The organism is Streptomyces sp. NPDC044033 (assembly GCF_056434425.1).
Genome location: NZ_JBWKFF010000032.1, coordinates 1 through 56,884 on the forward strand (window position 1 = coordinate 1; position 56,884 = coordinate 56,884).

The window sequence follows — 56,884 nt, forward strand, 5'->3', positions numbered from 1 at the left end:
GCGCCCTCCCGGACCTCGCTCCCCGCACGGGCGTCGACCAGGACGCTCTCTACCGCCCTGTGTCCTAATTGCACGTACCCCCCCACCCCCCCCCCCCCCCCCCCCCCCCTCTCCCCCCCCCTCCCCCCCCCCCCCCCCCCCCCCCCCAAGGCCGGGGACAGCGTCTCCGTGCACTACGTCGGCGTCGCCTTCTCCAGCGGCGAGGAGTTCGACGCGAGCTGGAACCGCGGCACCCCGCTGCAGTTCCAGCTCGGTGCCGGCCAGGTCATCGCCGGCTGGGACCAGGGCGTGCAGGGCATGAAGGTCGGCGGACGCCGCCGGCTGACGATCCCCGCGCACCTCGCGTACGGCGACCGCGGCGCCGGCGGTGGCCGGATCGCGCCGGGCGAGTCGCTGATCTTCGTCTGCGACCTGGTCTCCGTCTGAGCCTCGTCACCGACGTCCGAGGGCCCATGCCGACCGGCATGGGCCCTCGGCTTTTGCGGCACGTACCGCGAGCGGTACGGTCAGCGGTCGGGAGCACAACGAGAGAGGGCGTCGATGGCGATTGCCAAGGCCGAGCGGCTGATGAATCTGGCGCTGTGCCTGCTGGGGACCCGCCGTCCGCTCAGCAAGCGGGAGCTGCGGAGCTCCATCGAGGCTTACCTGGAGGCGTTCGGTCCGGGGAGCGGCGGGGGGCCTGGGACCGGCGCGGCCCTACGGTCCGGCGCCATCACGTCCGGCGGCGACGAGTCCTTCAACCGGATGTTCGAACGGGACAAGGAAGACCTGCGCGAACTCGGCCTGATCATCGAGACCGTCGACATGCTCAACGGCGACACCGGCTACCTCGCCCGCCGCGACAGCAACCGCCTCCCCGCCATCACGCTCGACGCCGCGGAGGCCGCGGCCCTCGGTCTCGCCGCGAAGGTCTGGCAGCAGGCCCGGCTCGCGGGAGCGGCCAGCGGCGCGCTCCAGAAGCTGCGCGCCGCCGGGATGCCGCTCGCCGACGCCGACCCGTACGAGAGCCCGGGCGCCCTCGAACCGCGGATCGCCGCCCACGAAGCCGCCTTCGAACCCCTGATGCTGGCCGCCCGTGACCGTCGCCCCGTCGTCTTCGACTACCGCAAGGCGAACGCCGCGCGCCCCGAGCGGCGCCAGGTCGAGCCCTGGACGCTGGAGTTCTGCCGCGGCCACTGGTACCTGGCCGGCTGGGACCGCGACCGCGGCGCCGAGCGGGTCTTCCGGCTCTCCCGCATCACCGGTAAGGTCCGCTCCCGTGCCGCCGCCTACACCGCCCCCGTGCCCGACCACGTGACCGTCCGCGAGACGGTGGAGAGCTGGGCCGGAGAGAACGCCACCGCGACCGCCCGCATCAAGCTGCGCGCCGGCCACGGCTACCCGCTGCGCGCGAAGGCCCTCACCACCCACGCCCTGACAGACGGCTGGGACGAGCTGGAGGTTCCGTACGGACACGGACTGGATGCCTGGCTCGTCGAGTTCGGCCCCGATGTGATCGTGCTGGAACCCGCCGAGCTGCGGGCCGACGTCATCGAGCGGCTGCGCGCCGTCGCCACGGGCTGAGAGGTACACACAGCGAAATGGCCAACGCCATCGACCAGACCCGCCGGATGCTCTCCCTGGTGACCTATCTGCGCGAGCGCCCCGGCGCGCGCGTCACCGACGTCGCCCGCGCCTTCGGCATCTCCGAGGACGAGCTGATCTCCGACCTCGACGTGCTCCCCATGTGCGGCACCAGCTTCCGCGGCGGCGACCTCCTGGACATCGACACCGACGGCGACCGCATCTGGTGGCACAACCCCGACGACGTCGCCGAGCCGCTGCGCCTCGCGGCCGACGAGGCCACCGCGCTGCTGGTCGCCGCCCGCGCCGTCGCCACCCTGCCCGGCCTGCGCGAGGGCGACCGGCAGGCGCTGCTGCGCGCCACCGCCAAGCTGGAGACCGCGGCGGGCGAGGCGGCCGGGGCCAGCTCCCGGCTCTCGGTCACCTTCGAGTCCGAGGGCGGCGTCTTCGCCGACGTCGACCGGGCCATCGCCGAGCGCCGCCGGCTGTGGCTGCGCTACTACTCGCCCGCCCGCGACGAGCTCACCGAGCGCGAGGTCGACCCGATCCGGCTCTTCGCCGTCGGCCATACGTACGTAGAGGCGTGGTGCCGGCTCTCCGAGGCGCGGCGCACCTTCCGCCTCGACCGGGTCGCCGAGATCAAGCTCCTCGACGAGCCCAGCGACCCGCCCCCCGTCGAGCTGCGCGACCTCTCCGAAGGGCTGGTGCAGCCCGCCGCGGAGGACCCCGAGGTGGTCGCCGAGGTGGGGCCGGGCGGCCGCTGGGTCGCCGAGTACTACCCGCACGACAGCGCGGAGGAGCTGCCCGGCGGCGGCCTGCGGATCACCCTGCGCACCCCCGAGCCCGCCTCGCTGCGCCGCCTGGCGCTGCGGCTCGGCGGCGACGGGCGGATCGTCTCCCCGCAAGGGCTGGCCGACAGCGCGCGCGCCGCGGCCCGCGAGGCCCTCGCGGCGTACGGCGAGTGACACGAGTGGTGAGAGACGTCGGAGAAGGGGTCGTGATGACGGCGATGACGAAGGCGGCGGTGCTCTTCAAGGCCGCCTGTCCCGACTGCCGGGGCTGCTTCGAGCTGGGCGCCGGGGCGCTGCGCCTGGCGATCGGGGCCAGCCGCCGCACCACCTTCTACTCCTTCACCTGCCCCGACTGCGGCTCCTCGGTCCGCAAGCCGGCCGGCGAGCGGATCATCGAGCTGCTCACCGGCGGCGGCGTCAGCACCCTGCGGCTGCACTCCACCGTGTGAGCGCCCGCTCCACCCCGGCCCGATAGGCTCCTCCCCATGCTCTGGCCCATGATCGCCATCGCCCTCGCCTTCTGCGGGATCGCCGTGCTCGGCGTGCTCGCGCTGCGCGTCTTCACCGAAGTGCGGCGGCTCGCCCGGCAGGTCGACACGGCCTCGCAGCAGATCACCCGGGCCGCCGAGGACCTCGAACGCGCGGCTGCCCCGCTCGCCTCGCACGCGTCGCAGACCCTCCGTTCGGAGTGAGCGTCGCGCTCTGCTGCCGGGCCGTCCCGGACGGTACGCTGAAGTGCCGGTGGCGCTGATTTCGAGGCGGGGGGCGGAATCGGGAGTACGCACAGGGATTGCCCAGCGTTCACCCCTGCGCGTTACGATCGCTGCCAGCACGGCGGAGCCGGACGCCTGTCCGACTGGCCCCACAGACCCATTCCATGCCGCCTCGGTGAGAAGGTAACGCTTATGTTGTTCGGAAAGCTCGGTGCTCCAGAGATCATCCTGATTCTTGTCGTCGTGGTCTTGCTGTTCGGCGCGAAGAAGCTTCCGGACATGGCGCGCTCGCTCGGCAAGTCCGCGCGGATTCTCAAGAGCGAGGCCAAGGCGATGAAGTCGGAGGGCCAGGACAAATCGGCCGCCCCGGCCGACCCGCCGCAGGACGCGGCCCAGCCTCCCCGTACGATCAAGGCCGCTCCCGGCGACGTGACCGGCGCCCGTCCGGTGGCCGAGCCGACCGACAGCACGACGCAGCGCTGACCGAGGGCCGACTTTGAGGCGGCCGTCCAGTACTGCCGCCGGACGCACGAGATAGGGACGTGGGTTGCTCAAGCCTGCCCGCAAGAAGGAGAAGGACCCCGAGGGGCGGATGCCACTCGCGGAGCACTTGCGCGAGCTGCGGAACCGTCTCGCCAAGGCCGTGCTCGCGATCATGGTCATCGCGGTGATCGCCGCCTTCTACTACAAAGACATCATCGAGCTCTTCAAGCAGCCGATCGAGGACGCGATCGGCTGCAAGGTCTCGTTCGCGGAGCTCGCCACCAAGGACAAGCGGCAGACCTGCGGCAACATCACGATGTCCGGCCTCATGGGGCCGTTCTCGCTGATGATCAAGGTGTCGCTGATGTCCGGCGTCGTCGTCGCGAGCCCCGTGTGGCTGTACCAGCTGTGGGCCTTCCTCGCGCCGGGGCTGCACCGCACCGAGAAGAAGTACGCCCTGAGCTTCGTCGCCGCGGGCGCCCCGCTCTTCGCGGCCGGCGGCTTCTTCGCGTACAAGATCATGCCCGCCGCGTCCACGGTCCTCATCGAGTTCACACCGCCGGGCGTGGACAACCTGCTGCCCCTCGATGAGCTGATCGACCTGATCACCCGCCTCGTGGTGGTCTTCGGTCTCGCCTTCGAGCTGCCGCTCCTGCTGATGATGCTCAACCTGGGCGGCATTCTCAGCGGTCGCCGGATGCTCGGCTGGTGGCGCGGCATGGTCATGGGCGTCACGGTCTTCGCGGCCGTCGCCACACCGAGCGTGGACCCTGTCTCGATGCTCGCGCTGGCGGTCCCGATCGTCATCCTCTACTTCATCGCGGTGTTCATCGCGCTCTTCAACGACAAGCGGAAGCGCGCCGCCAACCCCGACGCCGACCTCGACCCCGACGAGGCGTCCCATATCGACTTCACGCCGCCGGATGTCGGCGAGATCGAGCCGGTACGGGCCAGCAAGGCGCTGCCCGGCCAGTCCGCCGGCGGCACCGACGACAGCACCGGCTCCGAGCCGACCAGGCGGAACGGGTACGACGACGCCACCTGACCGGGCAGGGGCCTGACCCGGCAGGGGTCTCGGCCGGAGGTACTGCGGGCCGCGGGCGCGGCGCCCACGTGGCGCGGCCCGCGGCCCGTTCGCCGACGCGGAGCCAATGCCGTCCGCGGCCCGCGGAGCACTGGGCGGACGAGGAGCCCGATAAAGATCGCATGACTGTCAGAGGCGGCCGGTAGGCTCGTACACAAGATGACCGACGACATGTCCCCAGCTGAGCGCTACGCCGCTGCCCGGCTGCGCGCCGCCGACCTGGCCACCGCACTCGCGCCCTTCCGCGAGATGTACGACTTCGAGCTGGATCCCTTCCAGATCGAAGCCTGTGAGGCCCTTGAGACCGGTAAGGGCGTGCTGGTCGCCGCCCCCACCGGCTCGGGCAAGACCATCGTGGGCGAGTTCGCCGTCCACCTGGCCCTCACGCAGGGCCGGAAATGCTTCTACACCACGCCCATCAAGGCGCTCTCCAACCAGAAGTACAGCGACCTCGTCAAGCGCTACGGCGCGGACAAGGTCGGCCTGCTGACCGGCGACAACAGCGTCAACTCCGAGGCACCGGTGGTCGTCATGACGACCGAGGTGCTCCGCAACATGCTCTACGCGGGCTCCCAGTCGCTGACCGGCCTGGGCTACGTGGTCATGGACGAGGTGCACTACCTCTCCGACCGCTTCCGCGGCGCCGTCTGGGAGGAGGTCATCATCCACCTTCCGGAGTCGGTGACCCTGGTCTCCCTGTCGGCGACCGTCTCCAACGCGGAGGAGTTCGGCGACTGGCTGGACACCGTGCGCGGCGACACCGAGGTCATCGTCTCCGAGCACCGCCCCGTGCCCCTGGGGCAGCACGTGCTGGCGGGCCGCCGGATGTACGACCTCTTCGAGGAGCGCAGCGCCCCGGGGAGCGGCAGCAGCAGCGGCAGACGCGAGGTCAACCCCGACCTCGTGCGGCTGGCCAGGATGGAGAACAGCCGCCCGTCCGGCGCCCGGGACCGCCGCCGCGGCAAGAACCTGCGCGAGGCGGACCGCGAGCGCGAGCGCCGCCAGCGCAGCCGGATCTGGACGCCCAGCAGGGCCGAGGTCATCGAGCGCCTCGACGCGGACGGGCTGCTGCCCGCCATCACCTTCATCTTCAGCCGCGCGGGCTGCGAGGCCGCCGTCCAGCAGTGCCTGTACGCGGGGCTCCGGCTCAACGACGACGCGGCGCGCGCCAGGGTCCGGTCGATCGTGGAGGAGCGCACCGCCGCCATCCCCGACGAGGACCTGCACGTACTGGGCTACTTCGAGTGGCTGGAGGCCCTGGAGCGGGGCGTCGCCGCGCACCACGCGGGCATGCTGCCGACGTTCAAGGAAGTCGTCGAGGAGCTGTTCGTCAAGGGCCTGGTCAAGGCCGTCTTCGCCACCGAGACCCTCGCACTCGGCATCAACATGCCCGCCCGTTCGGTGGTGCTGGAGAAGCTCGTCAAGTGGAACGGCGAGCAGCACGCCGACATCACCCCCGGCGAGTACACCCAGCTGACGGGCCGCGCCGGACGGCGCGGCATCGACATCGAGGGGCACGCGGTCGTGCTGTGGCAGCGGGCCATGGACCCGGCCGGCCTCGCGGGGCTGGCCGGCACGCGCACGTACCCGCTGCGCTCCTCCTTCAGGCCCTCGTACAACATGGCCGTCAACCTGGTCGCGCAGTTCGGGCGGCACCGCTCGCGGGAGCTGCTGGAGACGTCCTTCGCGCAGTTCCAGGCCGACAAGTCGGTCGTCGGGATCTCCCGCCAGGTGCAGAAGAACGAGGAGGGCATGGAGGGCTACCGGGCCTCCATGACCTGCCACCTGGGCGACTTCGACGCGTATATGCGGCTGCGCCGTGAGCTCAAGGACCGCGAGACCGACCTGGCCAAGCAGGGCGCCACCCAGCGCCGGGTCGCCGCGGCGGCGGCGCTGGAGAAGCTCAAGCCGGGCGATGTGATCCATGTGCCGACCGGCAAGTACGCGGGCCTCGCGCTGGTGCTGGACCCCGGGCTGCCCGCCGGCCGTACGGACCGGCACCGCGGCTTCGAGCACCACGACGGGCCGCGGCCACTCGTCCTCACCGCGGAGCGGCAGGTCAAGCGGCTGGCCGCGATCGACTTCCCGGTGCCGGTCGAGGCGCAGGAGCGGATGCGGATCCCCAAGTCCTTCAACCCGCGCAGCCCCCAGTCCCGCCGCGATCTCGCCTCCGCGCTCCGCACCAAGGCCGGGCACATCGAGCCGGGGCGGCACCGCAAGCAGCGGGCGGCCGCCGCCGACGACACCGAGATCCTGCGGCTGCGCACCGCGATCCGGGCCCACCCGTGCCACGGCTGCGACGACCGCGAGGACCACGCGCGCTGGGCCGAGCGCTACGACCGCCTCCACCGCGACACCCGCCAGCTGGAGCGGCGCATCGAGGGCCGTACGAACACCATCGCGCGCACCTTCGACCGTATCTGCGCGCTGCTGACCGACCTCGGCTATCTGCGGGGGGACGAGGTCACCGAGGACGGCCGCCGGCTCTCCCGCCTCTACGGCGAGCTGGACCTGCTGGCCTCGGAGTGCCTGCGCGACGGCGTGTGGGAGGGGCTGCGCCCCGCCGAGCTCGCCGCCTGCGCCTCGGCGCTCGTGTACGAGGCGCGTGCCGCCGACGACGCGATGCCGCCGAAGCTCCCCACCGGCGACGCGAAGCGGGCCCTGGGCGAGATGGTCCGCATCTGGGGCCGGCTCGACGCCCTGGAGGAGGAGCACAAGATCAACCAGGCCGAGGGGGTGGGTCAGCGCGAGCCCGATCTGGGCTTCGCCTGGGCCGCCTACCGCTGGGCCTCCGGCCACGGCCTCGACGAGGTCCTGCGGGAGATCGAGATGCCGGCCGGCGACTTCGTCCGCTGGTGCAAGCAGCTCATCGACGTCCTCGGCCAGATCGCGGCCGCCGCGCCCCCCGGCACCACGGTCGCCCGGAACGCCCGCCGGGCCGTCGACGGGTTGCTCCGGGGCGTGGTGGCGTACTCCTCGGTGGGCTGACGGGCCAGGCCGACGGGCCCCTGGCCGCCGGGCGCGGGCCGCGGCGGCCAGAGGCTCGCGGCGGTCGCGGGCCGCGCACGTCCGAGGGCTGCCGCGAGCCGTTTGCCCGTACACGACTGCGGCGGGCCCCGACCGGGGCCCGCCGCTGCCGTCGTCCCGCCGCCGCTCAGGAAGCGGGTGCGGACTCCTGCTCGGCCTCCACCTGCTGGTTCCACTCGCGCTTGGACGCCTGCCAGCCGTCCTCGTCGTGGCCGCGCCGCCAGTAGCCGGAGATCGACAGCCGCTCGCGCGGAATCTCGCGCTCGACGCGCAGATAGCGCCGCAGCTCCTTCACGAACCCCGCCTCGCCGTGCACGAACGCCTGCACGTCCCCGGCCGGGAACTCCAGCCCGCGCACGGCCTCGACCAGCTGCTCGCCGACCGGGACCGCGCCCCGGTGCAGCCAGACCACCTCGGCGTTGGCGGGCAGCTTCAGCTCCTGCTGCTCCGCGGCGTCCGCGACCTCGATGAAGGCCCGTACGGGCACGCCCGCGGGCATCCGCTCCAGGGCCGCGGCGATGGCCGGCAGCGCGCTCTCGTCACCCGCGAGCAGATGCCAGTCGGCGTCCTCGCCGGGGGCGTAGGCGCCGCCCGGGCCCATGAAGAAGATCTCGTCGCCGGGGCGGGCGTTCACGGCCCAGGGGCCCGCGATGCCCTCATCGCCGTGGACGACGAAGTCCACCGCCAGCTCGCGGGCCGCCGGGTCCCAGCCGCGCACGGTGTACGTCCGTACGACCGGCCACTGGTCGCGCGGCAGATCGGCGCGGATCTGGGCCATGTCGAAGGGCTCGGGGTATTCGACACCGTCGAGCGGGAACACGATCTTGATGTAGTGGTCGGTGAACTCGCCGGCGCTGAACTTCGCCAGACCTTCGCCACCGAGCACCACCCGCACCATGTGCGGGGTGAGGCGCTCGGTCCGGATGACCTGGGCGTGGTTCTGCTGCGGCTTTTTGCGGACCGGGCGTTCTGCTGCCACGTCATCTCCCCTGACACGCCAATGGTTAGTTGTACCTAACTTAACAGTTCAGCCGCGAAGAGTGGAGAGCAGTCGCTGGGCGGACCCGCCCAGCCCCCATTCGGCGGTCAGCTGTTCCAGGGCCCGCGGGTCACGCGGCTCGCGCGGCAGCGCGGCGTCGAACTCCGGCAGCGGCACATCCGAGGCGACCCGCACCACCTTGGGCGCGACCGCGATGTAGGGCCGGGCCTCGTCGAGCCGCTTGCGCTGCGAAGGGGTGAGCCGGGAGGCCGGGTCGTCGACCGCGGCCATGATCCCGGCGAGGTCGCCGTGGGCCGCGAGCAGCTTCGCGGCGGTCTTCTCGCCGATGCCGGGCACCCCCGGCAGGCCGTCGCTGGGGTCGCCGCGCAGCAGCGCGAGGTCGACGTAGCCGGGGCCGTCGACCCCGTACTTCTCCCGCAGTAGCGCCTCGTCCACGATCTGTAGCGTGCCCACGCCCTTGACCGGGTAGAGGATGCGGATGCCGCGCCGGTCGTCCACCAGCTGATAGAGGTCCCGGTCGCCCGTGACGATCGCGACCGGCCCCCGCGCCTGCCCGGTCAGCGTGCCGATCACGTCGTCGGCCTCGTACCCCTCGGCGCCGACGCGGGCGATGCCCACGGCGTCCAGTACGTCCTCGATCACCGGCACCTGCGGGGACAGCGTGTCGGGCGTGTCCTCGGCGTCGGGGCCGCTCGCGACCTCCTCGGCGACCCGGTGCGCCTTGTAGGAGGGGATCAGGTCGACCCGCCACTGCGGCCGCCAGTCGAAGTCCATGCAGGCGACCAGGGCGTCCGGCCGGTGGTCCTGTACGAGGCGGGCGATGAAGTCGAGGAGGCCGCGCACCGCGTTGACCGGGGTGCCGTCCGGCGCCCTGACCGATTCCGGCACTCCGAAGTAGGCGCGGTAGTAGAGGGAGGCGGTGTCGAGGAGCATCAGGCGTCGCGTCACCCGTCGATGATGCCGCATCCGTCGAATGTGAAGGAAACGTGAACTGGGTCACGGTCCGGTTTGCTTCGATCGAGCGGGGGCAGGCGCGAAATCGGAGCGGACCCGGTAGCGATTTCAACTACTACTGCTACTCGGACGCGCGGCCGAATCCGCACCGCTCCACGACCCGCCCACGGGGGAGGCGGGTCGTTTTGAGTTCAACTCGAGAGGTGTATGTGTCCAGGCTGCAAGCCGAGCACTTGTACAAAGTGTTCGGCAGACGACCCGAAGCCGCCGTGAAACGGCTCGAAAGCGGCACCAGCCGCGAAGAGCTGCGTTCCGACGGCACCACCGCGGCCGTGATCGATGCCTCGTTCTCTGTCGAGGCCGGCCACATCTTCGTTGTCATGGGTCTGTCCGGATCCGGTAAGTCCACGCTGCTGCGCATGCTGAACGGGCTTTCGGAGCCGACCAGCGGACGCGTCCTCTTCGATGGGCAGGACCTGACCGAACTGACCCCGCGCGAACTGCGCAAGGTGCGCTCGCAGAAGATCAGCATGGTCTTCCAGCACTTCGCGCTCTTCCCGCACCGCAGTGTCATGGAGAACGCGGCCTACGGCCTAGAGGTGCAGGGCGTCCCGCGCGAGGAGCGCGACCGCCGTGCCGTCGAGGCGCTGGAGCTGGCCGGCCTCAAGGGCTGGGAGAAGTCCTGGCCCGACGAGCTCTCCGGCGGCATGCAGCAGCGCGTGGGCCTGGCCCGCGCGCTCGCCACCGACGCCGACCTGCTGCTGATGGACGAGTCGTTCAGCGCGCTCGACCCGCTGATCCGCCGTGACATGCAGGACCAGCTGCTGGAACTGCAGGCCCGGCTGAAGAAGACGATCATCTTCATCACCCACGACCTCAACGAGGCCATGCGCCTGGGCGACCGAATAGCCGTCATGCGTGATGGCCGGATCGTCCAGAACGGCACCGCCGAGGACATCCTGGTGCGCCCCGCCAACGACTACGTCGCCTCCTTCATCCAGGACGTCGACCGGTCCCGGGTGCTCACCGCCGGATCGATCATGGCCGAGCCGAGCACCGCCATGGGCTCCCGCGCCGGAAACGGCAGCACGGTCCGTACCGATCAGGACGTCCTGGACGCGGCGCCCGCCACGGTCACCACGGAGACCCCGATCGCCGAGCTGTTCACGCCCTGCTCCAGCAGCGACGACGCGGTCGCCGTCACCGGCGCCGACGGCGCGCTCGCGGGCGTCGTGACCCGCGAACGGCTGCTGTCGGTCCTCGGTGAGCAGCCGCACACCGCGCCGAGCGAGGAACCGCCCAGCGGCGAGGCCAAGGCGAAGGTGATCGCCGGTGCCTAGACTCAACTTCGGTAGCTGGGTCGAGGACGCCGTCAAGTGGCTCCAGACCCACATGGAGTGGCTCTTCGACTTCGTCAGCCAGGTGCTGACGGGGATGTACGACGGCGTCGACAAGGTGCTGGGCGCCCCCGAGCCGCTGCTGATGGCCGGTATCTTCGCGGTCATCGCGTTCTGGCTGCGCGGCCTGGTGCCCGCCGTCCTCGCGTTCGTGGGCTTCGCGCTGATCGACTCGCTCCAGCTGTGGGACGACGCGATGGCGACGCTCTCGCTGGTGCTCGTCGCGTCCGTCATCACGATCGTGATCGCGGTGCCGCTGGGCATCTGGTCGGCCCGCAACCGCACCGTCAGCGGTGTGCTGCGGCCCGTGCTGGACCTCATGCAGACGATGCCCGCCTTCGTCTACCTGATCCCCGGCGTGATGTTCTTCTCGATCGGCCCCATGCCGGGCCTGATCGCGACCATCATCTTCTCGATGCCGCCCGGCGTCCGGATGACCGAGCTCGGCATCCGGCAGGTCGACGGCGAGCTGGTGGAGGCCGCCGAGGCGTTCGGCACGACCCCCCGCGACACGCTCATACGGGTCCAGCTGCCGCTGGCCCTGCCCACCATCATGGCCGGCATCAACCAGGTCATCATGCTGGCGCTGTCCATGGTCGTCATCGCGGGCATGGCCGGCGCGGGCGGTCTCGGCGAGCAGGTCTACGCCGCGGTCACCCAGGTCAACATCGGCGGCGGTGTGGAGAGCGGCCTGGCCGTCGTCATCCTCGCCATGTACCTGGACCGGATGACCGGCGCGCTCAACCAGCGGGTCTCCCCGCTCGGCCGGCGCGCGCTGGCCAAGGCCGCGGCCGCCATGCGCGGCGCGAAGTTCCTGCACTACCGGCCCGGCACGGCGGTCGCCACCGTCGGTGTCGTGGTCCTCGCGCTCATAGCGGGCGGCATGAACCTGGCCCAGAACGACGACAAGCCGAGCGCCTCCGCGGCCACCGACGTGGGCCACGGCAAGCAGATCAACATGGGCTACATCCCGTGGGACGAGGGCATCGCCTCCACGTACCTGTGGAAGGAACTGCTGGAGCAGCGCGGCTACAAGCCGAATGTGAAGCAGCTCGACCCCGGGCCGCTCTACTCCGGCATCGCCAAGGGCGACATCGACTTCCAGACCGACGCCTGGCTGCCGACGACGCACAAGGCGTACTGGGACAAGTACGGCTCCCAGCTCACCGACCTCGGCTCCTGGTACGGGCCGACGTCGCTGGAGCTGACCGTCCCGTCCTACATGAAGGACATCAACACGATTGATGACCTCAAGGGCAAGGCCGGCGAGTTCGGCGGCAAGATCACCGGCATCGAGTCCAGCGCCGGTGAGATGGGCCTGCTCAAGGACAAGATCTTCCCGGCGTACGGGCTCGACGGCGAGTACAAGATCGTCTCCTCGTCGACCGCGACGATGCTCGCTGACCTGGACCGTTCGATCAGCGCGCACAAGCCGATCGTCGTTCCGCTGTGGTCCCCGCACTGGGCGTACAGCAAGTACGACCTGAAGAAGCTCAAGGACCCGAAGGGCGCCTGGGGCAAGGGCGACGAGCTGCACACCGTCGCCGCGAAGGGCTTCGAGTCCAAGGACCCCACGGTCGCGGGCTGGCTGAAGAACTTCAAGATGGACGAGAAGCAGCTCTCCACCCTGGAGAACACGATCCAGTCGGCCGGCAAGGGCAAGGAGCAGGACGGCGTCCGCACCTGGCTCAAGGACAACCCGAAGGTCGCGGACACCCTCGCGCCGCTGCCCAAGGGCAAGGGCTCGGCTGCGAAGGGCAAGGACGCCGGCAAGGCCGTCAACATGGGCTACTTCCCGTGGGACGAGGCCATCGCCTCCACGTACCTCTGGGAGAACATCCTGGAGGACCGCGGCTACAAGCCGAAGGTCAAGCAGCTCGACCCCGGCCCGCTCTACACGGCGCTGGCGCAGGGGCAGATGGACGTCCAGTTCGACTCCTGGCTGCCGACCACGCACAAGCAGTACATGGACAAGTACGGAGACAGACTCTCCGATATCGGCGCGTGGTACGGGCCGACGTCGCTGGAGCTGACCGTGCCGTCCTACATGAAGGACGTCAACACGCTCGACGACCTCAAGGACAAGGCGAGCGAGTTCGGCGGCAAGATCACCGGCATCGAGTCCAGCGCCGGTGAGATGGGCATCCTCAAGGACAAGGTCATGCCGGCCTACGGGCTCGACAGCGACTACAAGCTCGTCTCCTCCTCGACGGCCACGATGCTCGCCGACCTGGACCGCTCGATCGCGCAGCACAAGCCGATCGTCGTTCCGCTGTGGTCCCCGCACTGGGCGTACAACAAGTACGACCTGAAGAAGCTCAAGGACCCGAAGGGCGCCTGGGGCAAGGGCGAGAAGATCCACGTCGTCGGCAAGAAAGCCTTCGGCTCGGACTTCCCGGAGCTCAACGGCTGGCTGAAGAACTTCCACATGGAGGACAAGGACCTCGCGTCCCTGGAGGACCAGATCCAAAAGGGCGGCAAGGGCAACGAGAAGGCGTCCGCCCGGAAGTGGATGGACGACCACCCGGGGACCGTCGACAAGCTGGCTCCTGTCGGCTCGTAACGGTTCCGCCGCTCGCCCTGCGAAGCGGCTCGCGCGGGAGCCCCGCCTCCGGTCTCGTACCGGGGGCGGGGCTCTTCGCCGTATTGGCGCGGACAGAGCGGACCACCCGCGCCCGACGGCGTGAGCGTGCCGCTGTACATAGGACCGAGGCCGGTAGACAGATTCAACTATGAATGCGCGAGGGCTACTTGACAGGCGGCGGCGGAATGACGCGCGCCCTCCGGCAAAGGGTCCGCTCAGCGGAATCGGCCTTGTGCGCGGCGAGCGCCTCGCGGAATATCGACCCAGTCGGAGAAGGTTTCGAGGCGTTGAAGGAAGCGCGGAACGACCACGGTGGGCACCGCTTTCACGACCGGAATCCAGGAGCTCCGGGCCGCTTCACCGCCGGCGGCCCGAACGGCTCGGGCGAGCGCGACCTCACGCAGGGGAGTGAAGTCGGCACCGCGCCGGCCAAGGGGGGCGTCTGCTGAACGGCCGCCGGGAACCGCCGGGCCCGCCTTCCTGTACGGGTGGGCCCGGCGCGTCGCGAGCGGAGAGCGACTGACCACTCACGGGGGGACAAGCGCCGGACGGCGCCCGGACGCCCCGGGCGCGGGCGGCCCAAGGGCACAGCGGCGGCACCACCACGCGGGCCCGGGGACGACCATCCACCACCCCCGGACCGCCCGTTACGCGGGCCATTGGCCGGATACGGGCTGGCGGCGACCGCCGAAGGCCAATTGAGTGGTAGGGACGGGCGCCACCGCCGCGAGCCGGCGGGCGCGCACGGGGGGAGAGAACCTTGTCGTTCAGCAACACCGGCCGCCTTCCCGAACTGGAGCGGCCGGCCGTGAGGACAACCGTCGGGGGACGCGGAGTTCTGGAAGGCGCGTTCTCCCTGCTGGAAGCGGTGGAACGGGCGGGGGAGGCCGGACTCACCCGGCTGGCCGCCGACAGCGGCCTGCCGAAGGCCACCGCCCACCGGCTGCTGTCGCAGCTCGTCGAGCTCGGGGCCGTCGAACGGTTCCGCGACCGCTATCGCATGGGCTCGCGCATCTTCCGCCTCGGCCGGCGCTGGCAGCCGCACCCCGCCCTGCTCGGCGCGGCCCGCGCGCCCGTACGGCACCTCGCCGACACCACCGGCACGACGGTGGGCCTCTGCGTGCTGCGCGAGGGCCGCACCATGGTCGTCGCCGGGATCGGGGGCCGGGCCGACGGGGTGGCGCCGCAGCGCCCCGGCGCGATGTACCCGTGGTCGACGGCCGCGGGCCAGGTGCTCGTGGCCGGCGCCCAACCCGGCCTGCCGCTGGGCCCGCTGCCGAGATCCTGGGCCCGTACCGCCGCCGCCATCAGGGACAAGGGCGTCGCCTTCGACCGCGAGGAGATCATGCCGGGCGTGTTCTGCGCGGCGGCCCCGCTGTTCGGCGCGGACGAGACCGTCGTGGCGTCCGTCTGCGCCGTGACCGGTTCGGCGGCCCGGCTGGCGTGCCTCGCCGAGCCCCTGACCCAGGCCGGCCAGGCCATCAGCGCGGCGCTGCGCACGCGTTGACCGTACGGTGGGGCGATGACCCGTCGCACTCGTAAGGTGGGGCGATGACCCGTCGCACTGCCGTACGGCGCGTGGTGTCCCTCGTGCCCTCGCTCACCGAAGCCGTGGCCGTCACCGCGCCGGGCCTCCTCGTCGGCGCCACCGACTGGTGCGGCCACCCCGCCGATCTCGACGTCACACGCGTCGGCGGCACCAAGAACCCCGACACCGACCGGATCGCCCGGCTCGCCCCCGACCTCGTCATCGCCAACGAGGAGGAGAACCGGGAGCCCGACCTGGCCGCGCTGCGCGCCGCGGGCCTGCGCGTCATGGTCACCGAAGTGCGCACCCTGGAGCAGGCGTTCAGCGAGCTGGAGCGGGTCCTGGCGGACGGCTGCGGGCTGGCCCGGCCCCAGTGGCTGGACCGGGCGGAAGCCGCCTGGCGGGACCCGGTACGCGCGCCCGTCCGGCTGCGGGCGGCGGTGCCGATCTGGCGGCGGCCCTGGATGGTGCTCGGCCGCGACACCTTCGCGGGCGACCTGCTGGCCCGGCTCGGCGTCGACAACGCCTACGCCACCCACACCGAGCGCTACCCGCGCGTTCCGATCGAGGAGCTGCGCGCCGCCGGCCTCGACCTCGTGGTGCTCCCGGACGAGCCGTACCGCTTCACGAAGGACGACGGGCCCGAAGCCTTCCCCGCGGCTCTGCCCGCCGCCCTCGTCAGCGGTCGTCATCTCACCTGGTACGGGCCCTCGCTGGCCGAGGCGCCCGCCGTGCTCAGCGCGGCACTGCGAGCAGCGCGCCGCTGAGCACCCCGCGCAGCGTGCGCACCCCGGCCACCAGCCACGCCACGACCAGCACGGCGAACAGCGCCACCGCGAGCCAGGTGTAGAAGCGCAGCCCGGTGTGGTTGGCCAGTCCCGCGGCGCCCGTCACACAGGTGCCGATGGGGAAGGTGAAGCCCCACCAGGTCATCGAGAAGGTCATGCCGTTCCGGAAGGCGCGGACCACCGTCGCCGTGGCGATCGCCAGCCACAGCAGCGCGAAGCCCATCACCGGCACGCCGTACAGGACCGCGAAGGGGGTCATGGCGTGCGCGTACGTGCCGTCGATCGCGCCGTGCGCGGCGTCGGCGAGGTTGTTGACCGCGGTCGTCGACTGCCCCAGCGGACCGAGCACGAGGAACATGGTCGGCGTCAGGGCCAGCGGCAGCGGCCCCTGGTGGACGAGGCGGGCGAAGATGACCGGCAGCATGATGAAGGTGGCGAGCAGGGACAGCCCGAACAGCGCGTAGCAGCCCAGCAGCAGCGTCTCCCGCCACTGGCCCGACGGCAGGTGGGCGATCAGGGCCGGGCCGCAGGCCGCGGACACCATGGGCGCGACCACCGGCAGAATCCACACCGGCGAGGCCGTGCCCGCGTCGACCTTGTGCCGGGTCACCATCAGATACGGGATGGCGGACGCGGCGACGAGCCCGATGGCGGTACCCGCGATCCACAGCACCGTGTCGACGGCGACCCCCGCCGAGACGCCGATGACGTCCGCGCCGACCGACAGGCTGCCCGCGCCGACGGCGAGCAGCGCCATCGCCAGGCAGCCGTAGAACGGCGCGACGGCCGGGTCGAGGAGGTGCTTGCGCGCCTGGTCGGCGTGGCGGGCCCAGTGCGCGCCGCGCCCGACGAGCAGCACGACCAGCAGCACCGCGCCCAGCGCCCAGACGACCTGGTACGCAGTGCGCAGCCCCCAGAAGTGGAGCGGCAGACTGGCGCCCGCGTTCGCGACGATCGCCGTCCCCATGACGGCCGCGTACCAGTTGGGTCCGAGCATGCGGACGGACCCGCGGGGGCGGTTCTCTGCAAGGGGGCGGGAGCGCGGCTGCGCGATAGTGGTCATGGCACCAACATGCGCCGCCCCGGCCCCGCCCACCAGGGATCTTGTGTCTATGAGGGCATAAACTGGCTTTATGAGCGATGGGCAGGCGGACACCGGGCAGGACCACCGGGCGCGGCAGGGCGCCGACCCGCACCCCCACAGTGGGCCCCTCGCGCACCGGGTGCCCGACCTCGCGGCGCTGCAACTGCTCCTCGCGGTCGCCCGCCTCGGCAGCCTCGGCCGCGCGGCCCGCGAACTCGGCGTCACCCAGCCCGCCGCCAGCAGCCGCATCCGCTCCATGGAGCGGATGCTCGGCTTCGCCCTCGTGGAGCGCTCGCCGCGCGGCTCCACCCTCACCCCCTCCGGGGCGCTCGTCACGGACTGGGCGCGGCGCGTCGTGGAGGCCGCCGAGGCGTTGGACGTGGGCGCGCAGGCCCTGCGCGGGCGGCGGGACTCGCGGCTGCGGGTGGCCGCCAGCATGACCATCGCCGAATACCTGCTGCCCGGCTGGCTGATCGCCCTGCGCGGCAGCCGCCCGGACACCGCCGTCTCCCTCTTCGCCGGGAACTCCGCGGCCGTCGCGGAACGCACCCTGAGCGGCGCGGCCGACATCGGCTTCGTCGAGGGGCTGCGCGTGGCGCCCGGCCTCGACGGCACCGTCATCGGCCACGACCACCTGGTCGTGGTCGTCGCCCCCACCCACCCCTGGGCCCGCCGGCGCACCCCGCCGGCCCCGGCCGAACTCGCCGCCACCCCGCTGATCCTCCGCGAACGGGGCTCCGGCACCCGCCAGGTCCTCGACGCGGCCCTCGCCGACCACGGCGGGCTGACCGCGCCCCTCCTCGAACTCGCCTCCACCACCGCGGTCAAGGCGGCGGTCGTCAGCGGCGCCGGCCCCTCGGTCCTCAGCGAACTCGCCATCGGCGAGGAACTCGCCGCCCACCGCCTCGTCAAGGTCCCCATCGAATCCGTCCGCCTCGGCCGCGACCTCCGCGCGGTCTGGCCCACCGGCCAGCGCCCGGCGGGCCCGGTGCGTGATCTGCTGGGGCTTACGCGGGGGAGTGGGTGACGGGGGCGATACGCGCGGAGGGCGGTCGACCGCGGAGGCCCGGCGGCGGTCGGCCGGCCATGGCGAACAGGCGCGTGCCGGTGCCGATGGCGGCCTGGTGGCCGGTGGGGTACCGGCAGTTCTCGGACTGTACGGCCGCCATGTGGTCGCGGGCGGACTCTTGCCGAATTCGCCCGTTCTCTGGGCACTCCGCAGGCAGCCGGCTGAGCTGCCCTCAGTCCCCGGATGGCTCTGTCCCAGGCCCGCGATCGCCGCGGGACCTGGATTTCAAGCCGGTGACGGGCCCGCACGGCCTCGGTGCGCTGGACGTACTGCCCGGTGGTGCCGGTGAACTCCCGTTACCTGCCCGGGAATCCGGAGCTCGGCGCGGCTGTGAGCGCTCCGGTCGGCGCGAGCGGCGTCTATGCCTTCACCCCCACCACCGCCCCGTCCGCGCTCGGGGACGAGAACCGCACGGTGCGTACGTCTGTGAAGCCGGTGTCCGTCAGCCACCGCCCGTACTCGCCCGGCGTGTAGTTCTGGCCCCATGTGCTCACCAGCATGTTGAGGCTCATCAGGGCCGGCAGCCGGGGGCCGTCCTTGGTGTCGTCCACCAGCAGCTCGCTGATGACGATCAGCCCGCCCGGCGGCAGCGCCGCGTGGCACTTGCGCAGGATGGAGCGGTTGGTCGGCTCGTCCCAGTTGTGCATGATCTGCGACAGCAGCACCGCGTCGTGCCCGGTCGGCAGGGCGGCGTCGCGCAGGAAGTCGCCCGGCGTCAGTGCGATCCGGTCGCCGAGGCCGGCCCCCTCGACCCGTTCACGCGTCAGCTCGCAGACGAACGGCAGGTCGAGGACGGTGGCGCACAGTTCGGGGTAGCGGCGGCAGAGTTCGATGGCGAACGCGGCCCCGCCGCCCCCGACGTCCAGCAGCCGCCGCACTCCGCCGAGGTCCAGGACCTCGCCGAGCGCCCGGGCGCTCGGCGCCGAGAGGGTGTACATCGCTGACCAGAAGGTCTTCTTCAGCGCCGCGTCCTGGTCGTCGAACATCGACTCCTTGGCCCGCGGGTCGAAGTTGGTGGGGACGTTCCCGGCCACGGCCTCGTCCAGTCGCATCCAGCCCGCGTACCGCCGGTCGAGGGAGAGTACGGCGTCGCCGAAGTAGTCCGGCCGGCCCCGTACCAGGTAGGTCTCGGCCTCGGGGGTGTTGGCGTAGCCCTCGCCCTCGCGCACCAGCAGGTCGAGCGCCGCGCAGGCCGTGAGCAGCAGCTCCGCCGGGCGCTCCGCGATGCCGTGGCGGGCGGCCACCTCGGCGACCGGGAGGCCGGGGGCGGCGGAGAGATCGGAGAACAGGTCCATCCGGGTGGCGACGGCGAGGGTCTTCGCCGCCCAGAGCCCGGTCGCGATGTCCATCAGCCGGTGGGGCGGGGCGGGGGTGCCCGGGTCCGTCACGGCGTCCTCCTCGCGCTGGGCCGGGGCCCGGGGGCCGCGCCCCGGGGGTGGTGGCCGAAAGGAGACGGCCACCACCTCCCAGTGGATCAGCCCCCGGCCGCCGCCACCAGTGCGGACATCACCCGGACGTCGTCACCCGCCTCCGGATGCCACTGCACGGCCAGCGCGAAGCCCCGCGCCCCCGGCAGCTCCACCGCCTCCACCGTGCCGTCCTCCGCGTACGCGCTGGGCACGAGCCCCGCGCCGAGCCGGTCCGCCGCCTGGTGGTGGAAGGTCGGCACCGACACCGCCTCCGGCAGCGCCGCCGCGAGCAGGGTGCCGGGCACCGGCTTCACCCCGTGCCACGCGAAGACCCCGGGCGGACCGCTGTGCCCGCCGTGCCCCACCACATGCGGCAGATGCTGTACGAGCGTGCCGCCCAGCGCCACGTTGAGCAGCTGAAGGCCCCGGCAGATGCCCAGCAGCGGCGTGCCCCGGTCCAGCGCGGCCTCGATCAGGGCGAGTTCCCAGGCGTCGCGCTCCGGCGCGGACGGCCCGGTCTCGGGGAGCCGCTCGGCCCCGTACCGCTCCGGGGCCACGTCGGGTCCGCCCGAGATCACCAGGCCGTCCAGGCGCGCCACCACCGCGTCCGCCGCCGCCGGGTCATCCGGCGGCAGCAGCGCCGCGAGCCCGCCCGCGCGCTGTACGAGCCGGTGGTACCCGACGGGCAGCACCGCCGCCGGCAGCTGCCACACGCGCCAGCGCACGGGGTCCTCAAGGTAGGTGCTGATGCCGATCAAGGGGCCGGTCACGGATGTCCTCCAGTCGCTCGGGGAGATGGCACGGGCTCTTACGTACGGTCCAGTTCCGCCTCGGCCTCGGCCAGCGCCGCGAATTCCTCCTCCGGAGCGGACGCCACCAGCCGGTGCCGGGAGTAGAAGGCGAAATAGCAGAGCGCCACCGCGTACACCCCCAGCGCGATGAACGCGGCGTCCTTGTCCACCAGGAACGTCGCCGCCAGCGCCGAACAGGCCAGCACGAAGGCGATGGAGGAGGTGAGGATGCCGCCGGGGGTGCGGTACGGGCGCGTCAGTGCGGGCTCGCGGCGGCGCAGCACGATGTGCGAGAGCGACATCAGCGCGTACGAGATGGTGGCCCCGAACACCGCGACGTTGAGCATCCGCGCGCCGTCCCCGGTCGCCGCGGCCAGGGCGAAGCCGAGCACGCCGGGCACCAGCAGGCCGAGATAGGGGGCCTTGCGGCGGCTGGTGAGGGAGAGGAAGCGGGGGAGGTAGCCGGCCCGCGAGAGCGCGAAGAGCTGTCGCGAACCGGCGTAGATCAGGGAGAAGAAGGACGCCACCAGGCCTGCCAGCCCCGCGTAGTTGACGATCCGGCTCAAGGCGGTGGGGTGGCCGTCCGGCTGGAGCGCCGCGACCAGCGGATTGCCCGCGTCCTTCATGGCGTTCGCGCCGCCCGCGCCCGTCGAGGCGAGGAAGGTGAGCAGGGCGAGGAGCAGCAGGACGCAGATCGAGATGGCCATCGCCTTGGGCAGGGTGCGCGCGGGGTCCCTCGTCTCCTCGGCGGCCAGCGGTACGCCCTCGACCCCCAGGAAGAACCACATGCCGAACGGGAACGCCGACCAGATGCCCAGGATCCCGAACGGCAGCCAGGAGCCGGCGCCCAAAGCGTCCGTATGCACGGGGATGTCGGTCAGCCGGCCCGCGTCGAAGTCGGTGAACGCTCCGACGGCGAAGACGAGAAGGGCGGCGACGGCGATGCCGGTGACGACGAAGCTGAAACGCAGCGCCTCGCCGACGCCCCACAGGTGGATGCCGATGAACACGGCGAAGCAGGCGAGGTAGACGGGCCAGCCGGAGGTGAGTCCGAACAGGTGCAGGGACTCCACGTAGTCGCCGATGAAGATGGAGATGGCGGCGGGCGCCAGCACGTACTCGATGAGGATCGCGGTGCCGGTCAGGAAGCCGCCCCACGGGCCCAGCGCGCGGCGGGCGAAGCCGTAGCCGCCGCCGGCGGTCGGCAGCACGGAGGCCAGTTCGGCGAGCGAGAAGACCATGCACGTGTACATCAGGCCCATCAGCACGGCGGCGGCCGCGAGCCCGCCGAAGCCGCCCTGCGCCAGGCCGAAGTTCCAGCCCGAGTAGTCGCCGGAGACGACGTAGGCCACGCCGAGGCCGGTCAGCAGCAGCGGCCCGGCGCTGCCGCGGCGCAGCGCGCGCTTTGCGAGGTACGCGTCGGCGGCGGAGCCGGCGGCAGGCGGCGCGGCGGGGGACTCCGTGCGATCGGGTCGATCGGGCATGAACCGCTCCTGCCTACGAGGGTTAAGGTCCGAAGCCATACCTTTGTCGCGGCGGCGGCCGGAAAGCAACCCCCTTGCGCCCCGCAATCTTTCGGCGGCGGCCCGTCGCGCCCGTCGGCGGCTCCCCGCCCGTCAGCTGAGAAACCCCCGCAGCAGCGCCGCCGTCCCGCAGCAGTGCTCCCGCATCACCTCGCGCGCCCCGTCCGCGTCCCCGTCCAGCACCGCCTCCACCAGCGCGGCGTGCTGCTGCTGCGAGTGCTCCAAGTTCCGCACCAGCAGCGGGATGCAGTCCAGCAGATCGTTGACCGTTGCCCGTACCGCCGCGTACTGCGCGGCCAGCGTCGCCGACCCCGCGACGTCCGCCAGCGTCAGATGCAGCATCGTGTCGAGCCGCCGGTAGTCCGCCAGCGGCGCGTCGTGCGTCGCGTCCAGAGCCGCCCGCAGCCGCGCCGCCTGCTCCGGCGCCAGCCCATGGGAGGCGCACAGCCCGGCCGCGCCCACCTCCAGCACCTCCCGGAAGCGCAACGTGTCCTCGACGTCCACCGCCACCAGCCGCCGCCGCAGCTCCTCCGCCCCGGTGGACTCGGCACGGGCCCGTACGAACGTGCCGCCGTACCGGCCGCGCCGGCTCTCCACCAGCCCCTGGTCCTGAAGCACCTTCAGCACCTCGCGCAGCGTCACCCGGCTGATGTGCAGCCGCTCGGCCAGCTCGCGCTCGGCCGGCAGCCGCTCGCCGTGCGGCACCAGACCCAGCCGGACGACCTGGAGTATCTGCTCCAGCGCCTCCTCGAAGCCGTTGCCCGCCCGCACCGGCCGCAGCACCGTCGCGAGACGATCCTCAGCACCGTTCATCGAGCCCCCTTCCCAACCAATGGTCTACGGGCCTACCTTATGACTCCGGTTGCGCAGACAGGAGGCCATCCCGTGGCAGACCGCACGCCCCCGCTCCCGGTCGACGAGCTGCGCACGCTCGTCGACACCGGGGAGATCGACACTGTCGTCCTCGCCTTCACCGATATGCAAGGGCGGCTCCAGGGCAAGCGGTTCGCCGCCCGCTTCTTCCTCGTCGACGCGCTGGAGCACGGCACCGAGGGCTGCAACTACCTCCTCGCCGTGGACACCGACATGAACACCGTCGACGGCTACGCCATGTCCTCCTGGGACCGCGGCTACGGCGACTTTGCGATGCGCGTCGACGCCTCCACCCTGCGCCGCACCCCCTGGAACCCCGCCACCGCCATGGTCACCGCCGACCTCGTCTGGCACGACGGCTCGCCCGTCGCCGCCTCGCCCCGGCAGATCCTCCGCCACCAGCTCGACCGGCTCCGCCAGGCCGGACTGGACCGCACGGGCAGCGGCTGGAGCGCGTACGCGGGCACCGAGCTGGAGTTCATGGTCTTCAACGACACCTACGAGGACGCCTGGACCCGCGGCTACCGCGGCATGCACCCCGCCAACCAGTACAACGGCGACTACTCCGTACTCGGCACCGGCCGCGTCGAGCCCCTGCTGCGCCGCATCCGCAACGAGATGGGCGCGGCCGGCATGACCGTGGAGTCCGCGAAGGGCGAGTGCAACCTCGGCCAGCACGAGATCACCTTCCGCTACGACGAGGCCCTCGTCACCTGCGACCAGCACTCCGTCTACAAGACCGGCGCCAAGGAGATCGCCGCCCAAGAGGGCAAGGCGCTCACCTTCATGGCCAAGTACGACGAGCGCGAGGGCAACTCCTGCCACATCCACCTCTCGCTCCGCGACGAGGCCGGGCGGTCCGTCCTGGCCGGCGGCGACGGCCCGTACGGCATGTCGCGGACCATGGAGCACTTCCTCGCCGGGCAGCTCGCCGCCCTGCGCGACCTCACCCTGCTGTACGCGCCCAACATCAACTCGTACAAGCGGTTCCGCCCCGGCTCGTTCGCCCCGACCGCCGTCGCCTGGGGCCCCGACAACCGCTCCTGCGCGCTGCGCGTCGTCGGCCGCGGCCACGCCCACCGCTTCGAGAACCGGCTGCCCGGCGGCGACGTCAACCCCTACCTCGCCGTCGCGGGCATGATCGCCGCCGGACTGCACGGCATAGAGAACGAACTGGAACTCCCCGACGCGTGCACCGGCAACGCCTACACGGGCGACGCCGAACACGTGCCCGTGACCCTGCGCGAGGCCGCCGACCTGTGGTCCGCCAGCACCGTGGCCCGCGCCGCCTTCGGCGACGAGGTGGTCGAGCACTACCTCCACGCGGCGCGCGTGGAACAGGACGCCTACGACACCGCCGTGACGGACTGGGAGCGATTCCGCTCCTTCGAGCGCATGTGAGGAAACGGAACGACGTGCACGAGCACCAGGTACTCAACCCGGCCACCGAAGAGGTCATCGCCACCGTCCTCGCGACCACCGCCGAGGACGTCGACGCCGCCGTCGTACGGGCCGAGCGCGCCCAGCGCGCCTGGGCGGCCCTCGCCCCCGGCGACCGCGCCCGGCAACTGCGCCGCTTCGCCGCGTGCGTCGACGCGCACATCGAGGAACTGGCCCGCCTGGAGGTCCAGGAGGCCGGCCACCCCATCGGCAACGCCCGCTGGGAGGCCGGCAACGTCCGGGACCTCCTCGACTACGCGGCCGGCGGAGCGGAGCGCCTGACCGGCGCCCAGATCCCCGTCACCGGCGGGCTGAACGTCACCTTCCACGAACCGCTCGGCGTCATCGCCGTCATCGCGCCGTGGAACTTCCCCATGCCGATCGCCGCCTGGGGCACGGCCCCCGCGCTCGCCGCGGGCAACGCCGTCCTCCTCAAACCCGCCGAGACCACCCCGCTCACCGCGCTCAGGCTGGCCGAGCTCGCCCTGGAGGCCGGGCTCCCCGAAGGGCTCTTCCAGGTCCTGCCGGGGGCCGGCCCCGTCGCGGGCGCGGCCCTCGTCCGCCACCTGGGCGTCGCCAAGGTCGTCTTCACCGGCTCCACCGCCGTCGGCAAGCAGATCATGGCCGAGTGCGCCGCGCGGGTGAAGCGGGTGACCCTCGAACTCGGCGGCAAGAACCCCAACATCGTCTTCGCCGACGCCGACCTCGAACAGGCCGCCGCGGCCGCCCCCGGCGCCTTCCTGGACAACACCGGCCAGGACTGCTGCGCCCGCAGCCGCATCCTCGTCCAGCGCGACGTCTACGACCGCTTCATGGAGCTGCTGGAACCCGCCGTCCACGCCTTCACCGTCGGCGACCCGGCCGACGCCGCCACGCGGATGGGCCCGCTGATCTCCGCCGCGCACCGCGAGCGCGTACGGTCCTACGTACCCGAATCCGCGCCCGCCACCATCCGCGGCGAGGCCCCCGAGGGCAAGGGCTTCTGGTATCCGGCGACCGTCCTGGAGGCCGCCCCCGGCGACCGGACGGCGACCGAGGAGATCTTCGGGCCCGTCGCCGTCGTCCTCCCCTTCGAGGACGAGGCCGACGCCGTCCGCCTCGCCAACGCCACCGACTACGGCCTCTCCGGCTCGATCTGGACCCGCGACGTGGGCCGCGCGCTGCGCGTCTCGCGCGCCGTCGCGGCGGGCAATCTATCCGTCAACTCGCACAGCAGCGTCCGCTACTCGACCCCGTTCGGCGGCTACAAGCAGTCCGGGCTCGGCCGGGAGCTGGGCCCGGACGCCCTCGCCGCCTTCACCGAGACCAAGAACGTCTTCCTGAGCACCGACGCCTGAGCACCGACGCCTGAGCACCGGCGCCCCAGCAGCGGTGCCCCGAACAGTGACGCTTGACCACGATGGAGGAACGCAAGTGAGCGACCAGACCCCCGTGTGCCGCCGCCTGGTGGGCCGTACCGCCGTCATCACCGGAGCCGGCAGCGGCATCGGCCTGGCCACCGCGCGCCGCCTCGCCTCCGAGGGCGCGAACGTCGTCGTCGCCGACATCGACGAGAGCGCCGGAAAGGCGGCGGCCGACGAGGTCGGCGGCCTCTTCGCCAAGGTCGACGTCACCAGCCCCGAGCAGGTCGAAGCGGCCTTCAAGACCGCGCACGACACCTACGGCTCGGTGGACATCGCCTTCAACAACGCCGGCATCTCGCCGCCCGACGACGACTCCATCCTCACCACCGGCCTCGACGCCTGGAAGCGCGTCCAGGAGGTCAACCTCACCTCCGTCTACCTCTGCTGCAAGGCCGCGCTCCCCTATATGCGCGAGCAGCGCCGGGGCTCCATCATCAACACCGCCTCCTTCGTGGCCGTGATGGGCGCCGCCACCTCGCAGATCAGCTACACCGCCTCCAAGGGCGGCGTGCTCGCCATGTCCCGCGAACTGGGCGTGCAGTTCGCCCGCGAGGGCATCCGGGTCAACGCGCTGTGCCCGGGCCCGGTCAACACGCCGCTGCTGAAGGAGCTGTTCGCCAAGGACCCCGAGCGCGCCGCGCGCCGCCTCGTCCACGTCCCCGTGGGCCGCTTCGCGGAACCCGAGGAGATCGCGGCCGCCGTCGCCTTCCTCGCGAGCGACGACTCCTCCTTCGTCAACGCGGCCGAATTCCTCGTCGACGGCGGAATCGCGGGCGCGTACGTGACCCCGATGTAAGGTCCATGATCAATACCGGGACCGGCCGCCCGGCCGGTCCCGGTGTCTGTCCTGGCCCCCCACGTCTTGGAGGACGCATGCGCACCAAGCACGCTCTCGTCGCCTCGCTCGCCGCCGTCTCGGCGCTCGCCGCCGCGGTGCCCGCCACCGCCGCCACGGCCCCCGCTGCCCCCGAGAGCACGGCCGCCGCCCGTTCGGCGCACACGAACTGCCCGCAGCTGGACAAGAACCTCACGTGGTTCGGCGACAACCGCCACAAGCTCCAGCGGATGATCGACGAGCGCGGCCGCTGCTCCGGCCATGGCGGGCCCCGCCCGGTCGCCGCCTTCGACTGGGACAACACCGTCGTCAAGAACGACGTCACCGACGCCACGCTCGCCTGGGCGCTCAAGCACGACAAGATCCTGCGGCCCGCGAGCTGGCGGTCCACCAGCAAGTGGATGACGCCGGCCGCCGCCCGCGATCTCACCAGAGCCTGCGGCACCTCCGTCCCGGTCGGGACGCCGCTGCACACCTCGCGGAACACGGCCTGCGCGGACGAGATCATGGAGATCCGCGCCGAGTCCCGCACGATGAGCGGCAAGGCCGCCTTCGCCGGCGAGTGGAACCACCGCCGCACGGTGCCCTCCTACGCCTGGATCCCCCAGCTGTTCGCCGGGCAGCGCCCCGCCGCGCTCACCTCGTACGCCAAGCAGGCCCGTACCGAGGCGCTGGCGGCCCCGATCGGCTCCACGCAGACGGTCGGCACCCACAAGATCGCCGGATACGTCCGCTACTACGACCAGCAGAAGGACCTCATCCACACGCTCAAGGCGGCCGGCTTCGACGTCTACATCGTCTCCGCCTCCTCCGAGCCCATCGCCGAGGCATGGTCGGGCGGCGTCGGTCTGGACCGCAAGCACACCATCGGCATCCGCAGCCTCACCAGCCACGGCAAGATGACCACGGGCATCCGCACCTGCGGCGACGTCAAGGGCACCGGCGGCGACGCGCTGCCGTTCATGGACGGCAAGCGCTGCTGGATCAACCAGGAGATCTTCAAGAAGAAGGGCGCCGAGGCCTGGCGCCAGCAGGACCCGGCGCACCGCATCGCACTGGGCGGGGGCGACGCGAACACGGACGTGACGTTTGTGAACGACGCGACCGGCGCGCACCTGGCCATCAACCGCAACCAGGGCGAGCTGATGTGCCGGGCGTACGACGACGCCGACCACCGCTGGGTCGCCCAGCCGATGTTCATCGACCCGATGCCGGCCAAGTCCGGTACGTACCCGTGCTCGACGACGGCCTACGTCAACACCGACGGCGTGGGCGGCCCGGTCCGGCGCGCCGACAGCACGGTCGTCCCGGACCAGCACGACGCGGCCCACCTGTAGGTCCGCCCCCGGTCGCGGACCGGGCGGTCACAGGAACGTACGGCCCTCACCGCGGTAGGTGGGGGCCGTCTCCACGACCCGGTCCCCGTCGATCAGGTGCAGCGCCTCGAAGCGCTCGCACAGCTCGCCCGCCTTCGCGTGCCGGAACCACACCTTGTCGCCGACCAGCAGATCGTCCGCGGGCTGCCCCAGCAGCGGCGTCTGCACCTCGCCCGCCCCCTCCAGCGCGTCGAGCCGCAGCCCGGCCGGCAGATACGGCACCGGCAGCCGGTCCTTGCCCGCGGCGCCGGACGCCGGATAGCCGCCGCCCAGCACCGTCACCACGCCCACGCCCGGCCGCCGCACCACCGGCAGCGCGTACAGCGCGGCCGGGCGGCCCCGGAAGGACGTGTAGTTGTCGAACAGCCGCGGTACGTACAGCCCGGACCCCGCGGCGACCTCCGTGACCGCGTCCTCGGCCGCGGTGTGCTGGACGCTGCCCGTGCCGCCGCCGTTGACGAACTCCAGGGCCGGGGCGACCGCGCGCACCGCCCGTACGACCTCGGCCCGCCGCGCGGCCAGCTCCCTGCGCGCGGCGGCCTGCATCAGCCGGATCGTCCGCGACCGCACCGGCCGTCCGGCCAGCCGGTCGCCGACACCCGCCACATGGGCCTCGTACGCCATCAGGCCCACCAGCCGGAAGCCGGGCCGGCGGTCGATCGCGCGGGCCAGCTCGGCCAGTTGAGCGGGGGAGCGCAGCGGTGAGCGGAGCGCCCCGATCCGTATTCGGCCGCCCAGCAGCCGCAGAGAGGTGTCCAGCTCCAGGCAGACCCGGATCTCCTCGCCGCCGCCGGACCGCGCCGCGTCGATCAGATCGAGCTGGTGGACGTCGTCCACCATCACCGTCACCGCGCCCGCGAGTTTGGCGTCGCCGGCCAGTCGCGCGAACGCCTCCCGGTCGGCCGACGGGTATGCCAGCAGGACGTCCTCGAACCCGGACCGCGCCAGCCACAGCGATTCCGCGAGCGTATAGCTCATGATCCCGGCGAAGCCGTCCCGCGCCAGCACCCGCTCCAACAGCGCCCGGCACCGCACCGATTTGCTCGCCACCCGGATCGGCTTGCCCCGTGCCCGGCGCACCAGATCCTCGGCATTGGCGTCGAACGCCGCCAGATCGACGACGGCGACGGGAGCGTCGAGATGAGCGGTGGCCCGGTCGAAACGGGCCCGGTCGGCAGCTGCGGCGGACATGCCCGCAGCTTGTCAGAAGGCGTTACCACTGGGTAGAGGTACGGCCCGTGCGAATGGCGGCCGACGCCCCGTAGAGTGGCGTACACATGGCGACCGGCAGGTCAGCGGGGTGTTCTCCGCATGCGAACCGGCCCGCCCACCAAGGCCGTCGGGCGGTACGGCGGGCCGCTCGCGAGGGGGAGCGCAGTTGAGCACCGAGGCGCGAGGCGTGCTGGGCTCCCAGTCCCCACTGCCCCCGCCGCGGCCCGCGCGGCCACCCGCCATCCCCTCCCGGCCCGCGCAGCGGCCCTTCTCGGCGGGGACGGCGGCGCGGCCCGTCAGTACGCACCCGGAACTCGCGGAGCACATGCCCACACCTCCCTGGTACCGCTCGGAGCCCCCGGACCCCGCCTTCACCGGCCACGACCCCGACGAGCGGCCGCCCCGCGGCCGGAGCCGGCTCCGCGCGGCGGCGTCCGCCGTCTGCCTCGTGCTCGGCCTCGGCCTGCTCGGCGGCGCCGCGGCGGGGAGCCTGCTGGGCGGCGAGGCGGGGGCCGAGTCGGCCGCCGAGGCCACGTACGAGCAGGGCGGCACCCTGTGGCGGACGGCGCCGGTGGACGCGATCTTCCCGCCCACGCTGCACGGCGACGCCGCGGGGCCCGGCGGCGCGGACCGCACCTGGCGGCGGATCGCGGTCGCGCCAGACGCCGGCTGCTCCGGAGCGTTCGACCCGCTGCTGGCCAGGGCGCTGTCGCCGGTCGGCTGCGAGCGGCTGCTGCGCGCCACGTACGCCGACGCGACGACGACCAGCGTGACGACGGTCGGGCTGCTCGTCACCAAGGCCGACGCGGCGACGATGGGCGCTCTGCAGCGGCGGTTCGGCGAGGAGGGGCTGGCGGAGCGCCCCGATCTGCTGCCCCGCCCGTACGCGGCGAAGGGCACCGCGGCGGCCGGGTTCGGCGACGCGCAGCGCGCCAGTTGGCAGCTCAGGATCCGCACGGATACCCCGGCGGTGCTCTACGCCGTGACGGGCTTCGCCGACGGCCGGAAGGCCGCCGATCCGCAGCCCGCGGTCCGGGCCATCACGCCCGGCGCCACGACGGTCGTGGCCCAGGCGGGGCTCGGGCATGACGCGAAGGGCGTCTGCGACCAGGTCGAACACGCCTTTGTCAAAGGCGTGAAGAAAGCGGCCGGGGAGGCCGCCCGATGACCACGCCCGCGACGGCCGGCCACCCGGCGCCCCGCCGCGCACGTCCCACCCGCCCCGCGCGCCGCGCGCGTCCCGCCGAGCCTGCGCGACGGGCACGTCCCACCGGCCCTGCGCGCCGCGCGCTTCTCGCGCTGACCGCCGCCGCGCTGGCGGTGCTGCCCGCGCTGACGGCGGCCCCCGCGCACGCCGACGCCATACGCGACCAGGAGTGGGGGCTCGACGCCGTCCACGCCCAGGACGCCTGGCGCACCACCAAGGGCAAGGGGATCACCGTCGCCATCCTCGACACCGGCGTCGACGACAGCCACCCCGACCTCGCGGGCCAGGTACTGCCCGGCAAGGACCTCGTCGGCTTCGGCGCGCAGAGCGGCGAGAGGGCCTGGGCACGGCACGGCACCGCCATGGCCGGGATCGTCGCCGGCCGCGGCCACGGACCGGACGACGAGGACGGCATCCTGGGCGTGGCCCCCGAGGTCAAGATCCTTCCCGTCCGGGTGATCCTGGAGGACGGCGACCCGGCCCGTAAGAAGGCCCGCGCCGTCCGCGGCGGCGCGCTCGCCGACGGCATCCGCTGGGCCGCCGACCACGGCGCGGACGTGATCAACCTGTCGCTCGGCGACGACAGCGACTCCGCGCACCCGGAGCCCCGCGAGGACGCCGCGGTCCAGTACGCGCTGAGCAAGGGCGCCGTCGTCGTCGCCTCGGCCGGCAACGGCGGCGAGAGCGGCGACCACGTCTCCTACCCGGCCGCCTACCCCGGCGTGATCGCCGTCACCGCCGTCGACCGGTACGGCACCCGCGCCTCCTTCTCCACCCGCCGCTGGTACTCCACGGTCAGCGCGCCCGGCGTCGACGTCGTCATCGCCGACCCGGACCGCCACTACTACGAGGGGTGGGGCACCAGCGCGGCGTCCGCCTTCGTCTCCGGCGCGGTCGCCCTCGTCCGCGCCGCGCACCCGGACCTCAGCCCCCTCCAGATCCGCCGGCTGCTCACCGAGACCGCCCTGGACGCCCCCGAGGGCGGCCGCAGCGACGCCCTCGGCGCAGGGCTCGTCGACCCGGCCGCCGCCATCGAGGCCGGCGGCCGCCTGACGCCGGAGTCGAAGACGCCGCTCGCCTCGAACCGTGCCCAGCGCTACTTCGGCACGGGCCCCCGCACCGGCCACGCCGACCACGACGGCGAGGGCCCCGACCTCCTGGCAGTCGCCGCGGCGACGGGAGGCGCGCTCCTGCTGGTGGCCTCGGTATTCCTGTGGCGCGGCGGCGGCCCGCGCCGCGACCGGGGGACGTTCGGCGGGTACTGACGGCCGGGGCGCGGCTCGCGGGTGTCTCCGGTCTGATGGCCGGGTAGTGGTAACCCGGGCTATTCGAAGTTACGGAATGGCCGATCTTCCCCAGCCTGGCGCGAGCTGCTTATGTGCACGAGTCCTGGGGAGGACGTTGGCCGGTTCGGCTTAGTCGGCTTCCCCCAGGTAGCTCAGGGCTTGGCGGAAATCGTCGAGGGCGGGCCTGAACTCGCTGGCGGCGGTGTGGAAGGTCGATCGGTCGATCAGGATCCTGGCCAGTGTTCGCGTTCCCTCTGTCGGGTCGTGCTGAGACAGCCGGCGGGCCAGGCCCACTCCGTCGTCGAACAGGGAGCGCACTCGCTCCGCGAACAGATGGGTGTGGTTCTCCCAGTAGACGGCGGAGCGGATGGTGAGGACCCGATGCAGGCGGACCAGTTCGGCCAGGTGCTGGTCCGGATCCTCGGTGGCTCGCTGAGCGAGGGTGTCCACCTCTTCACGGAGGGCATGACGGCTGTCGAAGTAGCGCCGCTTGGCATCGGGCGACCACTGCATGGGCGCCGTCCCCGAAGGCGGACGCGGTCCATCGGACGCAGGACGATCGCTTTCGGCGCCGGAGAAGGTCAGCAGCGCTGCCCAGAACTTCGACTGATAGCCGCTCCAGGACTTCCGCTCACCGGTATCGGCCAACTCCGTCAGCAAGGCGAGTGCCTCTTGCCGCACGAGGGCCGCCTGCTCGCCTCGGCCGTAGGTGTCGAGCATCTGCGCGTACCCGATGAGCGAGTAGAGATAGCAGGCCATCGGGCCGCTGTCGTTCTCGGCTTCGGCCGCTTCCATGCTGACGAGTCTCCCGAACGCGGCGAGCACTTCGCTGGACCGGCCGGCGTCGTGGAGAGCGGCGATCCAGTCCAGGAGTGACCGGGCGAGACCTCCGCTGCTGGGACCGTCAGGCAGGATTGCTGCGACCAACTCGGTCAGGGCATCGGCAGCCTCGGCATACCGGCCTTCCTCGGAAAGCCCGGCAGCCCACTCATGGAGCCCTTTGGCCACGGGGCCTTTGGACAGTTCGGCCTGTGCACGACTGATGGCGAGCATCTCGGCGCGCATGGCCAGCCCTTCGACGCGCCGGCCTACGATGTACAGCTCTCTCTGGCATGTGTTGAGGGCCTCGTACAGAACGCCCGCACGGGCAGGTTCGGCCGGATCGATGGCCCGCGCCACGGCCAGGGCCTCTTCGTGCAGCGCGAGACTGTCCGGATGCTTCCTGCCGGCGCTGGTGTCGTAGCTCAGCCGTTGCAGTGCTTTGGACAGGAGCGGCAGGTACGCGGCGGGGCTGACCTGGGCGAGCACCCGGTAGGCGTCGACTTCCTCGCGCGGAGTGCGGTGTCCCGACGCGAGCAGCACATTCCGCGCCCGCACGATGTCGTCTTGATCGACTTTCCCCGAGTGGTTCATAACGGAGATTCTGGGTGCCCCGCAGAGGGCTGAACAAGGCTGGTCACCTGTGTCGTTCGTCCTACGAAAACGCACTCTGACCTCGGCCTCGAAGGCGCGGTCCAGTGCTTTGCGCATCATCGTGTTCATGAAGTCCGTGCTGACTCCTAATGGTGGGCTCGGGTATTGGAACTCTCGGAATGCCTGCCTCACGCCCTGCGTCATTGAAGTTGAAGCGTTGCCACTGAAGGCTGATGGTCAGTAGGTTTGCGCCATCATGAGGACGCGAGATCTGAGGTTCGGCTTGTATGCAGACGAGCAGGGGCTGGCATGGGTCAGGGACATCGTCGACCGGACTGCAGGTTCCCGGAGTGCCCGGATCGCCACGTTGGACGTTGCACGTACCTATCCCGATAGCGACCTGACGACCGCTGAGATGTACGACTTTCTGGCAGAACAGTGGGCCCTCGAACACCCTGGTCAGAACAGCGGCGACCGGGAAGCGGTTGAGCTGCGGGTCCACCTGGGGTGTTCCCTGCGGACATGGCGAGCGATCCGCAAGACAGTGATCAAGACTCTGTGTCCGGAAGGCATGGCGCCTCACGCTTGTCGTGTTCCATGGTGTTCCTGAGCTGGTGCACGTTCTCGGCGAAGCACCACGATGCCGTTTCTCCGCCTTCGACGGCGCATCTCATGAGCTGTTCCTTCGGCTGATCTCGGGCTGCGTAGGCACCCCAGTCTCCGGCTGCGGCTCGCTGCCATTTGACGGCGGCGGTGATGTCGATGCCGAGGGTGCGGGCGAGAACCGCGGCGGGCAGTTCGGTGGCGAGCTGGAACAGCGCGGTCGAGCGGGCCTGCGCGAGCCGGACGCCGAGGTTGCGGAGTCGTTCGCCCATGGCCCAGGCACTGATCGGGCGGCCGGGTTGGCCTCCGGGGAAGAGCCAGGGCGAGTCTGTCCGGCCGAGGACGGCATGACTGCGGCGAACCGAGACCTGCTGTCGGGCCAGGTCAGCGACGGGGACGGCTCCGTCGGTCTCCTCGATGTGGTCGACGGTGAGCCGGGAGATCGCAGCGGGCCACTGGGCATAGAGGAGCAACAGCAGGCCGACGAGGCGGTCTTCGGGCTTGAGGGTGTCGTCGTGCAGCAGGCGTCGGGCGGTGGCCCAGCGGGCCTCGTCGTCCATCGGCTGTGAGGGGCCGTTCCATCGCTCGGCCGGGAAGCTGAGATCGCGGGCGATCTTCTGGGAGAGGGCCCAGCGCACGCAGTGGCCTGCCTCCTGGCGAAGACGGGCGTCCTCGCTGGTCATCCAATGATCAAGGTCGGCCTGTCGGCGGGTGGCAAGGGTCAGGTTCTGGCCTTCGAGCCCGTTCATGAGATAGACGCCCGCCCGCAGGTGTTTCCGCGCGACCTGGAGCTGGTAGTACGTAGTCTCCTTGCTGTGACTGCGACGGCGAAGCCGTCGTAGGAGATGCCAGGTCGCGCATCGGATGCAACTCCCCGGGGGTCACTGGCCTCGCACGCCCGGCCTCACCCGCCGCCCTCGCCCACCACCACGGCCGGGGCGCCCCGGGCCACCGGCCCGCGGCCGGGCGGTGGCAGGGCCCCGGATACCCTCGACGCGTGGAGCTCAAGAACATTCCGGATCCCGGTTTCTCCGACGACGACGGCTCCGCCGACGCCGCCCTCGCCGAGGCGCTCGACGCCTGGTCGCGGGACGCGTCCGCCGAGCCGCGCGTCCTGGCCGCGCTGGCCGGCGCGCGGCTGCTCGTACCCGTCGTCGCGGTGCTGGGCGAGACCGAGACCGGGCCCGACGGGCTGCGCCGGGAGAAGACCAGCGACATGGCCGTACCGACGCTCCAGGCGCCGGACGGGCGCCGGGCGCTGCCCGCCTTCACCTCCACGGGGAACCTCGCGCGCTGGCGCGCCGACGCGCGGCCGGTGGCCGTGCCGCTGCACCAGGCGCTGCGGGCCGCCGCACACGAGAAGGCCGACACCATCGTCCTCGACCTGGCCGGTCCGGTCACCTATCCGCTGGCGGGCCCCGCCCTGCTCGCCCTCGCCGAGGGCCGTACCAGCACTGACCCGCTCGCCGACCCGGCGGTGGCCGACGCGCTGCGCGCCGTGCTGGCGGCCGAGCCCGGCGTGCTGAGCGCCCAGCTGTCCGAGGCCGGGGACGGCGACGGGACCCTGGCGCTCGCCCTCGACCCCGGCGCCCCGGCGCGCGAGGTGGCCGGGCGGGTCGCGGAGGCGCTGGCGGCGGACGAGGTGCTGCGCGCCCGGCTCGTACGGGGGCTGGACCTGGCGCTGCTGCCGCCGGGGGCCGCGGCCTCCGGCGAGGTGCTGTTCAGCCGCTGATCCAGGCATCGATCCAGGCACTCGGCTCCGACAGGCGGAACCGGCGGGACCGTCCGACAATGCAGGGACAGTTCAAGATCCACCGCCTGGAGGACGCCATGGAGACGAGAACTGTCGTATCGGAGTTCATCGGCACCCTGCTGCTGGTGTTCTTCGGAGTCGGAGCCGCGGTCCTGGGCGCCGACTACATCGGAGTCCTGGGCATCGCGCTCTCCTTCGGCTTCGTCCTTTTGGCCCTGGCGTACGCGCTGGGCCCGGTCTCGGGCTGCCACGTCAACCCGGCCGTCACCCTCGGCATGCTGCTGGCCCGGCGCATCACGGGCCGTACGGCCATCGAGTACTGGATCGCGCAGCTCGTCGGCGGCATCGTGGGCGCGGGGCTGCTGTACTGGCTCGCCCAGACCGTGCCGGGGCTCAAGACCGACGAGACGTTCGGCAGCAACGGCTGGGGCGGCCGCTCGGCCGTGCACATCAGCCTCGGCGGTGCCTTCCTGGCCGAGGTGATCCTAACGTTCCTGCTGGTCTTCGTGGTGCTCGCGGTGACGCACAAGGTCGCGGTCGTCGGCTTCGACGGCCTGCCGATCGGCATCGCCCTCGCCGTGATCCACCTGGTCGGCATTCCGCTGACCGGCACCTCGGTCAACCCGGCCCGCAGCCTGGGCCCGGCCCTCTTCGCGGGCGGCCAGGCGCTCTCCCAGCTGTGGCTGTTCATCGTCGCGCCGCTGGTGGGCGGGGCGATCGCCGCGGTGGTGCACCAGGTGACGCACCCGCCGCAGAGCCCCAAGGCCGTCGCCGACGAGCGGGCGGCGACCTGAGCCCTGCCGCCGCGCCCGGGGCCGTAAGGGGCGCGCTCGTACGGGAACGCGGGCGTACGGGCCCGGGCCCGGCGGGCGCCCCGGCGCTCGCTCAGCCGAAGACGGGGCCGGTGTACTTCTCGCCCGGCCCCTGGCCCGGCTCGTCCGGCACCGCGGACGCCTCGCGGAACGCCAGCTGAAGTGACTTGAGGCCGTCGCGCAGCGGCCCCGCGTGGAAGGAGCTGATCTCGGTCGCGCTCGCGGAGATGAGCCCGGCGAGCGCCTGGATCAGCTTGCGCGCCTCGTCCAGGTCCTTGTGCTTGTCGCCCTCCTCGGCCAGGCCCAGGTTGACGGCGGCGGAGCTCATGAGGTGCACGGCGACCGTGGTGATCACCTCGACCGCGGGCACGTCCGCGATGTCGCGGGTCATGGCCCCGAAGTCCGGCGCCTCGTCCGAGGGGCCGGGCTCACCGGGGGTGGGGGCGGGGATGGCGTCGCTCATGGTGGTTCTTCCGCTTCTTCCTGCTGGACGGTGCGCTCCAGCGTACGGCGCGGCCCCGGGCGCCCGGATGCGGTATCGTGGGTGGTGACCGGCCGGACACTCATGTGACCGGCCCACAAGTGGAGGCTCCGATCTCCCACCTGACCGACCTTCGGGACGGCAGGTCACCGGTCCGGCAGTGCCCATCGTTCCGTACGGACGATGTGGAACCGCCCGATGCGCCCCGCGGTGAAACGCGGCGGTGTTCCGGTTTGTGAGGAGCCCCGCCTGTGTCCCGTCCGGGGCGTTTTGTGCGTCACGAGTCACGATGGGCTGGTCATACCGAAACAGACGTTACGCGGCTGTCCGCCAGGCGGTCGCGTGGTGCAACCGAGGAGGCCCCATCAGCGCCGAGCCCCGCATCAACGACCGGATTCGAGTCCCCGAAGTGCGACTTGTCGGTCCCAGCGGCGAGCAGGTAGGCATTGTGCCGCTTGCCAAGGCCCTGGAGCTTGCGCAGGAGTACGACCTCGACCTCGTCGAGGTGGCGGCGACCGCTCGCCCGCCGGTCTGCAAGCTCATGGACTACGGGAAGTTCAAGTACGAGTCGGCCATGAAGGCCCGTGAGGCGCGCAAGAACCAGGCGCACACGGTCATCAAGGAGATGAAGCTCCGGCCGAAGATCGACCCGCACGACTATGACACCAAGAAGGGTCACGTCGTCCGGTTCCTCAAGCAGGGCGACAAGGTCAAGATCACGATCATGTTCCGTGGTCGCGAGCAGTCCCGGCCGGAGCTCGGCTTCCGGCTGCTGCAGCGGCTGGCGGAGGACGTCCAGGACCTCGGCTTCGTGGAGTCGAATCCGAAGCAGGACGGCCGAAACATGATCATGGTTCTCGGCCCGCACAAGAAGAAGACCGAGGCGATGGCCGAGGCTCGCGAGCTGGCCGACGCCCGCAAGGCGGAGCGTCGCGGCACCGCGCACCAGGACCGTGACGAGGTCGTCGCGGAACCGGTCGAGGAGCCCGCCGAGCAGCCCGCCGAGGCGTGAGGCAGGGGCCGAGCGCCCCGGCCGTGCCGGGGCAGCGGCCCCGCACACCGACCGAAAACCTGACGCTCCCGCACGCCGGCCCGCCGGCCGGGGGAGCGCCACCGACGAGGAGAGTACGGCGCATGCCGAAGAACAAGACGCACAGCGGTGCCAGCAAGCGCTTCAAGATCACCGGCTCCGGCAAGGTGATGCGGGAGCGCGCCGGCAAGCGCCACCTGCTTGAGCACAAGTCGTCCAAGCTGACGCGTCGCCTCAGCGGCAACGCCGAGATGGCCCCGGGCGACGCCAAGAAGATCAAGAAGCTTCTCGGCAAGTGATCTCCGCGCCCCGCTGAGAGGGGCGCGGAGCCGAATACCGGGACCTATTCGTTTTCGGGCCGCGTGAGAGACGACCGCGGCCCCGCTACAAGGAGTTAACAAGTGGCACGCGTCAAGCGGGCAGTCAACGCCCACAAGAAGCGCCGGGCGATCCTGGAGCAGGCCAGCGGCTACCGGGGCCAGCGCTCCCGCCTGTACCGCAAGGCCAAGGAGCAGGTCACCCACTCCCTGGTCTACAACTACAACGACCGCAAGAAGCGCAAGGGCGACTTCCGTCAGCTGTGGATCCAGCGCATCAACGCCGCTGCCCGCCAGAACGGCATGACGTACAACCGCCTCATCCAGGGTCTGAAGGCCGCCAACATCGAGGTGGACCGCAAGATCCTGGCCGAGCTCGCGGTCAACGACGCCAACGCGTTCGCCGCGCTCGTCGAGGTCGCCCAGAAGGCGCTCCCGAGCGACGTCAACGCCCCGAAGGCCGCCTGAACAGCAGCCCGAGGCAGTTGAAGCTGAGCACTGAGCTGAGCTGAGCGGACCCGCAGGCCCCGGCCTGCGGGTCCGCTGCTGTCTGCACCTGCCGACGGCCCCGTCGAGCCCCCGACCACCAATCGCCGCCGCACAAGAAGTGAGCCGCCGCCCATGGGCACCCCCGAGCTGATCTCCCCGCGCTCCCCGCGCGTCGCCGCCGCCCGGCGGCTGGCGCGCCGCAACTTCCGGGGCAAGGAACGCCGGTTCATCGCCGAGGGCCCGCAGGCCGTGCGGGAGGCGGTGGCGCACCGGGGCGACGGCGAGCCCACCCTGACCGAGCTGTTCGCGACCCCCGACGCCGCCGAGCGCTACGCCGAGATCGTCGAGGCCGCGCACGCCGCCGGCGCCCGGGTGCACACCGCGGACGCCGAGACCCTCGCCGAGATCTCCCAGACGGTCACCCCGCAGGGCATCGTCGGCGTCTGCCGCTTCCTCGACTCGCCGTTCGAGGAGATCCTCGCGGCCCGCCCCAAGCTGGTGGCCGTGCTCGCGAACGTACGCGACCCCGGCAACGCCGGGACCGTGCTGCGCTGCGCGGACGCCGCGGGCGCCGACGCCGTGGTGCTCACCGACGCCTCCGTGGACCTCTACAACCCCAAGTCCGTACGGGCCTCCGTCGGCTCCCTCTTCCACCTCCCGGTCGCCGTCGGCGTCCCCGTGGAACGGGCCGTACGGGGCCTCTCGGACGCCGGGGTGCGCGTCCTGGCCGCCGACGGCGCGGGCGAACGCGACCTCGACGGGGAGCTGGACGGGGGCGCGATGGGCGGCCCCACCGCCTGGATCTTCGGCAACGAGGCGTGGGGGCTGCCGGAGGAGACCCGCGCGCTCGCGGACGAGGTGGTGCGCGTACCCATCCACGGCCGGGCCGAGAGCCTCAACCTCGCGACGGCGGCCGCCGTTTGCCTCTACGCCTCCGCTCGTGCGCAGCGTGCTTCCGGAGGGTGCCGCTCCGTCACATCCACCTAGTAGGGTTGCCACTCTGGGGGCCGAAAAGGGGGTGCGGCGATGGATGTCAGGACCTCCGGCAGCAGTACGGCCGGCGCCTGCCCGCCCGCCGCCCGCGGCGCTTCCGGCCACCCCGGCGACGGCCTCGGCCCCGACGGCCTCGACCCTGACGGCTTCACCGCCCTCGGGCTGGACCCCGACGACCTCCCCGACGGGCTGGTCGTCGCGGACGAGACCGGCAAGGTCACCTGCTTCAACGCCGCCGCCGCCCGTATCACCGAGCTGCCGCCCGCCGAGGCCATCGGCCGGCCCCTGGAGAGCGCCCTGCCGCTCGAAGACCTCGAAGGCCGCCGCTGGTGGGCGCTGACCGACCCGTACGGCGGCCTGGCCATCCGCGGCGGGCAGCCCGAGCGGAATCTGCTGCTGCCCGGCGGCCGGGAGGTCCTGGTCTCCGCCCGGTACGTACGCGACCGGCCCGCCGGCCCGGTGCGTCGGCTGGTCGTCCAGCTGCGCGGCACCGAGGCGCGCCGCCGCACCGAGCGCAGCCACGCCGAGCTGATCGCCACCGTCGCCCATGAGCTGCGCTCCCCGCTGACCTCCGTCAAGGGGTTCACGGCGACGCTGCTCGCCAAGTGGGAGCGGTTCACCGACGACCAGAAGCGGCTGATGCTGGAGACCGTCGACGCCGACGCCAACCGCGTCACCCGGCTCATCGCCGAGCTGCTGGACATCTCCCGGATCGACTCCGGCCGGCTGGAGGTGCGCAAGCAGCCCGTCGACATCGCCGCCGCCGTGCGCCGGCACGTACAGGCGCACACCACCGCGGGCCAGCGCACCGACCGGTTCCTGATCCGGGTCAGGGAGCCGCTGCCCGCGCTCTGGGCGGACCCCGACAAGATCGACCAGGTCCTCGGCAACCTGCTGGAAAATGCCGTGCGGCACGGTGAGGGAACGGTCACCATAGAGGTGTCACCAGTGATGGTGCGGGCCCACGCGGAGGGCCCCGCCGTGGAGAGGACAGCGGTCACCGTGAGCGATGAGGGCCCCGGCATCCCCGATGAGTCGGTGGGCCGCGTCTTCACCCGCTTCTGGCGCGGCAGCAAGCGCGGCGGGACCGGCCTCGGGCTGTACATCGTCAAGGGCATCGTCGAGGCGCACGGCGGCTCGATCACGGTCGGCCGGGCGCGCGGCGGCGGCGCCGAGTTCCGATTTACCCTGCCCGTCGGCGCCCCGGCCTACCTGGCCTGAGCGGCCCACGGGCTCACCCTCCACCCGCGCCCTTTAGACTCGACCTTTGGCACCTTTGGCATCAATGTCGTCGGGCTAAGCGGCGCACCCGCTCGGCATCCGCAGCACTTGTCAAGAGCCGGGCGAAGCGAAGCGCAGCCAATCGGAAGCACGGGAAGAGATGTCCGCACCCAATAAGTCGTATGACCCGGTCGAGGTCGAGGCCCTGAAACCGGAAGAGATCGAGCGGATGCGCGACGAGGCGGTCGCCGCCATCGCCGCGGCCGCCGACCTCGACGCCCTGCGCGAGGTGAAGGCCGCCCACAGTGGCGACCGCTCGCCGCTCGCCCTCGCCAACCGCGAGATCGGCGCGCTGCCGCCGCAGGCCAAGGCGGACGCGGGCAAGCGGGTCGGCCAGGCCCGCGGCGCCGTGAACAAGGCGTTCGCGGCCCGCCAGGAGGAGCTGGAGGCGGAGCGCGACGCGCGCGTGCTGGTCGAGGAGGCGGTGGACGTCACGCTGCCCCACGACCGCGCCCTCGCCGGCGCCCGGCACCCGATCACGACGTTCTCCGAGCGCATCGAGGACGTCTTCGTCGCCATGGGCTACGAGGTCGCCGAGGGGCCCGAGATCGAGGCCGAGTGGTTCAACTTCGACGCGCTGAACTTCCCGCCGGACCACCCCGCGCGCGAGATGCAGGACACCTTCTTCGTGCGGGACGCCGACGGCGCCCAGGGGACAGCCGTCGCGGGCGAGGAGTCCGGCGTCGTGCTGCGCACGCACACCTCGCCGGTGCAGATCCGCTCGATGATCGACCGCGAGCCGCCCGTCTACGTCATCTGCCCGGGCCGTACGTTCCGCACGGACGAGCTCGACGCCACCCACACCCCGGTCTTCCACCAGGTCGAGCTCCTCGCCATCGACGAGGGCCTGACCATGGCCGACCTCAAGGGCACCCTGGACCACATGGTGCGGGCGCTCTTCGGCCCCGGGACGTCCACCCGGCTGCGCCCGAACTACTTCCCGTTCACCGAGCCGTCCGCCGAGATGGACATGGAGTGCTATGTCTGCCGCGGCGCCTCGGTCGGGGACCCCGACCGCCCCTGCCGTACGTGCGGCAGCGAGGGCTGGATCGAGCTGGGCGGCTGCGGCATGGTCAACCCGCGGGTGCTGATCGCCTGCGGCGTCGACCCGCAGAAGTACAGCGGCTTCGCCTTCGGGTTCGGTATTGAGCGGATGCTGATGTTCCGCCACAGCGTGGAGGACATGCGAGACATGATCGAGGGCGACGTGCGCTTCACCAGGCCGTTCGGGATGGAGATCTGATGCGAGTCCCGCTTTCCTGGCTGCGTGAGTACGTCGACCTGCCGGCCGCCGAGACCGGCCGCGACGTACAGGCCAAGCTCGTCGCCACCGGCCTTGAGGTCGAGACGGTCGAGCAGCTCGGCGCCGGCCTCAAGGGCCCCCTGGTCGTCGGCAAGGTCCTGACCATCGAGGAGCTGGAGGGGTTCAAGAAGCCCATCCGGTTCTGCACGGTCGACGTCGGCACGGCCAACGGCACCGGCGAACCGCAGGAGATCGTCTGCGGCGCCCGCAACTTCGCCGTCGGCGACAAGGTCGTCGTCGTGCTGCCCGGCGCGGTACTGCCCGGCGACTTCAAGATCGCCGCGCGCAAGACGTACGGCAAGGTCTCGCACGGCATGATCTGCTCCGGCGACGAGCTGGGCATGGGCGGCGCCACCGCGACCGACAACGGCGGCATCATCGTGCTGCCCCCCGAGTACGAGGCCGGCACCGACGCCGTCGCGCTGCTCGAACTGGTCGACGAGGTCCTGGACATCGCCGTCACCGCCAACCGCGGCGACTGCCTGTCCATGCGCGGCGTCGCCCGCGAGGCCGCGATCGCCTACGGGCTGCCGCTGCGCGACCCGGCCCTCCTCGACGTGCCGCCGCCCAATTCCTACGGCTACCTCGTCAAGGTCTCGGACCCGGCCGGCTGCGACCGCTTCACCGCGCGCACCGTCACCGGACTCGACCCCGAGGCCCGCTCCCCGATCTGGCTCCAGCGCCGCCTCCAGAAGGCCGGCATGCGCCCGATCTCGCTCGCCGTCGACGTCACCAACTACGTGATGCTCGAACTCGGCCAGCCGCTGCACGCCTACGACCGGTCCCGCCTCGACGGGACGATCGGCGTGCGCCGCGCCCAGCCGGGGGAGAAGCTCACCACCCTCGACGGCGCCCAGCGCGTCCTGGACGCCGAGGACCTCGTCATCACCGACAACCGCGGACCCATCGGGCTCGCGGGCGTCATGGGCGGGGCCGACACCGAGATCGCGGACGTCACCGGCGACCCCGAGACCGGCGAGAGCGGGGGCACCACCGACATCGTGGTGGAGGCCGCGCACTTCGACGCGCTCTCCATCGCCCGTACGGCCCGCCGCCACAAGCTGTCCTCCGAGGCGGCCAAGCGCTTCGAGCGCGGCGTCGACCCGAACGCCGCCTCCGCGGCCGCGCAGCGCACCGTCGACCTGATGGTGCTGCTCGCGGGCGGCACCGCCGAGGCCGGCGTCACCGAGGTCGTCGCGCCCAGCGGGCCCCGCACCATCAGCATCCGCGCGGACCACCCCGACCGGGTGGCCGGCGTCGAGTACGGCCGGGAGACCGTCGTGCGCCGCCTCCAGGAGGTCGGCTGCGACGCGTACGGGCAGGACGAGCTTGTCGTGACCGTGCCCAGCTGGCGGCCCGACCTCAACGACCCGAACGACCTCGCCGAAGAGGTCATCCGGCTGGAGGGCTACGAGAACCTGCCGTCCACGCTCCCGCAGCCGCCCGCCGGCCGCGGGCTGACCGAACGGCAGCGGCTGCACCGCAGGGTCGGCCGCGCGCTGGCCGGCGCCGGCTTCGTCGAGGCGCTCAACTACCCCTTCCTGGGCGAGGACGTCTTCGACCAGTTCGGCCTCGCGGCCGATGACCCGCGCCGCACCGTGGTGCGCCTGGTCAACCCGCTCTCCGAGAGCGAGCCGGCGCTGCGGACCACGCTGCTGCCGGGGCTGCTCACCGCCCTGCGCCGCAACGACGGCCGCGGCGAGCACGACCTCGCGCTCTTCGAGACCGGCCTGGTCTTCCGGCCCACCGGTCACGAGGCGCCCGCGGTCCGGCTGCCCGTCGACCGCCGCCCCACCGACGAGGAGATCGCCGCCCTGAACGCGACGCTGCCCGCGCAGCCGCGCCGGGCCGCCGTCGTACTCGCCGGGGCGCGCGAACAGGCCGGCTGGTGGGGCAAGGGCCGCCCCGCGACCTGGGCGGACGCCGTCGAGGCGGGCCGTACCGTCGCCCGGGAGGCGGGCGTCGAGCTGATCGTCCGCCAGGACCAGCACGCGCCGTTCCACCCGGGCCGCTGCGCCGCGCTGCTCGCCGTGGTGGACGGCGCTGAGGTGCTCGTCGGCAACGCCGGTGAGCTGCACCCCCGGGTGGTCAAGGCGCTCGGCCTGCCCGAGCGCACCTGCGCGATGGAGATCGAGCTGGACCGCCTGGAGCGGGCCGGTACGGGCGCGGTGCGCGCCCCGCACGTCTCCACCTTCCCGGTGGCCACGCAGGACGTCGCGCTGGTCGTCGACGGCGCGGTCGCCGCGGCCGACGTCGAGTCGGCGCTGCGCGCGGGCGCGGGCGAACTCCTCGAATCGCTGCGGCTGTTCGATGTCTTCACCGGCGAGCAGCTCGGCGAGGGCAAGAAGTCCCTGGCCTACGCGCTGCGCTTCCGCGCCGCCGACCGCACCCTGACCGCCGAGGAGGCCACCGCCGCGCGCGACGCGGCCGTCGCCTCGGCGCTCGCGAGCACGGGCGCGGTGCTGCGCGGGGCGTGATGCCGTGACACCGCGCGGCGAAAACGGCCGCGATCGAAGTGAGGGGCGCACCCGGTGGACCGGGTGCGCCCCTCGTGCGTGGGCCGCGCCGCCGCCCGCCGGGGATCGGCGCGCCTGAGCGCCGTGGGTGCGCGCCGCTCTGGTGCGACGACCTGGGAATGGAGCGTTCCGCGCTCGCGAAGCCACTCGTACGCATCACCCGATCGGGTGAGATATATACGCCAAGTGGTCACACGGGCGCGTACGGTCGCAAGAATCGTGCGGGTCATCCTGGCCCACATCGGGCTGATCCATCAGTCGTCCAGGCCCTGCCGTCGAATCCCGTCGCCCGCCCGGAGGGCGGACCCCGTGGCGAACGGCGCGTGCCCCGCGAGGCGGAGGCTCACCCCTGTACCGGGCGTACGGGGGTGGACCCGTCCACGCCGTGGGAGCGCGTGCCGGATGCCGCGGGGCATGCGGGGGCCGATTGAAGGTCCTTGGTCCGGGGCGATCGCATCATTGGCTGCCAGGGGGGCCGACCATGATCGGAAATGGAACGGCGGACGGTGCGCGGCCGCGGGCCGCACACCGGCGACGGCTGTTCGTCCTCGTGCTGCCCGGCCTGTGGGTGCTGGGCGTGCTCGCGTGGGACGTGCTGAGCTCTTCCGGCGCGCAGTCCGTCCAGTTCCTCGCGATCGCCCCGGCGATCGCCTGCGCCGGCTCCGGCCGTCGGCAGTGCGTGGGCCTGGGCGGCGCGTGTGTGCTGTTCGCCCTGGTGCCCCTGGCGCCGCTGGGGTCCGTCGGCGGCGGCGAACTCATCAGCCGGCTGGGCGCCTGCTGCGCGATCCTCGCCATCGTCGGCGCCGGCTATCTGGCCACGGGCCGCCGCCGACGGCTGACCCTGGAACTGGCCCGAGCCCGCGAGGTGGCGGCCACCGCACAGGAAGCGCTGCTGCGCAGCCCTCCGCCGCGGCTCGACGGACTGGCGCTCGCGGCCGGCCATCTCTCCGCCAGCGAGGGGGCGTTGATCGGCGGCGACCTCTACGCGGCGCTCGCCACCCCCTACGGCGTGCGGGTCGTCATGGGAGACGTCCGCGGCCACGGGCTCACCGCGCTCGGCACCGTCGCCGCGATGCTCGGCAGCTTCCGGGAAGCGGCACACTACGAAGCCGAACTGGGCGGTGTGCTGCGCCGGTTGGAGCGCGCCCTGCAACGGCATCTGCGGGAGCGGGCGAGAGCCGAGCATCCGGCGGCCCGCGGCGGCGAGCCGGACCACCCGGTCGCCGAGGAGTTCGTGACCGTACTGCTCCTGGAGGTCCGCCCGGACGGCGAGGTCGCCGCGCTCAACTGCGGGCACCCCTGGCCGTACCGGCTGCACGCCCGCCCGGCCGGAGGCGGCCGCGCCACCGTCGAGACCATGGGGGAGACGATGCCGCCGCTGGGGATGTTCCCGCTCCCCGCCGAACTGCCCGTCGGATACGGCGCGCCGCTGCCGCCCGGCGACGCGCTCGTGCTGCACACCGACGGAGTCGAGGACGCCCGCGACGCGGCGGGCGAGTTCTTCCCCCTCGGCCCCGCCCTCGCCCGCGCCGCGCAGAGCGCGCCCATCGTCCCGGCGGAGGTCATCGCGGGCGTACGGACCGCGCTGCTGCGGCACACCGGGGGACGGCTCTCCGACGACGCCGCCCTCCTCGTGGTCCGCAACGACCGGCAGCGGCTGCCCGCGGGGTCGGCGGTGGTCCCCCTCGCGGGCTCCGGCCGGCGCGGCGGCTGATCCGCACCACCCGCTATCGACCCGCTCCACCCGCTATCGATCCGCACCACCGGCGATCGCCGCGCCACCCGCTATCGACCCGCTCCACCCGCCATCACTGACATATTCCGCCGGAAAAACTTCACACCCCGTGCGAAGACCACTCGATTACGCTGACCTCACCGAGCGGATCGACAGGGCGCGTTGACTCCTCCCCCTCGTGTACGAACGGATCTCGCACCCGGCTGTCGCTGCCCAGCGCGATCGCCGGATCCTGCCACTTCCCGGTGGACGGCGGGGCGCTGCCGCGCCCTCGTGGACCCGGGATACCGCTCACCCCCGGCCCGCGGGGCCGGGACCCCCGAGAGGAGGGCAGGATGGAGCCCAACGCACTGCTCGACGCACTCCTGGACGAGGCGGGGATCTCCCACGCCGGTCTGGCCGCCCATGTCAACGCGGCGGGACGGTCCCGGGGACTGTCGCTGCGCTACGAACACACCGCCGTGGCACGGTGGTTGAAGGGCCAGCGGCCGCGCGGCCAGGTGCCCGACCTGATCTGCGAGGTGCTCGGCGAGCGGCTGCACCGCGCGCTGACCCTCGACGACATCGGGCTCGGCACCCCCGGCGGCCCACGCGCCCCCAGCACCCCGCTCTCCGGATTCGTGGAGCGGGCCACCGCGCTGTGGCGCTCCGACGAACAGCAGCGGCCGCACGTCGTCAGCGCGCCGGCCGTCACCGGCACCCCGGCCGTGATCCCGGTCTGGGAGTGGGAGAACCCGCCCGAGGACTCGGACGTCTCCCGGCACGGACTCACCCGCGTCACCATGGCCGATATCGAGATGCTGCGGGCGGCCCGGGCCCATTACGAACAGATGTACCGCAAGACCGGCGGCGTCGCGACGCGGGCGCGCGTCGTGGGCTTCCTCAACTTCGAGACGGCGCCGCTGCTGCGCGGCAGCTACACCGACGCCACCGGCCGCCAGCTGCACCGGGCGACCGGCGGGCTGGTCGCCGTCGCCGGCATCTGCGCGTACGACTCCGACGCGCACGGACTCGCTCAGCGCTACTTCCACCAGGCGCTGCGGCTCGCCAAGGCCAGCGGGGACCGCGGGCTCGGCGCGTACGTCGTCGCCCTGCTCGTCAATCAGGCTCTGTTCCTGCGTGAGTACCGGCAAGGGGTGGCCTTCGCGGAGTCGGCGCTACGGGCCGTCGGGGCGCACATCACCCCGGCGCTCGCCGCCGACCTGTACGCGATGCAGGCCAAGGCGTACGCCCGGCTCGGCGACGGAGCCGGGGCGCTCGCCTGCATCCGGCGCGCCGAGTCCGCCGCCGAGCGGATCCGCCCCGGCCAGGAGCCCGTCGAGACCGGGTACGTACAGCCCGGCCTGGTCAATGTGCAGGTGGCCGAGGCGCTCCTCAGCCTCGGCGACCTGGAACCCGCCCGCGTCCACGCGGACCAGGCGGTCGACTCCCCGGCCCACGACCGCGGCCGTGTGCACCGGCTCGCCATGCTCACGCACATCGAACTGCGTCAAGGAGACGCGGACAAGGCGGTGGCCACCGCCAGGGAGATGACCGAGCAGGCGCGCGGAATGGAATCACAACGGCTGAGGGACCGGCTGAGGGCGGTGCGCGAGCACCTGATCGAGAGCGGGTGCGCGGCGACGACCGAGGCCGCCGAAATGATCGACGGGGCGCTGCGCGTGCCCCTGTGAGGGCCATGCCGGGCAGGTGGCCACCTGAACGGAAGGTGGCATACACGTGCGTTGGAAGAATCTCAGGGAGCAGACCGTGTACGAGAACCGGTGGTTCCGGGTCAACCTCGCAGACGTCGAACTCCCCGACGGCGCTCACCTCGACCACTATCTGATCCGGCTGCGGCCCGTCGCGGTCGCCACGGTGGTCAACGAGGCCAACGAAGTCCTGTTGCTGTGGCGGCACCGCTTCATCACCGACAACTGGGGCTGGGAACTGGCCGCCGGCGTCGTCGAGGACGGCGAGGGCATAGAGTCCGCGGCGGCGCGCGAGATGGAGGAGGAGACCGGGTGGCGACCGGGCGCGCTGCGGCACCTCATGACGGTGGAGCCGTCCAACGGTCTCACCGACGCCCGGCACCACATCTACTGGACACGGGAGGCCGTCTACACCGGGCAGCCCGAGGACGGCTTCGAATCGGACCGGCGCGAGTGGGTGCCGTTGAAACTGGTACCCGACCTGATCGCGCGTGGTGAGGTCCCGGCCGCCAATATGGCGGCCGCTCTTCTGCTGCTGCACCATATGCGGCTCGGCTGAGAAGCCCCTGGTACGCCGGAGCGAACCGGCGTGCACCGCGCCCCACCCAGGTGAGGCGCACCCCGCGCTCATCGGCCGAGCGCTTGCCACAGGGCGATCGCCAGGGCGGCCAGGCCGGTGAGCGCGGCCAGCGACGGCAGCGGCCAACGGCCGTGCTCCAACGCTCTCACATGCACGTTCACCGTGCTCAGATCCTGCTCGCTCTGGTCGCCGCGCAGGGCGAGGAGCGCCAGTTGTCCATCGATACGGGCGATGCCCACATCGAGGTCTCGACGGATTTCCGCGAGCTCCGCCGACACTACGGCTTGCTCGGGATCGGTGGTCACGGTCCGTACCCCTTCCGGGAGATCATCCGCGGGATTGCCGGCGGACGTGGGAATGCCGGCGAACCGAAGTCAACCGCGCGGCCGGGCGGGGCGGGAGCGTGTGCGGAAGACAGTCGCGGGTCAGCGGCGCGCGCCCCGTGTGAACAAGGGGCGCGCGCCGCTCAAACCACGGATCGCGGAAGGGCGCCTTCCGGAGGCGCGGGGGCGGCCGCTCAGTACGGGTAGAAGCCCGACCCCGTCTTCCGGCCGAGCCGGCCGGCGTCCACCATGCGCTGGAGCAGCGGGGGAGCGGCGTACAGCGGCTCCTTGAACTCCTGGTACATCGAGTCCGCGACCGAGGCGACCGTGTCCAGGCCGATCAGGTCGGAGAGCCGCAGCGGGCCCATGGGGTGCGCGCACCCCAGCTCCATGCCGTTGTCGATGTCCTCGCGGCTGGCGATGCCCGACTCGAACATCCGGATCGCGGAGAGCAGATAGGGGATGAGAAGGGCGTTGACGACGAAGCCCGAGCGGTCCTGCGCCCGGATCGCGTGCTTGCCGAGCACGTCCCCGACGACCGCCTCGGCCCGCTTGATGGTCTCCTCGCCGGTGGTCAGCGCGGGGATCAGCTCGACGAGCTGCTGCACCGGGGCCGGGTTGAAGAAGTGGATGCCGATGACCTGGTCGGGCCGGGAGGTCGCGACGGCCAGCTTCACCAGCGGGATCGAGGAGGTATTGGAGGCCAGGATGGCGTCCGGGCGGGTGACCACCTGGTCGAGCACCTGGAAGATCTCCGTCTTCACCTGCTCGTTCTCGACGACGGCCTCGATGACCAGGTCCCGGTCGGCGAACTCGCCCAGATCGGTGGTGAAGCTCAGCCGGTCCAGCGTCGCGTCGCGCTCTGCCACGGTCATCTTGCCGCGCTCGGCGGCCTTGGAGAGGGAGTTGGACAGCCGGGTGCGGCCGAGCTCCAGGGCCTCGCCGGTGGTCTCCGCGACCACGACCTCCAGGCCCGCCCGGGCGCATACCTCCGCGATGCCGGCGCCCATCTGGCCGCAGCCCACCACTCCGACGCGTGCAATATCGGCCATCGTGTCCGTCACCTCGTGCCCTTCGCTGATCCTCATCGACCGGCCGGCCGCCGCAGGTGCCGACGGACGCCTCCGCGCAGACGTTACCCCGCGCCGCACGGTGCCGACGGGCCCGGGGCGGGCATGCTGTTCCCACACGGTGTGACCCGGCCGGCCCTGAGGGGGCGCCAGATGGGACGTATGACGCGAAGAGGATTCGCGGTGGTCGCGGCCGGTTCCGCGGCCGTGCTGCTCGGCGCCGGGGAGGCGGCGGCGAAGGGCGGCGCCGGTGCGCGCGGCGCGCGGCAGTTCCGCGGCATGTGGCTCGCCACCGTCGCCAACCTCGACTGGCCCTCCCGGCCCGGCCTGAGCGGCGCGGAACAGCGCGCCGAGCTGCTCGCCCTCCTCGACACGGCGGTCCGGCGGCGGCTCAACGCCGTCATCCTCCAGGTGCGGCCCACCGCGGACGCCTTCTGGCCCTCCCCGTACGAACCGTGGTCGCAGTACCTCACGGGCACCCAGGGCCAGGACCCCGGCTGGGACCCGCTGGGCTTCGCGGTCCGCGAGGCGCACGCCCGCGATCTGGAGCTGCACGCCTGGTTCAACCCGTACCGCGTCGCCAACCACACCGACCCGACCCGGCTCGCGGCCGGCCACCCGGCGCGGCTTCACCCGGCCTGGGCGGTGCCCTACGGCGGCAAGCTCTACTACAACCCGGGGCTGCCCGAGGTCCGGCGCTTCGTGGAGGACGCGATGCTGGACGCCGTGGACCGCTATGACATCGACGGCGTCCACTTCGACGACTACTTCTACCCCTACCCGGTCGCCGGCCAGGTCTTCGACGACGACGCCGCGTACGCGCGGTACGGCGCGGGCTTCCCCAACCGGGGCGCGTGGCGGCGCGACAACATCGACCGCCTGGTGCGCGAGACGGGTCAGCGGATCAAGGAGAGCGGCAGCCGCGCGCGGCTGGGCATCAGCCCCTTCGCGGTATGGCGCAACCGCGCCACCGACCCGCTCGGCTCGGACACCCGGGCCGGCGTGCAGACCTACGACGACCTGTGCGCCGACACCCGCAAGTGGGTCCTGGAGGGCTGGATCGACTACATCGTCCCGCAGGTCTACTGGAACCTCGGCTTCGCCGTCGCCGACTACGCCGAGCTCGTGCCCTGGTGGGCCGCGACCGTACGCGGCACCGACGTGCACCTCTACATCGGCGAGGCGCTCTACAAGGCGGGCGACCCGGCGCAGCCCGCCCCCTGGCAGGACCCCGCGGAGCTCTCCCGCCACCTCACCTTCGACCGGCGGTACCCGGAGGTGCGCGGCAATGTCTTCTTCACCGCGCGGGATGTGGTCGCCGATCGGATCGGGGCGATGGCCCGAGTGGTCGCCGACCACTATCCGTACCGGGTGCGGCCACCCCGCTGAGCCGGGGCGGCCCCGGGCCTACGCCAGCGGCTCGTTCGCCCTCCGTACGACCGAGTCGGGCCCCGGCGACATGATCGCCTCGTGCCCGCTCTCGTCACGGACCCGGTAGGGCGGGGAGCCGTCCGGGCCCAGCACCTCGATGATCTCCACGACCCGGTCGTGCTGGCCCACGATCCTGCCGTGCACCAGCAACCGGTCTCCCACACTCGCACGCATCGGCGGCGACCTTCCGTCCGAAGGGATGCGGTCAGTGGCGGCAATTGTACGGCGCGTAGGCGTAGTCGGCAGGAAAACGCCGATGTCGTTCGGCTTTTGGCACGCTGTGTGCACGACGGCGCCGGTCAGCTCTTCGCGCCGGGTCACGAAGGCGCCGCTCAGCTCGTCGTGTGGTGCGTATCCACGAGACCGCTCGGTCTTCAGCACGTCGCGTCACCCGAGACTCCTCGGTTTTCAGCGCGCCGCGTCACCACGAGACCGCTCGCCTTTCGCGCGCTGCGTCACCACGATGCACAGCAGCACGCCGACGGCCGCGATCGGGGCGGCCGACGTCAGATGCTCGTCGAGCAGCAGCACGGACCATACGAGCGTCAGCAGCGGCTGGGCGAGCTGGAGCTGACTGGCCTTGGCGACGCCGATGGCGGCCATGCCCCGGTACCAGACCGTAAGCCCGAAGCAGTGCGAGCCCACCGCCAGCCACACCAGCCCGGCCACCACGTGCCCCGTCAGATGGGCAGGCTCGAAGGACAGCGCGACGGCGGAGCCCGCCAGGCTCACCGGCAGGCACGGGACCAGAGCCCAGCCGATCACTTGCCATCCCGGCATCTCCCGCGCCAGCCGGCCGCCCTCCGCGTAGCCCGCCGCGCAGATCAGCAGGGCCCCGAAGAGATAGAGATCCGCCGTCGAGAAGGCCCCGCCGCTCTGCTGAAGGGCGAACGCGATGACCACGGCCGCCCCGGTCAGCGCCGCGCCCCAGTACGTACGCGAGTGCCGCGTCCCCGTGCGCAGCGCCGAGTACGCGGCCGTGGTCACCGGCAGCAGGCCCACCACCACGGCGGCGTGCGACGACGTGGACGTCTCCAGGGCCAGCGTGGTCAGTATCGGGTAGCCGACGACCACCCCGGCGGCGACGACGAGGAGTCCGCCCCAGTGCCGGCGGGGGGGCGGCGGCACGCGCCGCGCGGCCAGGCAGACGATCGCGATGAGCGAGGTCAGCGCGGTCCGGCAGGCGACCGTGGACCACGGGCCGAGCCCTTCGAGGGACCAGGCGGTGGCGGGAAAGGTGAGGGAGAAGGCGGCCACGCCGAGGGCGGCCAGCAAAGTGCCGCCGCTCACTGCTATCGCAACTGGTCGAGTAGCGCTATCTTGTACTGTCATGCACGAGCGTAACAGCATCGCTGACCTGGCTAGAGTCCTGCGGGATGAACTCAACCGCTATCGCGAAGGTGAGAAGCTGCCGTCCAGCCGGGCGCTGATCGAGCGGTTCCACGTCAGCCCTGTGACCGTCACCCGCGCGCTCGCCGCCCTCGCCGCCGAAGGGCTCGTCGTCACCCGCCCCGGCGCCGGCGCCTACCGGGCCGTCCGGCCGCTCGGCGCCGAGCGGCGCACCGGCGACACCTCCTGGCAGGAGGTGGCCCTCAGCGCCGAGGCCGGTGGCGAGTACGTACCGCGCTCCATCGGCGCCGCCGGGGTGCTGGCCACGCTCGCCGTGCCGCCGCCCGGCGCCATCGAGCTCAACGGCGGCTACCTCCATCCCACCCTCCAGCCCGAGCGCGCCATGGCCGCGGCGCTGGCGCGGGCCGGCCGCCGCCCCGGTGCGTGGGACCGCCCGCCGATCGACGGCGTCGGGGAGCTGCGGGCCTGGTTCGCCCGCGAGATCGGCGGCCCGGCCGGCGCCGTCGCCGCCGCCGACGTGCTCGTCACCGCCGGCGGCCAGAGCGCCCTGACCGTGGCGCTGCGGGCCCTCGCCCCGCCCGGCGCGCCCGTACTCGTGGAGTCCCCGACCTACCCCGGCGTGCTCGCCGCCGCCCGCTCCTGCGGCCAGCGCCCCGTGCCCGTACCGGTCGACGCCCACGGCGTACGGACCGACCTGCTCGCCGCCGCGTTCCGGGCGAGCGGGGCCCGCGTCTTCGTCTGCCAGCCGCTGTTCCAGAACCCGACCGGCACCGTGCTCGCCGAGGAGCGGCGGCGCGAGGTCGTCCAAGTCGCCCGCGCGGCCGGGGCGTTCGTCGTCGAGGACGACTTCGCGCGCCGTCTCGCCCACGAGGGGGCGCCGCCGCTGCCGCCCACGCTCTGCGCGGACGACCCCGACGGCATCGTCGTCCACGTCGCCTCGCTGACCAAGGTCACCTCGCCCAGCATGCGGGTGGGCGCCCTCGTCGCCCGCGGCCCGGCGCTGGAGCGGCTGCGCGAGACCCAGGTCGTGGACAGCTTCTTCGTGCCGCGGCCCTTGCAGGAAGCCGTGCTCGAACTCGTCGGCTCGCCCGCCTGGCCGCGCCATCTGCGCACCGTCGCCGCCCAGTTGCGCGCCCGGCGCGAGGCGCTGCTCACCGCCCTGCACCAGGAGCTGCCGAAGGTGACGGTGGATCATGCACCGTCGGGCGGCTGCTTCTTGTGGCTGCGGCTGCCCGACGGCACGGACGAGAACGCGCTGCTGGCCGCCGCGCTGCGGGCAGGGGTAGCGGTGGCCCCGGGCCGCCCGTACTTCGCCGCCGAGGCGACCGGCGCGTATCTGCGGCTGAGCTTCGCCGCGGCGGCGGGCCCCGGTGAACTGGCGGAGGGCGCGGCCCGGCTCCGTACGGCCTGCGCGGAGGTCCTGGGGTGAGGCGCCCGGCCGGGGGCCCGCTGCCGCAGGGGCCGGGCCGGCAGCGCTCCCGCATTAGGGTGCTTCGATGGGAAACGGGTGGCGGGAGCGGTGGGCGGGGCGGCCGAGACGGGTGCGGTGGACGCTGGCCGCGTACGCGATCGGATTCACCGAGGGCGCCTGCGCGCACCTCGTCGACATCGTGCGCGGCGGCGTCCACGTCTACGCCTCCTTCGGGCCCGTGCCGTTGCAGCTCTTCTTCCTGAGCCTGGTCGTCCTCGACCCGCTGGTCGTGGCCGCGGTGGCGCTCGTACGGGCGTGGGGACCGCCGCTGGCGGGCGCGGTGATGGCGGCGGACGTCGCGGGGAACTGGGTCGTCGACTGGCGCTGGCTGCGCGACGACCCCGCGTGGCTGCTCCGCCCGGTCGGGCTGCTGCCCATCACCCTGTTCGGGCTCTTCGTCGTCTCGACGGCGGTCCCCCTGCGCCGCGCGATCAGCCGGGACCGGCGGCGGGCGCCGGCCGCGCTCATCGAGCAGCCGGGGACCTCGCGATGACGGAGAACTCGGCGCCGAAGGGGTCGGTGATTGTGGCGATCCGCCCGTACGGATTGTCCTGCGGCGCCTCGGAGGCGCCGCCCGCAGCCCGGGCCCGCCGCACCGTGTCATCGGTGTCCGCGACCTCGAAGACGGTCGCCCAGGCGGAGGCCGGGGCGTCAGGGAGGCCGAAGATCCCGCCGATCTCGTGCCCGTCCGGGCGGCGCAGGAACGTGAAGTCCTGCTCCGGAAGGTCCTCGTTGGCGTCGAGCGTGAAGTCGAAGACCGAGGTGTAGAAGGCGCGGGCGGTCTCGGGGTCAGGGGTGACCAGGTCGTTGCGGATGAGCGCGCCGGGCTCGTTGACGACCTGGCAGCCTACGTGCGCGCGGCCCTGCCAGAGCCCGAACCGGGCGCCGGTCGGATCCACTGCCATGGCCATCCGTCCCTGCTCCATGACGTTCGCCGGTCCCTCGGTCAGGGTGCCGCCCGCCGCGGTGACGCGCTCGGCCGTGCCGTCGCAGTCCGCGGTGGCGAAGTACACGTCCCACGCACGGCGGGCGGTGGCCTCGCCGGGCGTCGAGTGGATCGCGGCGACCGGGCGGCCGTGCAGCAGGCACGTGGCGTAGTAGCCGGTCTCCGGCGTTCCGGCCTTGTACTCCCAGCCGAAGAGCGCGCTGTAGAAGTCCAGCGCGCGTCGCAGGTCGGGGACGTTCAGATCTATCCAAGTCGGGGTGCCGTCGGGCTGGTTGGTGGTGACGTGACTCATCGCAGGTCTCCTCCGGTCGAGTGGAGGGCCGACGGTAGCGGCGGAGTAGGACAGCTTCTGTCCTGGATGAGTGGCGGCAGCCGATCGGAAGGTGCTGGACGCGGGGAGCGGCCCGTCGGACGTGGGGAGTGGTCTGTCGGGTGTGGAGGACGGCCCGTCGGACGTGGGGAGTGGTCTGTCGGTGTGGAGAACGGCCCGTCGGACGTGGAGAACGCCCCGCGCTCGTCCAACAGCCGAGCGCGGGGCGTCCATTACTGCGTTACTGCGTCACCTGGTGCGGATGGTTCACATTGACCGCATGGTTCATGTGGTTCATGAAATGCGTATGGTCATCCAGCGGTGTCAGGCCAGGAAATTCTGCTTGAGATGTGCGTAGAGATCGGCCGAAGAGCCCGCCAACACCTCGTCGGAGACCTCCACCTCGGCCAGTTGCTGCCCGGCTCCCGCCACGAGCCCCACCTGCTCCGGTGCGGCCTCGCCCTCGCTCGCGCTCGGCTGCTGCGCGGTGCCCAGTACGTTGCCCGCTTCGTCGAGCAGTACCTGAATCTTCGCCATGGTCACACGCTCCCGCCACGCCAGTTGAACGAGACGGTCAGGGGGCCGGCGTTGCGGACCCTGGCCCGGTAGGAGAGGTGGGCGCCCACGAGCACCTCGCCGATCTCAAAGGTGTACAACAACCCGTTGGGGTTCAGCGGGTGTGCCTGGATCAATTGCGGGCCGACGTCGCCATTGCCGCCCCAGTCGAAAGTCCATTCCTGAGTGGCCCCTGGTGCGATGGTGCCACCTCCGGCAGTCCATGCCATGTGATTCTCCTTGTGCGTCGAGCTTTGACCGGAAATCCCGCCCGCGATGCGGATCGGGAAAGCAAGCCTCACCGCTGAGTCAAGGGTAAGCAAGAGGAATACGGAACTCAGCGGATTTATCCCCAAGAAGTCACACACCCCGCGTGGTCGATATCGAGAATTCGTCTCATCCGGATACGCCCATCAAAGGGGAGTGCGCTGTCGCCGCAGGCGCAGGGTGCTGGGTGGTGGGCGGACCAGCGAATCGTACTGGCGTCCTACCCCCGCCTGGAAGGGGGACAGTGCACGGATTTACCCTCCGTCCGCCCTCCATCCGCCCGGCGGACGGAGAACGGACGGAGAGCGGATGGAGGGCGGACGGAGGGCGTAGAAACTCGGGCCTCGGGCCGTCTCTGCCGCGCTTTTTGTGTGTACGCGGACGGGGGGGAGTGCGGGCAGGGGTAGAATTGTCATGTCCCCTTTCCGTCTGGCCCGTCTGGCGTGAGAATCCGGAATGGGAATCGGAACGAGCGCCCGAACGAGGACAATCCACCTGCCACGAGAAAAGCCGGCCGGATGCGGGAACAGGAAGAACAAAAAGCCCTCCGGCGATTCCCGTATTTCCGGCCCGCCCGCCCGTACTGCCCGTACTGCCCCGGGCCCGTCAGCCTTCCAGTCGCGCCGGATCGATCAGCCGCAGCCGCTCGGGGTCGGCGAGGATATCGATTTCCACGACCTTCCCCCGAGCGACCGTGAAGCCCAGGACCGCCACCGCCCGCCCGTCCAGCACCGAGACGATCCC

Annotated in this window: 52 protein-coding genes and 1 pseudogene (1 of these 53 cut by a window edge); 34 read left to right on the forward strand and 19 right to left on the reverse strand. The window is 72.2% G+C overall.

The window, feature by feature from the left end; translation table 11 throughout:
* Positions 1–138: 138 nt before the first annotated feature.
* From AC07AB_RS36360 to AC07AB_RS36395, 8 genes and pseudogenes are all read left to right on the forward strand, one after another.
* A pseudogene (locus AC07AB_RS36360) lies at positions 139–426 on the forward strand (FKBP-type peptidyl-prolyl cis-trans isomerase); the annotation flags it as partial.
* A 114-nt stretch (positions 427–540) separates the two neighbouring features.
* The gene (locus AC07AB_RS36365; protein WP_478576196.1) at positions 541–1,563 is read left to right on the forward strand and encodes a helix-turn-helix transcriptional regulator; all 1,023 of its coding nucleotides are present in this window, start codon (positions 541–543) and stop codon (positions 1,561–1,563) included.
* 17 nt (positions 1,564–1,580) lie between these two features.
* Complete coding sequence (locus AC07AB_RS36370) at positions 1,581–2,528, forward strand: helix-turn-helix transcriptional regulator (RefSeq protein WP_478576197.1); 948 nt, start codon at positions 1,581–1,583, stop codon at positions 2,526–2,528.
* Positions 2,529–2,563: 35 nt separating this feature from the next.
* Positions 2,564–2,803, forward strand: coding sequence for a hypothetical protein (locus AC07AB_RS36375; RefSeq protein WP_478576198.1), 240 nt, complete (start codon positions 2,564–2,566; stop codon positions 2,801–2,803).
* Between the two features lie 36 nt (positions 2,804–2,839).
* A complete protein-coding gene (locus tag AC07AB_RS36380; protein WP_478576200.1) occupies positions 2,840–3,046 on the forward strand; it encodes a hypothetical protein in 207 nt (68 codons plus the stop codon).
* A gap of 216 nt (positions 3,047–3,262) precedes the next feature.
* Positions 3,263–3,550, forward strand: a complete 288-nt coding sequence (gene tatA, locus AC07AB_RS36385) for a Sec-independent protein translocase subunit TatA (RefSeq protein WP_478576313.1) — start codon at positions 3,263–3,265, stop codon at positions 3,548–3,550.
* Positions 3,551–3,614: 64 nt separating this feature from the next.
* On the forward strand, positions 3,615–4,595 hold the full coding sequence (gene tatC / locus AC07AB_RS36390) for a twin-arginine translocase subunit TatC (RefSeq protein ID WP_478576201.1): 981 nt from the start codon (positions 3,615–3,617) through the stop codon (positions 4,593–4,595).
* 198 nt (positions 4,596–4,793) lie between these two features.
* A complete protein-coding gene (locus AC07AB_RS36395; RefSeq protein WP_478576203.1) occupies positions 4,794–7,622 on the forward strand; it encodes a DEAD/DEAH box helicase in 2,829 nt (942 codons plus the stop codon).
* 166 nt (positions 7,623–7,788) lie between these two features.
* Here the strand turns inward: AC07AB_RS36395 and AC07AB_RS36400 are convergent, their stop codons facing one another.
* The gene (locus tag AC07AB_RS36400; protein ID WP_478576205.1) at positions 7,789–8,640 is read right to left on the reverse strand and encodes a siderophore-interacting protein; all 852 of its coding nucleotides are present in this window, start codon (positions 8,638–8,640) and stop codon (positions 7,789–7,791) included.
* A 48-nt stretch (positions 8,641–8,688) separates the two neighbouring features.
* Complete coding sequence (locus AC07AB_RS36405; RefSeq protein WP_478576315.1) at positions 8,689–9,594, reverse strand: 5'-3' exonuclease; 906 nt, start codon at positions 9,592–9,594, stop codon at positions 8,689–8,691.
* Between the two features lie 230 nt (positions 9,595–9,824).
* Between AC07AB_RS36405 and AC07AB_RS36410 the strand changes: the two genes are divergently transcribed.
* The 4 genes from AC07AB_RS36410 (at position 9,825) to AC07AB_RS36425 (ending at position 15,891) form a co-directional block, all read left to right on the forward strand.
* On the forward strand, positions 9,825–10,955 hold the full coding sequence (locus AC07AB_RS36410; protein ID WP_478576207.1) for a quaternary amine ABC transporter ATP-binding protein: 1,131 nt from the start codon (positions 9,825–9,827) through the stop codon (positions 10,953–10,955).
* Entirely contained in the window at positions 10,948–13,575 is a 2,628-nt protein-coding gene (locus tag AC07AB_RS36415; RefSeq protein WP_478576209.1) for an ABC transporter permease/substrate binding protein, read from the forward strand. The genes AC07AB_RS36410 and AC07AB_RS36415 overlap by 8 nt, the downstream gene beginning before the upstream one ends.
* Positions 13,576–14,356: 781 nt before the next feature.
* On the forward strand, positions 14,357–15,103 hold the full coding sequence (locus AC07AB_RS36420; protein ID WP_478576211.1) for an IclR family transcriptional regulator: 747 nt from the start codon (positions 14,357–14,359) through the stop codon (positions 15,101–15,103).
* A gap of 44 nt (positions 15,104–15,147) precedes the next feature.
* Positions 15,148–15,891 carry a helical backbone metal receptor gene (locus AC07AB_RS36425; protein ID WP_478576213.1) on the forward strand — a complete coding sequence of 248 codons (744 nt, stop codon included), beginning with the start codon at positions 15,148–15,150 and terminating at the stop codon, positions 15,889–15,891.
* On the opposite strand, the gene AC07AB_RS36430 is transcribed toward AC07AB_RS36425, so the two are convergent.
* Positions 15,860–16,975, reverse strand: a complete 1,116-nt coding sequence (locus tag AC07AB_RS36430) for a TDT family transporter (protein WP_478576215.1) — start codon at positions 16,973–16,975, stop codon at positions 15,860–15,862. The genes AC07AB_RS36425 and AC07AB_RS36430 overlap by 32 nt on opposite strands.
* A gap of 70 nt (positions 16,976–17,045) precedes the next feature.
* Here AC07AB_RS36430 and AC07AB_RS36435 point away from each other — a divergent pair, with 70 nt between their 5' ends.
* Entirely contained in the window at positions 17,046–18,023 is a 978-nt protein-coding gene (locus AC07AB_RS36435; RefSeq protein WP_478576216.1) for a LysR family transcriptional regulator, read from the forward strand.
* A gap of 401 nt (positions 18,024–18,424) precedes the next feature.
* Here AC07AB_RS36435 and AC07AB_RS36440 read toward each other — a convergent pair whose 3' ends face one another.
* The 4 genes from AC07AB_RS36440 to AC07AB_RS36455 form a co-directional block, all read right to left on the reverse strand.
* The gene (locus AC07AB_RS36440) at positions 18,425–19,453 is read right to left on the reverse strand and encodes a methyltransferase (protein WP_478576217.1); all 1,029 of its coding nucleotides are present in this window, start codon (positions 19,451–19,453) and stop codon (positions 18,425–18,427) included.
* An 86-nt stretch (positions 19,454–19,539) separates the two neighbouring features.
* On the reverse strand, positions 19,540–20,244 hold the full coding sequence (locus tag AC07AB_RS36445) for a gamma-glutamyl-gamma-aminobutyrate hydrolase family protein (protein ID WP_478576219.1): 705 nt from the start codon (positions 20,242–20,244) through the stop codon (positions 19,540–19,542).
* A gap of 38 nt (positions 20,245–20,282) precedes the next feature.
* Positions 20,283–21,749 carry an ethanolamine permease gene (eat, locus tag AC07AB_RS36450; RefSeq protein ID WP_478576221.1) on the reverse strand — a complete coding sequence of 489 codons (1,467 nt, stop codon included), beginning with the start codon at positions 21,747–21,749 and terminating at the stop codon, positions 20,283–20,285.
* Between the two features lie 132 nt (positions 21,750–21,881).
* Entirely contained in the window at positions 21,882–22,601 is a 720-nt protein-coding gene (locus AC07AB_RS36455) for a FadR/GntR family transcriptional regulator (RefSeq protein WP_478576223.1), read from the reverse strand.
* A gap of 72 nt (positions 22,602–22,673) precedes the next feature.
* On the opposite strand from AC07AB_RS36455, the gene AC07AB_RS36460 reads away from it, so the two are divergent.
* The 4 genes from AC07AB_RS36460 (at position 22,674) to AC07AB_RS36475 (ending at position 27,676) form a co-directional block, all read left to right on the forward strand.
* The gene (locus tag AC07AB_RS36460; RefSeq protein ID WP_478576225.1) at positions 22,674–24,062 is read left to right on the forward strand and encodes a glutamine synthetase family protein; all 1,389 of its coding nucleotides are present in this window, start codon (positions 22,674–22,676) and stop codon (positions 24,060–24,062) included.
* A gap of 14 nt (positions 24,063–24,076) precedes the next feature.
* Entirely contained in the window at positions 24,077–25,438 is a 1,362-nt protein-coding gene (locus AC07AB_RS36465) for an aldehyde dehydrogenase family protein (RefSeq protein WP_478576227.1), read from the forward strand.
* 76 nt (positions 25,439–25,514) lie between these two features.
* Complete coding sequence (locus tag AC07AB_RS36470) at positions 25,515–26,300, forward strand: 3-oxoacyl-ACP reductase (protein WP_478576229.1); 786 nt, start codon at positions 25,515–25,517, stop codon at positions 26,298–26,300.
* A gap of 77 nt (positions 26,301–26,377) precedes the next feature.
* Entirely contained in the window at positions 26,378–27,676 is a 1,299-nt protein-coding gene (locus AC07AB_RS36475; protein ID WP_478576231.1) for an HAD family hydrolase, read from the forward strand.
* Positions 27,677–27,703: 27 nt separating this feature from the next.
* Here the strand turns inward: AC07AB_RS36475 and AC07AB_RS36480 are convergent, their stop codons facing one another.
* Positions 27,704–28,906: an amino acid deaminase/aldolase gene (locus AC07AB_RS36480; protein ID WP_478576232.1), complete on the reverse strand. Its 1,203-nt coding sequence runs from the start codon at positions 28,904–28,906 to the stop codon at positions 27,704–27,706.
* A 187-nt stretch (positions 28,907–29,093) separates the two neighbouring features.
* Between AC07AB_RS36480 and AC07AB_RS36485 the strand changes: the two genes are divergently transcribed.
* On the forward strand, positions 29,094–30,095 hold the full coding sequence (locus tag AC07AB_RS36485; protein WP_478576234.1) for a hypothetical protein: 1,002 nt from the start codon (positions 29,094–29,096) through the stop codon (positions 30,093–30,095).
* Positions 30,092–31,399, forward strand: a complete 1,308-nt coding sequence (gene mycP / locus AC07AB_RS36490) for a type VII secretion-associated serine protease mycosin (RefSeq protein ID WP_478576236.1) — start codon at positions 30,092–30,094, stop codon at positions 31,397–31,399. Before AC07AB_RS36485 ends, mycP begins: the two co-directional genes overlap by 4 nt.
* A gap of 150 nt (positions 31,400–31,549) precedes the next feature.
* On the opposite strand, the gene AC07AB_RS36495 is transcribed toward mycP, so the two are convergent.
* The gene (locus AC07AB_RS36495) at positions 31,550–32,962 is read right to left on the reverse strand and encodes a hypothetical protein (protein WP_478576238.1); all 1,413 of its coding nucleotides are present in this window, start codon (positions 32,960–32,962) and stop codon (positions 31,550–31,552) included.
* 419 nt (positions 32,963–33,381) lie between these two features.
* Complete coding sequence (locus AC07AB_RS36500) at positions 33,382–34,185, reverse strand: hypothetical protein (protein WP_478576240.1); 804 nt, start codon at positions 34,183–34,185, stop codon at positions 33,382–33,384.
* 248 nt (positions 34,186–34,433) lie between these two features.
* Here AC07AB_RS36500 and AC07AB_RS36505 point away from each other — a divergent pair, with 248 nt between their 5' ends.
* Together AC07AB_RS36505 and AC07AB_RS36510 are read left to right on the forward strand one after the other, a co-directional pair.
* Complete coding sequence (locus AC07AB_RS36505; protein ID WP_478576242.1) at positions 34,434–35,168, forward strand: SseB family protein; 735 nt, start codon at positions 34,434–34,436, stop codon at positions 35,166–35,168.
* Positions 35,169–35,266: 98 nt separating this feature from the next.
* Complete coding sequence (locus tag AC07AB_RS36510; protein ID WP_478576317.1) at positions 35,267–35,983, forward strand: MIP family channel protein; 717 nt, start codon at positions 35,267–35,269, stop codon at positions 35,981–35,983.
* 91 nt (positions 35,984–36,074) lie between these two features.
* On the opposite strand, the gene AC07AB_RS36515 is transcribed toward AC07AB_RS36510, so the two are convergent.
* Positions 36,075–36,464, reverse strand: coding sequence for a DUF1844 domain-containing protein (locus AC07AB_RS36515; RefSeq protein WP_478576243.1), 390 nt, complete (start codon positions 36,462–36,464; stop codon positions 36,075–36,077).
* A gap of 307 nt (positions 36,465–36,771) precedes the next feature.
* On the opposite strand from AC07AB_RS36515, the gene infC reads away from it, so the two are divergent.
* The 10 genes from infC to AC07AB_RS36565 all read left to right on the forward strand — a co-directional run bounded on the left by infC (position 36,772) and on the right by AC07AB_RS36565 (position 48,396).
* Entirely contained in the window at positions 36,772–37,494 is a 723-nt protein-coding gene (gene infC / locus AC07AB_RS36520) for a translation initiation factor IF-3 (RefSeq protein WP_478576244.1), read from the forward strand.
* A 122-nt stretch (positions 37,495–37,616) separates the two neighbouring features.
* A complete protein-coding gene (gene rpmI / locus AC07AB_RS36525; RefSeq protein WP_478576246.1) occupies positions 37,617–37,811 on the forward strand; it encodes a 50S ribosomal protein L35 in 195 nt (64 codons plus the stop codon).
* A gap of 102 nt (positions 37,812–37,913) precedes the next feature.
* Complete coding sequence (gene rplT / locus AC07AB_RS36530; protein WP_018103794.1) at positions 37,914–38,297, forward strand: 50S ribosomal protein L20; 384 nt, start codon at positions 37,914–37,916, stop codon at positions 38,295–38,297.
* Between the two features lie 153 nt (positions 38,298–38,450).
* Positions 38,451–39,305 carry a TrmH family RNA methyltransferase gene (locus tag AC07AB_RS36535; RefSeq protein WP_478576247.1) on the forward strand — a complete coding sequence of 285 codons (855 nt, stop codon included), beginning with the start codon at positions 38,451–38,453 and terminating at the stop codon, positions 39,303–39,305.
* Positions 39,306–39,344: 39 nt separating this feature from the next.
* On the forward strand, positions 39,345–40,532 hold the full coding sequence (locus AC07AB_RS36540) for a sensor histidine kinase (RefSeq protein WP_478576249.1): 1,188 nt from the start codon (positions 39,345–39,347) through the stop codon (positions 40,530–40,532).
* Between the two features lie 160 nt (positions 40,533–40,692).
* Positions 40,693–41,835, forward strand: a complete 1,143-nt coding sequence (gene pheS / locus AC07AB_RS36545; protein ID WP_478576251.1) for a phenylalanine--tRNA ligase subunit alpha — start codon at positions 40,693–40,695, stop codon at positions 41,833–41,835.
* Positions 41,835–44,372 (forward strand): phenylalanine--tRNA ligase subunit beta, encoded by a 2,538-nt coding sequence (gene pheT / locus AC07AB_RS36550; protein WP_478576253.1) that lies wholly within the window; start codon positions 41,835–41,837, stop codon positions 44,370–44,372. Before pheS ends, pheT begins: the two co-directional genes overlap by 1 nt.
* 520 nt (positions 44,373–44,892) lie before the next feature.
* The gene (locus AC07AB_RS36555; RefSeq protein WP_478576255.1) at positions 44,893–46,125 is read left to right on the forward strand and encodes a PP2C family protein-serine/threonine phosphatase; all 1,233 of its coding nucleotides are present in this window, start codon (positions 44,893–44,895) and stop codon (positions 46,123–46,125) included.
* Between the two features lie 356 nt (positions 46,126–46,481).
* Positions 46,482–47,819 (forward strand): tetratricopeptide repeat protein, encoded by a 1,338-nt coding sequence (locus tag AC07AB_RS36560; RefSeq protein WP_478576257.1) that lies wholly within the window; start codon positions 46,482–46,484, stop codon positions 47,817–47,819.
* A 46-nt stretch (positions 47,820–47,865) separates the two neighbouring features.
* On the forward strand, positions 47,866–48,396 hold the full coding sequence (locus AC07AB_RS36565) for an NUDIX hydrolase (RefSeq protein ID WP_478576258.1): 531 nt from the start codon (positions 47,866–47,868) through the stop codon (positions 48,394–48,396).
* A gap of 68 nt (positions 48,397–48,464) precedes the next feature.
* Here the strand turns inward: AC07AB_RS36565 and AC07AB_RS36570 are convergent, their stop codons facing one another.
* Both AC07AB_RS36570 and AC07AB_RS36575 read right to left on the reverse strand, forming a co-directional pair.
* A complete protein-coding gene (locus AC07AB_RS36570) occupies positions 48,465–48,722 on the reverse strand; it encodes a hypothetical protein (RefSeq protein WP_478576260.1) in 258 nt (85 codons plus the stop codon).
* Positions 48,723–48,934: 212 nt separating this feature from the next.
* Positions 48,935–49,792: a 3-hydroxybutyryl-CoA dehydrogenase gene (locus AC07AB_RS36575; RefSeq protein WP_478576262.1), complete on the reverse strand. Its 858-nt coding sequence runs from the start codon at positions 49,790–49,792 to the stop codon at positions 48,935–48,937.
* A 171-nt stretch (positions 49,793–49,963) separates the two neighbouring features.
* On the opposite strand from AC07AB_RS36575, the gene AC07AB_RS36580 reads away from it, so the two are divergent.
* Complete coding sequence (locus AC07AB_RS36580; protein WP_478576264.1) at positions 49,964–51,199, forward strand: glycoside hydrolase family 10-like protein; 1,236 nt, start codon at positions 49,964–49,966, stop codon at positions 51,197–51,199.
* 18 nt (positions 51,200–51,217) lie between these two features.
* Here AC07AB_RS36580 and AC07AB_RS36585 read toward each other — a convergent pair whose 3' ends face one another.
* Together AC07AB_RS36585 and AC07AB_RS36590 are read right to left on the reverse strand one after the other, a co-directional pair.
* Positions 51,218–51,415, reverse strand: coding sequence for a DUF1918 domain-containing protein (locus tag AC07AB_RS36585; RefSeq protein ID WP_478576266.1), 198 nt, complete (start codon positions 51,413–51,415; stop codon positions 51,218–51,220).
* A 234-nt stretch (positions 51,416–51,649) separates the two neighbouring features.
* On the reverse strand, positions 51,650–52,573 hold the full coding sequence (locus tag AC07AB_RS36590) for a DMT family transporter (protein WP_478576268.1): 924 nt from the start codon (positions 52,571–52,573) through the stop codon (positions 51,650–51,652).
* Between AC07AB_RS36590 and AC07AB_RS36595 the strand changes: the two genes are divergently transcribed.
* Positions 52,572–54,020, forward strand: a complete 1,449-nt coding sequence (locus AC07AB_RS36595) for an aminotransferase-like domain-containing protein (protein ID WP_478576270.1) — start codon at positions 52,572–52,574, stop codon at positions 54,018–54,020. The two genes, AC07AB_RS36590 and AC07AB_RS36595, sit on opposite strands and share 2 nt — an antisense overlap.
* Before the next feature lie 67 nt (positions 54,021–54,087).
* Positions 54,088–54,555 carry a hypothetical protein gene (locus tag AC07AB_RS36600; RefSeq protein WP_478576271.1) on the forward strand — a complete coding sequence of 156 codons (468 nt, stop codon included), beginning with the start codon at positions 54,088–54,090 and terminating at the stop codon, positions 54,553–54,555.
* Here AC07AB_RS36600 and AC07AB_RS36605 read toward each other — a convergent pair.
* From AC07AB_RS36605 to AC07AB_RS36620, 4 genes are all read right to left on the reverse strand, one after another.
* Positions 54,527–55,300 (reverse strand): VOC family protein, encoded by a 774-nt coding sequence (locus AC07AB_RS36605; RefSeq protein ID WP_478576272.1) that lies wholly within the window; start codon positions 55,298–55,300, stop codon positions 54,527–54,529. The genes AC07AB_RS36600 and AC07AB_RS36605 overlap by 29 nt on opposite strands.
* Before the next feature lie 342 nt (positions 55,301–55,642).
* On the reverse strand, positions 55,643–55,855 hold the full coding sequence (locus AC07AB_RS36610; RefSeq protein WP_478576273.1) for a hypothetical protein: 213 nt from the start codon (positions 55,853–55,855) through the stop codon (positions 55,643–55,645).
* 2 nt (positions 55,856–55,857) lie between these two features.
* The gene (locus AC07AB_RS36615) at positions 55,858–56,103 is read right to left on the reverse strand and encodes a hypothetical protein (RefSeq protein ID WP_478576275.1); all 246 of its coding nucleotides are present in this window, start codon (positions 56,101–56,103) and stop codon (positions 55,858–55,860) included.
* A 643-nt stretch (positions 56,104–56,746) separates the two neighbouring features.
* Positions 56,747–56,884 carry the final stretch of a sigma-70 family RNA polymerase sigma factor gene (locus AC07AB_RS36620; RefSeq protein WP_478576277.1) on the reverse strand. 753 nt of this gene lie beyond the right edge of the window, so only the last 138 of its 891 coding nucleotides appear in the window; the start codon falls outside the window, past its right edge — the gene reads right to left on this strand; its stop codon occupies positions 56,747–56,749.

Excerpts from the sequence above, each read along its gene's own strand:
- infC (WP_478576244.1), top strand. The coding sequence starts at position 36,772 with ATGGGCTGGTCATACCGAAACAGACGTTACGCGGCTGTCCGCCAGGCG.
- rpmI (WP_478576246.1), top strand. The coding sequence starts at position 37,617 with ATGCCGAAGAACAAGACGCACAGCGGTGCCAGCAAGCGCTTCAAGATC.
- AC07AB_RS36555 (WP_478576255.1), top strand. The coding sequence starts at position 44,893 with ATGATCGGAAATGGAACGGCGGACGGTGCGCGGCCGCGGGCCGCACAC.
- AC07AB_RS36370 (WP_478576197.1), top strand. The coding sequence starts at position 1,581 with ATGGCCAACGCCATCGACCAGACCCGCCGGATGCTCTCCCTGGTGACC.
- AC07AB_RS36455 (WP_478576223.1), bottom strand. The coding sequence starts at position 22,601 with ATGAACGGTGCTGAGGATCGTCTCGCGACGGTGCTGCGGCCGGTGCGG.
- AC07AB_RS36535 (WP_478576247.1), top strand. The coding sequence starts at position 38,451 with ATGGGCACCCCCGAGCTGATCTCCCCGCGCTCCCCGCGCGTCGCCGCC.
- AC07AB_RS36425 (WP_478576213.1), top strand. The coding sequence starts at position 15,148 with ATGACCCGTCGCACTGCCGTACGGCGCGTGGTGTCCCTCGTGCCCTCG.
- AC07AB_RS36540 (WP_478576249.1), top strand. The coding sequence starts at position 39,345 with ATGGATGTCAGGACCTCCGGCAGCAGTACGGCCGGCGCCTGCCCGCCC.
- AC07AB_RS36585 (WP_478576266.1), bottom strand. The coding sequence starts at position 51,415 with ATGCGTGCGAGTGTGGGAGACCGGTTGCTGGTGCACGGCAGGATCGTG.
- AC07AB_RS36580 (WP_478576264.1), top strand. The coding sequence starts at position 49,964 with ATGGGACGTATGACGCGAAGAGGATTCGCGGTGGTCGCGGCCGGTTCC.
- AC07AB_RS36510 (WP_478576317.1), top strand. The coding sequence starts at position 35,267 with ATGGAGACGAGAACTGTCGTATCGGAGTTCATCGGCACCCTGCTGCTG.
- AC07AB_RS36595 (WP_478576270.1), top strand. The coding sequence starts at position 52,572 with ATGCACGAGCGTAACAGCATCGCTGACCTGGCTAGAGTCCTGCGGGAT.
- AC07AB_RS36405 (WP_478576315.1), bottom strand. The coding sequence starts at position 9,594 with ATGCTCCTCGACACCGCCTCCCTCTACTACCGCGCCTACTTCGGAGTG.
- AC07AB_RS36590 (WP_478576268.1), bottom strand. The coding sequence starts at position 52,573 with ATGACAGTACAAGATAGCGCTACTCGACCAGTTGCGATAGCAGTGAGC.
- AC07AB_RS36560 (WP_478576257.1), top strand. The coding sequence starts at position 46,482 with ATGGAGCCCAACGCACTGCTCGACGCACTCCTGGACGAGGCGGGGATC.
- AC07AB_RS36365 (WP_478576196.1), top strand. The coding sequence starts at position 541 with ATGGCGATTGCCAAGGCCGAGCGGCTGATGAATCTGGCGCTGTGCCTG.
- AC07AB_RS36430 (WP_478576215.1), bottom strand. The coding sequence starts at position 16,975 with ATGACCACTATCGCGCAGCCGCGCTCCCGCCCCCTTGCAGAGAACCGC.
- pheT (WP_478576253.1), top strand. The coding sequence starts at position 41,835 with ATGCGAGTCCCGCTTTCCTGGCTGCGTGAGTACGTCGACCTGCCGGCC.
- AC07AB_RS36480 (WP_478576232.1), bottom strand. The coding sequence starts at position 28,906 with ATGTCCGCCGCAGCTGCCGACCGGGCCCGTTTCGACCGGGCCACCGCT.
- mycP (WP_478576236.1), top strand. The coding sequence starts at position 30,092 with ATGACCACGCCCGCGACGGCCGGCCACCCGGCGCCCCGCCGCGCACGT.
- AC07AB_RS36615 (WP_478576275.1), bottom strand. The coding sequence starts at position 56,103 with ATGGCATGGACTGCCGGAGGTGGCACCATCGCACCAGGGGCCACTCAG.
- AC07AB_RS36395 (WP_478576203.1), top strand. The coding sequence starts at position 4,794 with ATGACCGACGACATGTCCCCAGCTGAGCGCTACGCCGCTGCCCGGCTG.
- AC07AB_RS36495 (WP_478576238.1), bottom strand. The coding sequence starts at position 32,962 with ATGAACACGATGATGCGCAAAGCACTGGACCGCGCCTTCGAGGCCGAG.
- AC07AB_RS36605 (WP_478576272.1), bottom strand. The coding sequence starts at position 55,300 with ATGAGTCACGTCACCACCAACCAGCCCGACGGCACCCCGACTTGGATA.
- AC07AB_RS36475 (WP_478576231.1), top strand. The coding sequence starts at position 26,378 with ATGCGCACCAAGCACGCTCTCGTCGCCTCGCTCGCCGCCGTCTCGGCG.
- AC07AB_RS36375 (WP_478576198.1), top strand. The coding sequence starts at position 2,564 with ATGACGGCGATGACGAAGGCGGCGGTGCTCTTCAAGGCCGCCTGTCCC.
- AC07AB_RS36515 (WP_478576243.1), bottom strand. The coding sequence starts at position 36,464 with ATGAGCGACGCCATCCCCGCCCCCACCCCCGGTGAGCCCGGCCCCTCG.
- AC07AB_RS36500 (WP_478576240.1), bottom strand. The coding sequence starts at position 34,185 with ATGAACGGGCTCGAAGGCCAGAACCTGACCCTTGCCACCCGCCGACAG.
- AC07AB_RS36435 (WP_478576216.1), top strand. The coding sequence starts at position 17,046 with ATGAGCGATGGGCAGGCGGACACCGGGCAGGACCACCGGGCGCGGCAG.
- pheS (WP_478576251.1), top strand. The coding sequence starts at position 40,693 with ATGTCCGCACCCAATAAGTCGTATGACCCGGTCGAGGTCGAGGCCCTG.
- AC07AB_RS36610 (WP_478576273.1), bottom strand. The coding sequence starts at position 55,855 with ATGGCGAAGATTCAGGTACTGCTCGACGAAGCGGGCAACGTACTGGGC.
- AC07AB_RS36600 (WP_478576271.1), top strand. The coding sequence starts at position 54,088 with ATGGGAAACGGGTGGCGGGAGCGGTGGGCGGGGCGGCCGAGACGGGTG.
- AC07AB_RS36380 (WP_478576200.1), top strand. The coding sequence starts at position 2,840 with ATGCTCTGGCCCATGATCGCCATCGCCCTCGCCTTCTGCGGGATCGCC.
- AC07AB_RS36575 (WP_478576262.1), bottom strand. The coding sequence starts at position 49,792 with ATGGCCGATATTGCACGCGTCGGAGTGGTGGGCTGCGGCCAGATGGGC.
- eat (WP_478576221.1), bottom strand. The coding sequence starts at position 21,749 with ATGCCCGATCGACCCGATCGCACGGAGTCCCCCGCCGCGCCGCCTGCC.